Origin of the sequence: Cytobacillus oceanisediminis (genome assembly GCF_022811925.1) — a bacterium.
GTDB lineage: Bacteria > Bacillota > Bacilli > Bacillales > Cytobacillaceae > Cytobacillus > Cytobacillus oceanisediminis_D.
On record NZ_CP065511.1, the window covers coordinates 2755759 to 2812779 of the forward strand.

Here is a 57021-nt window from a genome sequence, read left to right on the forward strand (position 1 = left end):
CCAGAAATCAGGACAAGGAACGCTTCGTCAGCGTTACATCGCCCGACCAAAGCTTGCTTTGGGAGGTTTCCTGCGTGATTCGTCATATGCCTGTCGGACTTGCACAGGATGTGCTGGCTTCAACGTTCGCCACAGGACGTGGCGGTTTTTAGTTGAAGTTCAGCTGATCAAGGCGCTGCCGCTTTTGTTCATGGTCCTTCGTCAATAAGTTCATAGCCTGGAATCAGTTCTGACAGCGGCACTATTTCTGCTTTCTTTTTATAAACAGGTATATACTCTTTAAGCACATTAACCATCTTTGTTCCTGTGATGCCGACATGGCCTATTGCGATGATGCGTTCATTTTTCACCAGTTTTTCAGCGAGTCTGTCTGCCTGTTTTGTGATATGGGCAGTAGTATATATGTCATCAAAGAAAATATTGTTTTCAACATATGGTACACCCATTTCATTTGCCAGTTTACCGACGACACTTTTCCCGGTTGTTTTGCTGTCGAGATAAAATAATCCGTGTTTTTTGCATACTTCAAGGACAATTCTCATGACCCGTTCATTTTCAGTGGCTCTTGAACCCATATGGTGATTCATCCCGACAGCATGCGGCACCTCTTTAATGGCACTCTCCACCCTGCTGCGGATTTCTTCATCGGTTAAATCTGTTGTGATGGCCCCCGGCCCAAGCCAGCTCCTCTTTCCTCTTTTCGGCTCCATTGGCATATGAACGATCACTTCATGCCCATTTTTACTTGCCAGTTCTGCATCTTCTTTTGTCGTTGGCATGAAAGGCATGATGGCAACCGTTAAGGTCACCGGCAGCTCCATCATTTCTGCTGTTCCCTTCATGTTATTTCCAAGATCGTCAATGACAATGGCCAATTCAGGTTTTAGCGGGGCAGCACTTATGGGAGTTCCTATACTTGCGAATGAAAAAATCAATAAAAATATGCTGATGAATATTTTCATTTTCCATCCTCCTTTGAGCTAGCATTCCCTGAATCTTTAAAACAGTTCCAATGCAAAAACTGCCAGGAATTGATCCTGGCAGTACTTTATTTTTTATGCATTTTAAACTCCAGGAAAAGCTCGTTATAATAAGCAAGCATCCTTTTTCCGAGGTTCTCATAAACCTCCAGCCGGGCTGTCATTTCTTCATCCGGATAGAATCGTTCATCTGAGATTGTTTCTTCGTCCATATATTTCAGCGCTTCTTTATTCGGCGTTGAATATCCAACGTATTCTGTATTTTGTGCCGCATTTTCCGGGTCGAGGATGAAATTCATGAACTGGTGGGCAGCTTCCGGGTTTTTGGCGGTCTTAGGGATGACCATATTATCAAACCAAAGATTGGAGCCTTCTTCCGGAAGTACATATTCCAGATTATCCTTCTCCCACATAAGCTCCTGTGCAGTGCCGGACCAGACCACCCCAATGCCGGCTTCATCATTTTCCATCAGCATTCTGATTTCATCACCGACAATGGCTTTAATGTTAGGAGTAAGACTATCGAGCTTTTCTTTAGCTTCGATCAAATGGTCTCTATTTTTGTCATTCAGCGAATAATGGAGACTGTTGAGACCCATGCCCATAACTTCCCTTGCCCCATCTATCAGCAGGATCTGGTTCTTTAATTCAGGGTCCCATAAATCATTCCAGCTTGTGATTTTTTTATCACCTAAAATATCCGTGTTATAAAGAATTCCGACAGTGCCCCAGAAATAGGGAATTGAATATTCATTCCCGGGATCAAAAGGCAGGTCCATAAAACGCTGATCTATATATTTCAGATTCGGAATTTTCGAATGGTCGACCGGCAAAAGCAGGTCTTCCTCTTTCATTTTTTCAATCGCATATTCAGATGGAACAGCAATATCATAAGCTGTGCCGCCCTGTTCAATTTTGGTCATCATCGCTTCATTGGAATCGAATGTCTCATAGATGACTTTTATGCCTGTTTCCTGCTCGAACTTTTCCACCAAGTCTGCATCTATATAGTCGCCCCAGTTAAAAATGGTCAAAGTATTGCCGCTTGTATAGCCCTGGGAGGAATTCAGCCCTGAAACGATGTACAACAAGGCAAATGAAACAATTAATACGGCGGCGAGCGCCTGGACAAGCTTCTTCATTGCCTTACCCCCATTCCATTAGGCTTCTCATTTCGTTTCGTAATAAAGTAATAGCCTATAACCAGAATAATTGTAAATAGGAAAAGCAAAGCAGATAAAGCATTGATATTTAAAGAAACTCCCCTTCTTGCCAGTGAATAAATCTCAACAGACAAAGTGGTAAAGCCGTTGCCTGTAACAAAAAAAGTTACCGCAAAATCATCCAGGGAATACGTCAGGGCCATAAAAAAGCCAGCGAAAATTCCAGGAGTAATATAAGGGAGAATGACTTTAGTCAGCACATCAAACCTGCTTGCCCCAAGATCCATGGCTGCATAAATCATGGATGTGCTCATTTCTTCTATTTTAGGCAAAACCATCAGCACGACAATTGGAACACTAAAGGCTATGTGTGCAAGCAAAACAGATACAAATCCAAGCTTAAGCCCAATCATTGTAAATAGAATCAAAAACGAGGCGCCTATAATGACATCCGGACTGACAATCAGCACATTATTCAGAGATAGGAGCGTGTTTTTCACTCTTCGTTTTCTTGCATAGGAAATGGCAAGTGCTCCAGCTACTCCAATAATCGTCGAAATCGCTGCAGATAAAAGGGCAATAATAACGGTATTAAGGACAATGATGAGCAATCGGGTATCAGCAAACAGCTCCCGATACCAATCCAAGGTGAAACCTTCGAATTGATACATGGTCCCTCCGCTGTTGAATGAATAAAATATCAAGTAAAAAATCGGGGCGTACAGGATAATAAAGATAAGAGCCAAATAAAACGCCGGCCATTTCCTGTTCTTTTTCATTATAGAATCCCCCGCTTTCTTCGGCCTGTCAGCACCATAATGATTACCATTGCGATAATCAGGAATACAGCAATGGTCGAGCCCATTCCCCAGTCCTGTGTCACAAGGAAATGCTGTTCAATGGCTGTTCCAAGAGTGATGACACGGTTTCCTGCAATCAGCCTTGTCAGCATGAATAATGACAGTGCAGGGATAAAGACGATCTGGCATCCCGCTTTCACCCCATCAAGTGTCAAAGGAAAAATAACACGTTTAAATGTAACCCAGGAAGACCCGCCTAAATCATTGGAAGCATCAAGAAGGGTTGGATTCAGTTCATCCAAAGAATTATATATCGGCAAGATCATAAAAGGAAGAAAGATGTATACCGACACAAAGATAAAGCTGAAATCAGTGAATAGAATTTGCCTGCTCCCTATTCCCATTGCATCCAAAAAGCTATTCGCTGCACCATATGTTCCAAAGATGCCCAGAAAAGCATAGGCTTTCAAAAGCAAATTAATCCACGAAGGCAGAATAATTAATAAGAGCCACAGCTGCTTATGTTTCGTCTTAGTAAGCAAATAGGCTGTCGGATAAGCGATCAGCAATGAAAATAACGTAATTAAAAAGGCATACCAAAAGGAGCTTAGGGTCATTTTTAAATAAACGGGTGTAAAGAAATTTCTATAATTCTCAAAAGTGAAGTGCCCTTCAATATCAAAAAAAGAATAGTACAGAACAAGAAGCAATGGCGCTACAACAAAGAGGGCAATCCAAAGGACATAAGGAATTAAATAAAAGTTGCGGGAATTAGTTCTCATGGCTTCCCTCTTCATAAGCTTCAAGACGCTTATCAAATTCCTCTTCTGTTTCCCCATGCCTCATGACGTGTATTGCTTCGGGGTCGAAATGAAGGCCAATTTGATCCCCGACTGTCGCCTTTTTGGTTGAATGGACCAGCCACTCATTGCCATCACTGTCATAGCAGCTGATTTCATAATGGACTCCCCTAAAGAGCTGGGAGTCAACTTGCACCTTCAGTTTCCCATCTTCCGGTGCGGTAATAGCCAGGTCTTCAGGCCGGATGACGATCTCAACATCTTCATTTGGCTCAAAGCCCCCATCAACACACTCAAATAATTTTCCGGCAAACTTTACCTGATAATCCTGGATCATCGTTCCAGCAACAATATTTGATTCCCCAATAAAATCTGCTACAAAACGATTGATCGGCTCGTCATATATGTCAGTAGGAGTTCCGCTTTGCTCGATGCTCCCGCTGTTAAGCACGAATATTTCATCTGACATGGCTAATGCTTCTTCCTGGTCATGTGTGACGAAAATAAAAGTAATGCCCAGATTTCTCTGCAGTTCCCTCAGCTCATATTGCATTTCGGTCCGCAGCTTTAAATCAAGTGCGGATAAAGGTTCATCAAGGAGAATGACCTCTGGTTCATTGACAATGGCACGCGCGATGGCAACTCGCTGGCGCTGTCCCCCTGACATTTCTTTAATTTCACGATTTTCGTAGCCTTCAAGGTTCACAAATCTTAGCGCTTCCTTTACTTTCCTCTCAATATCCGCTTTCTTCATTTTTTTGATTTTTAAACCGAATGCAATATTTTCAAACACATTCAGATGCGGAAAAAGGGCGTAATCCTGAAAAACAGTGTTTACTTGCCTTTTGTTGGCTGGAACATTATTTATTATTCGCCCATTAAAATAAATGTCCCCTTCGGAAGGTTCAGTAAAGCCGGCAATCAATCGCAATATGGTCGTTTTCCCACAGCCCGATGGCCCTAAAAGGGTATAGAACTTCCCGCGTTCTATTTCAAAGCTGACATCCTTTAAAACTGGCGGATCATTATCATATCTTTTTGTTACGGAATTAAATCGAATAATGGTGTTATCTGTCATCTAACTCTCCCTATCTATAGAAATTTACAGTACTTATGTATTGTTAAGTTCAAACGTATAATATCATAAATTTATCGGAATCTGTCATATATTGCCGTATATCCTTAACAAAAATAAACCCCGCACCCTTTGATGCGGGATTATACAGATGTTACACTCCGCGCTTATTGCCCCATACATATGTATGCAGCTGCGGAAGTACTTTAACATCCTTCAAATCACTGTCATGTATCGTTTTTTCAATGAGCCAATCATATTTGTCAAGCAGTCTCTGCAACAAATTTCGATCATCAGCTGTAACGGTATCATCATTTCCCACCTGCAGATAAAACGGAACGCCGGGATAGCGCTTATGAACGTTTTTGGCATATTCATAATCCTTATCATCAAAAACAACAATCTTCAGTGAGAACTGCTGGTCAGCCATTCTTTTGGTCTGAAGATTATTCACAATATAATCGAGCACATCAAAGTCTGTATTCATGCCTGAGCTTGGCGGTTTTGGGGAAAGGGTCAGTTCATCAATTTCATAAAACCAATCCTGCCATCGGCTTCCCTGTGTTTCCAGGCAGACCTTAATTTTTTCCGCTTTCAGCAAAGAAATGAGTTCATTCAAATTTTTTAATAAAGCTGGGTTACCGCCCGAAATGGTCACAAATGAAAATCCATCCCCGCCCAGCTCTTTGAGCTCCTTCCAGATTTCATCCGGTTCCATTTGGCGGATGCTGTCTTTTGCACTTCCATCCCAGGTAAAGGAGGAATCACACCAGCTGCATGAATAATCACATCCTGCTGTACGGACGAACATCGTTTTCTGGCCGATCACCATTCCTTCACCCTGAATGGTCGGTCCAAAAATTTCAAGAACAGGGATTTTACTCAACCTCCATCCACTCCCTTCTTGCTTCTGCATAGCTTGTAGGGGTTTCAAAAAGGCGCACAAATTCGACTCTTGCACCGATATATTGCTCTTTTCTGTTTTGGAGGCTTTCTGCCATTTTTTCATAAATCCAGACAACCATATTCTCTGCCGTCGTATTCATTGGCGGCAGCGTTTCATTCAGATACTTGTGGTCGAGGAATATTTCAATTTCGTTTTTCCAGATTTCTTTAATGTCGCCGAAATCAATCATTAACCCTCTGTTATCCACAAATCCGCTTATGCCAAAAATCACCTTGTAGGTGTGCCCATGCAGGTTTTTGCATTTGCCTTCATAGCAATGCAGATGATGGGCTGAATCAAAAGTGAATTCCTTGCTGACCATTACACGCTTATGGTGGTATTTCAGCTGATCGGGTTTAATATCCTCATTAATCTTCTGAAGTTTATCAACAATCCTGAAACCGTACATGGCTTAAAGCTCCTCCTTTTCTTTGAGGTATACTTCAAGGCCATTTTTCCTTAAATGGCATGCAGGACACTCACCGCAGCCATCAGCCGGAATTCCGTTATAGCATGTCAGTGTTTTCTCACGCACATAGTCAAGGGCATCCAATTCATCCGCCAGCTTCCATGTCTCTGCTTTGTTGAGCCACATTAAAGGTGTATGGATCACAAACTGTTCATCCATTGATAGATTAAGTGTGACATTCAATGATTTTATAAACATATCTCTGCAATCAGGGTAGCCGCTGAAATCTGTTTCGCACACCCCGGTTATTATATGCTTTGCATTTATCTGACTGGCCAGTACACCAGCGAATGACAGGAATAAAAGGTTTCTCCCAGGCACAAATGTGGATGGAAGCTCGCCTTCCTCACCATCCTTTACTTCAATCTCATCTCGGGTCAGTGCATTTGGTGCCAGCTGATTCAATAGGGACATATCAAGAATATGGTGCCTGATCCCCAGCTCTTTTGCTATTTGCTGTGCACATTCTATCTCCAGCTTATGACGCTGATTATAATTAAAAGTGACTGCTTCCACTTCTGCAAAACGTTCTTTTGCCCAGAATAAGCAAGTTGTACTATCCTGACCGCCGCTGAACACAACGAGCGCTTTATCATTTTTCATATAAAAATTCTCCTTTAAATAGAAAAACAGGACCACTAAGAAAGCAGACCCGTTTTCCTTAGTTTTTTAAAGAGGGTAGCTAGAACCTCTACCGTATACACGGATTTTGCTATTGAACTATCAGTTTATATTATCATCTTTATTGGCTTTTTAGAAGGTTTTAATTTATACAGCAAAAAAGTTTTATTATTCAAAAGACTTCTGCAAAAAAGGTGCAACTGTTCATTGCACCTTTTTTGCACTTTAATTTTCTGAATCGGCTTCCAGGAGGTCCCAGGCTGTTATGATGCCTTTTGGTTTTTCAGTCGGCTTTCCATTCTCGGTTACAATGATCCCTTCAAGCTTTTCATTTTTATTTCGGCAGTCCTCAAACATATCCTCTAATTCAAAGATAGATGTATCTTTGCCGGCAAAAGAGATTTGATGCTTTGATTTCTTATTGAAAAGCTCTTTTATTTTCACCTTTTTCAACTGGATTGTTTCTTCTGTAAAGTGCTCTGCCATCCATTTCACGATATCTGCCGAAGTTAATAGCCATGAATATTCCTCTTTTCTCGAGTAAATTGGGAATTGAGAGTGTGAAAATTTGTTGATTATGGCCAGTACATCCGTTAGCTTGCCATCTTCATAAAAATAAAAAACCGGAGTTGCAGCTATGGAGAGTGCGGTTTTTGGCTTTTCAAAATGGCCGGCAATCCTTTCAATCTTCTCTACCGTCTCGAGATGAGGCTCAGCAATATAATAATCAAGGTCTATTTTTTCATGGACAATGGCATTGCGCAGCTTGGCAAACTGATGCAAATCATCTTCATATAATCGAATCAGGGAATGATTTTTCTGAATTTCTATAAGTTTATAAAATCTATCTGTTCTGGCGTTTTTAGCAGATTGTTTTAAGGCCTTGTGAATACGGTTAAAAGCAGCCTCAAACCTTTCTGATAAGTTTATTTCTATATCTGCTTCCAATATGATCTCTCCCTAAATAATAATGTATCTCCTCTATTCCCAAAATGATGGTCAAAATAAACTTTGAAGATATTGGTTCTCCTGCTAGAAGAATAATTTGCACAAATAGAATTTTCAGTCTATTATAGAATATTATATTCTTTAGCTGGGGACTTTGCATAAATATATAACTTTACTAATAAATTTTTTCGTTCTAGCGTTAAAAGACATGACTTTACCTTTTTTTAGGAAAGAATAATGAATGTATTTCTTTTGAACGAAAATGAATATTTATTATTACCGAATAATATTTTATTCCTCAGGTCAACAAATTTACTTTGAAAGCTGGTGAAATCATGAGATACACTTTACACCCATTGGGGGATGATGCTGTTCTTATTGAGCTTGGGAAAGAGATCAGCCAGGAAACACATCAGAAAGTTCAGTCGCTGACTGCCTTTCTCGAAAAACATCCGCCAGAATGGATGATTGAATACATACCTGCTTATACAACTGTAAGCATTTTTTATAATCCAATTGAGGCTTATCAGCTTTCAAATGGCCAGCTCCCGTTTGATTTCGTGTGTTCACTAATAAAACCGCTTATTGAAGAGCTAACTGAAAATGATGCATCGGAACCTCAAATCGTTGAAATCCCGGTATGCTATGGTGGAGAATTCGGGCCGGATCTTGATTTTGTTGCGGAGCATAATGGGATTACTCCTGAAGAAGTAATTGAAATTCACTCTTCAGGCAGTTACCTGGTCTATATGATTGGATTTGCCCCAGGATTCCCTTTTATTGGCGGAATGTCAGAACAAATTGCCGCACCAAGACGGGATACGCCGCGTTTAAAGATTCCCGAGCGTACGGTAGGGATTGCCGGAATGCAGACAGGGATTTACCCCATTGAGACGCCAGGCGGCTGGCAGCTGATTGGACGTACTCCTGTTAAATTGTTTCGGCCGATGGATGAATCCCCTACCCTCTTGAAAGCAGGCGACAAAATCAAATTCAAGTCAATCAGTCTGGAAGAATACTACCATTGGGAGGAGGCGGAACAATGATTAAAGTCGTAAAGCCTGGACTCCTTTCAAGCATTCAGGACCTGGGGAGAACCGGCTATCAAAAGTTTGGCGTGATTGCCAGCGGGGCCATGGACCCTTTTTCGCATCGGATGGCCAATCTTCTCGCGGGAAACGAAGAAAATGATCCTGTACTAGAAATAACGATGATGGGTCCAATACTAACATTTGAAGAAGATACATTAATTTCGATTTGCGGCGGGGACCTTTCCCCTTCCATCAATGGCCAGCCTGTTCGGACATGGAGATCTGTTTTTGTGAAAAAAGGCAGTGAACTTAAATTCGGCCGATGTCATAAAGGGTGCCGAGCCTATCTGGCTGCCGCGGGCGGATTTGCCGTACCTGAAGTAATGAACAGCAAATCTACATACCTGCGCGCTAGTCTTGGCGGTTATAAAGGCAGGGCATTAAAGCCAGGGGATCTGCTGGAAACCGGCAAACCTTCACTCCAGTCATTGAAAATGACGGAGTATTTGACAAAACAGAGCCTTGATAGGACTTTTGCTGAAAACGACTGGGGTATTGCATCAGATCTCATACCGGACACAGCGGCAAATCCTGAAATCAGAATAACCAGGGGCCGCCAATTTGATTTATTTTCTAATGAAAGCAAGGTTCAGCTTTTAAATCATGCCTTTGAAGTGACCGCACAATCGGACAGGATGGGGTACAGACTGAAAGGCCCTGCCCTTCTGCTATCAGAACATGCTGAACAAATATCTGAGGCCGTAAATTTTGGTTCCATTCAAGTTCCTCCGGATGGAAATCCGATTGTATTGCTGGCTGACAGGCAAACAACTGGGGGTTACCCAAAAATTGGACAGGTTGCTGCTGTCGATCTTCCACTTCTGGCGCAGGCCAAACCCGGAGACACCCTAAGTTTTGCAGAAATATCAAATGAACAGGCACAGCAGTTATTAATTAATAGAGAAATGAAATTAAAGGAATTAAAGCAAGGGATTTTTTTAAAAACCAGAGGAGGAAATTAAGATGCACATTGTAGACATTAATTGTGATATGGGAGAAAGCTTTGGCTCATACAAGATGGGGCGCGATGAGGAAATTCTGGAACATATTACTTCTGCCAATATTGCATGCGGCTTTCATGCCGGCGACCCTGCGACCATGCGAAAAACAGTTAAGATGGCACTTGAGAAGAATGTCGGCCTGGGTGTCCATCCGGGACTCCAGGATCTGCATGGATTCGGACGTAGGGATATTAACATAACCCCTCAGGAAGCTTATGACTTAGTGGTCTATCAAATTGGCGCTTTGTATGCTTTTGTTAAATCAGAAGGCGGAAAGCTTCAGCATGTAAAACCACACGGTGCATTATTCAACATGGCCTCAAAAAGCGCACCGTTATCAGAAGCAATCGCAGAAGCGGTTTATAAAGTGGATCCTGAACTGATTCTTTTCGGGCTCTCAGGCAGTGAATTAGTAAAAGCCGGCAGGAAAATTGGACTCCGCTCTGCAAATGAAGTGTTCTCAGACCGTACCTACCAGGAGGATGGATCACTTACTTCAAGAAGGGAAAGCAATGCCCTTATTACAGATCATAGTGCCGCTGTAAATCAGGTAATCCGCATGGTCAAGGAAGGAAAAGTTAATTCTGTCCAGGGCACTGACGTTTCCATTGAGGCCAATACAATATGCATCCATGGTGACGGGGAAAGCGCACTTGAATTTGCCCAATATATTCCGAAGGCATTGAATGAAGCGGGAATTCAGGTAGCAAAAATCAGCGAGTTTTTGAAATAAAATCGGTATTAATGGAGATAATGAAAAATTGGTGCTACTTCATGGGTGCTTCCGGGTATTTAATTAACACGGTTACATCAAAAAAGACAAACATTGGGGGAAATATATGAAAAAGCAATCAAATGCCAGTCTACTGCTTGGTGCCGCATTCCTTATGGCCACTTCTGCCATTGGACCAGGCTTCCTGACACAAACAACAGTATTTACAGAAAACCTGCTTGCGAGTTTTGGGTTTGTAATTTTAATTTCTATTATTATCGATATTGGTGCACAGATGAATATCTGGAGAATCATTGCCGTTTCTGAAAAACGCGCACAGGATATTGCCAATGATGTTCTTCCGGGTCTTGGTCATTTCCTTGCTGCCCTGATTGTCATGGGCGGTCTTGCTTTTAATATTGGGAATATTGCAGGTGCCGGATTAGGTACAAATGTTATTTTCGGCATATCCCCTGAAATGGGCGCCCTTTTAAGCGGAATTTTGGCAATCGGCATCTTTCTTGTAAAAGAAGCGGGCAGATTAATGGACCGTTTCACACAGATTTTAGGATTTGTCATGATTGGATTAACTCTTTATGTAATGTTTACTGCACAGCCACCTGTTGGTGAAGCTGTTGTCAAAACGTTTGTGCCAGATAAAATTGATATCCTGGCCATTATTACGCTTGTCGGCGGAACGGTTGGCGGTTATATTACCTTCGCTGGCGGGCATCGCTTAATTGATGCTGGAGTCAAAGGAAAAGAAGCTCTGCCGGAAGTCACAAAGAGCTCTGTCAGTGCAATCGGGATCGCATCCATTATGCGTATCTTCCTGTTTCTTGCGGCACTAGGTGTGGTTTCACAGGGCCTTGCACTCGATCCATCCAACCCTCCTGCTTCTGTCTTCCAGCTGGCAGCAGGCAATATTGGATATAAGATGTTTGGAGTAGTTATGTGGGCAGCTGCCATTACTTCTGTTGTCGGTGCAGCCTATACATCGGTCTCATTCATTCGGACATTGAGCCCAGCTGTCGAGAAACATCATAAATGGGTAATTGTCGGTTTTATCGCCATTTCTACATTTGTTTTTGTTTTGATCGGAAAACCGGTAAAAATATTGGTTTTAGTTGGTTCCTTAAACGGTCTTATTCTACCAATTGCATTAGGTGTAATGCTGATTGCTGCTTATAAAACCAAAATTGTCGGCGATTATAAACATCCACTTTGGATGACGATTTTTGGAATCATTATCGTGATTGCCATGTCTTACATGGGGGTTTATTCATTAATTAATGGTATCCCTGAGCTATTTAAATAAGCATGAAAGGAGATTTTCAAATGAACTCCCCTTCTCAATTGAATCCCGATGAGGCGCGCAAATTAATCCGTGTCCAGGATTGGAATAAACCAACTGCAGGAATGGCTAATGGCTTTATTCAAGCCAATCTGGCTATATTGCCAAAGGAGCTGGCCTTTGAATTTCTGCTCTTCTGCCAGCGTAATCCTAAATCCTGTCCAATCATTGATGTGACTGAACCAGGTTCACCGGTGCCGATGCTGTCAGCTCCAAATGCTGATATTAGAACCGACCTGCCAAAATACAGGGTATATAAAAACGGAGAGCTCGCTGAGGAGCTTTCAGACATAACCTCTTATTGGAATGATGATATGGTAGCATTTTTGATCGGTTGCAGTTTTACGTTCGAAGACGCCTTGCTCAAAAATAATATCCCTATCCGCCATATTGAGGAAAATCGAAATGTCCCGATGTATAAAACCAATATTGGGTGTGTGGGTGCAGGCCAATTTGAAGGCCCAATGGTAGTGAGTATGCGTCCGATGACAGAGAAGGAAGCCATTAGAGCTGTACAGGTGACAAGCCGCTTCCCATCTGTCCATGGGGCCCCTGTCCATATTGGAAATCCTGAAGCAATCGGCATTAACAATATTCAGCGCCCTGATTTTGGCGACCCTGTAACCATTAAGGATGGTGAAGTTCCAGTTTTCTGGGCTTGCGGGGTTACACCTCAGGCAGTTGCCATGCATGTGAAGCCTGAGATTATGATTACACATGCTCCGGGACATATGTTTATTACTGATTTGAAAAATGAGGAGTTTTCGGTTTTATAGGAAAAAGGCGTCCAATGGGCGCCTTTTACTTTTTATTTTTCAAATAATTCAGGGCATCATTATGATCCTTTTTCATAATCTGTTCAATTAATGGGTCTGCGGGGATGACTTCCCTGCTTTTTTTATTGATTGTCCGGTAAACAGGCCTGATAGACGAAAGACTGCTTTTAACTTTCCATTCGCTATCTTGAAAGACAATTTTCAAATCAATCAGACCAAGATGATTGCCCCAGTATCCAGCCTGGACAGCAGCTGTTCCGTTAATGGTTCCAGCCTTTAAGTCAATTCCAGGCAGCTTCTGCAGTTCATCTTTGACAGGAAAAACAGAATGACTGTGCCCGAATAGAATGGCATCTAATCCTTTAACCTTGCTGAGGGCATGGACTGAATTGCCCTTTTTTTCATCCAGCCCTTTATCGGATTGGAGACCGGTATGGGCAAGAGCCACAATGATATCTGCCCCTTTACTTTTCATAATAGGAATAAAATGCTCGGCGGTTTCCTTTATATTTTTCACTTTAAGGTTTCCGCGAAAATACTCTTTATTCCATTCCGCAACAATCGGTGTGATAAAGCCGATGACTCCAACTTTCAGCTTATGCTTCTCCCCGGCTGTATCTGTCACTTCTTTCTCTATGATGGTGTAGGGATTAAAATAATTCAGATCATCCTCATCGAGCTGATTGCTGTCTTCAACATATATATTGGCATTGACATAAGGAAAGTTAGCTCCCCTGAGGCTTTCTTCCATAAAATCAATTCCATAATTAAATTCATGATTTCCCACCGTCGCAGCATCATAAAGCAAAGTATTCATTGCTTTAAAAACAGGATGGACATTAGCCATGTCAAGCGGATGGCTTCTATAGGCATACTCGTCGAGTCCATTGCCTTCAAGTATGTCCCCATTATCAAATAGAAGGGAGTTAGGAGACTCATTTCTTGCCTGTTTAATCAAGCTGGCCGTTCTTGAAAGCCCAAACTCCACTGTTTTTTTGCGGTCTTCGTAATCATAACCAATCATGTTTCCATGCAAATCAGTGGTTTCCATCAGGCGCAGATGGATGGTTGGCGGTCCGGATACTTCAGCTTCCGTCTGGTTCCAGACAATCAGCAGGGCTATGAATAATAACAGCGTGATTAAGTATTTTTTCATTCCCTTTTTCATTCCATCTCCCCCAGATGATCAAAGATTAGTTTTCTTATTTTCTCTAGATGCGTGAAAATTAATCAGAGTTTGGGGACTTAAGAAAAAAGAATAAAAAAAGGAAAATTTTGAAATTTTTTATCCTTTTATTTATCGTCGGATTAATAATTACAGTGTATTTGTATATTAATTAATCTTTGTAGAGAGTTTTTAATATGATTTTCTCCCAGCTTTTCCAGTTCAGAAGATTTTTCGAGCGTATTCTTGTGCGTACACCCTTTCCTACTGGGTACCTGAGTGCAGGTTCTTTTTCCCTGAGAATGCTCACTGCTTTTTTCGCAACGATTAGTGGATCTTCATAATAGGGCTCGCCTTGTTCAAGGTAATTTTGAATTTTTGTCATATATGGATAATAAGGTGAGTCTTTTTTCAGTGATGGTTCCGCTATCTTCTTCCCTGTTGTCCAGATGCCAGTCCTGAAAGATCCTGGCTCAATCAGCACAACATTTACGCCAAACGGTTTCATTTCAAGTCTAAGTGATTCACTCCACCCTTCTACAGCAAATTTCGATGCGGCATATGGCGATATGCCTGGAAACCCGATTCTTCCGCTGATGGAACTCACATTTAAAATAGTTCCTGTTCTTTGTTTGCGCATAAATGGCAAAACCGCCTGTGTAACTGCAAACGTCCCAAAAACATTTGTCTCAAATTGATTTCTATACTCCTCCAGCGGTATTTCTTCCGCAAATCCTGCCCCTGCATAGCCGGCATTATTGATTAAAACATCAATCGAAGGCAATCGAAGGAGCAGGTTTTTAAAGCTTTCAATGGATGAGGATGAGGTGACATCCAATTCGTGAATGGATATCTGTTCATGAACTCCCTCTTGTCTAGCTTTCTCCATTAACATTTTGCTTTTAGCCGTGTTTCTCATTGTTGCAATAACTTGAAAATCATTCTTTGCCAGCTCAATGGCCATCAAGGTTCCAAATCCGCTGGAACAGCCGGTAATGGCAGCATATTTCCTATCCAACTATCATCATCCTTTCTACGTAATGAATTTTTCCATTTCGATTGTAAATAGATATATAATTAAATGAAAAAGTATTATAAAATAGTAAATATATTGATAATAAGAGGATGAACAAGGTGGCACACATATTTTTCAGCATTTTCCTGCTTGTATCCGGTTTGTCTTCATCTGTGCAGCAAAGCCAGGAGCCGATTGATTTCAATGTGCATCTGCAGGGTCATGCCATTGTTATTGATTCACCTGCCCTAAAAAGCCCTGCATTGAGCAGCACATTAGCAGCTGCAGTAAAATTAACGGCGAAGCTGACCTATTATAAAGTATACCGGACCCATTTTCAGGCGCTAAATTCCCGTGCAATTCACAGAAGTAATGAATACATGATTCCCTATATGTTCCAGAGTAATTATCTCCGCATTTCATGAAATTTTAAAGAAACTTAAAAAAGTGTGGGGGAATGAAATTGGAAACGATTAAATCAATTTTAAATAATAACGGCATAAAACGATTCATTATTTTTGGAATTATTGTCCTGGCTCTTTACCTGCTGAGGAGCATGATTAATTTAATTCTGATTACATTTATATTTTCATTTTTGATGGATAGGCTTGTGAAACTTGTCCTATCGAGATTTAAACTGAATAGGAAACTGACGGTCATAACCCTTTATATGGGAATTATCGGCCTGCTTTCTATAGGGATTATCAAGTATCTCCCTTTAATTGTATCTGAAATATCACAGCTGTTTAAACAGGTTGAAAGCTTTTACACCCAAAAACATGACAATATAGTAATTACATATATTGTTCAAATGCTCGAAACAAATGAAATTACTAAATATCTTGAACAGGGCTTTGCGTTCCTGCTTCAATATTTTTCCGATATTAGTCATATTGCCATCCAGGTATTGCTGTCTCTAATACTTAGTTTGTTTTTCCTGCTTGAGAAACCGAAACTTATCGAATTCACCTTGAAATTTAAACACAGCAAAATCGCTGACTTTTATAATGAAATCGAGTATTTCGGAAGTAAATTTGTGCAAACATTCGGAAAGGTAATCGAGGCGCAGTTTGTTATTGCCACAGTCAATTGCATCCTGACAACACTTGCACTATGGATCATGGACTTTCCTCAGCTAATGGGATTGTCAATTCTTATTTTCCTGCTGGGATTAATCCCAGTAGCAGGTGTCATTATTTCGCTTGTCCCGCTATGTACAATCGCCTATTCTCTCGGCGGATTCATCCAAGTATTTTATATAGTACTTGTCATTATGGTTATCCACGCCATTGAAGCGTATATTTTAAATCCGAAGCTTATGTCTTCCAAAACGGATTTGCCTGTCTTTTATACCTTTATTGTCCTGATTTTCTCTGAACATTTCTTCGGAGTATGGGGATTAATCGTCGGTATACCAGTGTTTGTATTTATGCTGGATGTTCTTGAAGTCAAGAGCAATCCGCCGAAAATACAGTAATTTAAAAACACACAGTCCCGCTGTGTGTTTTTTCATCTTTTCAGAAATCTCCTTTTATTATCGGGCTGCTTCAGCCAATGCCTGAGCCCTTTTCCTGCGTGTGGTTCATCATTATATCTGGGTATGACGTGCAGATGGCTGTGAAGAATGGATTGATTTGAAGCTTCCCCCACATTCCAGCCAAGAGTATATCCATCTGGTGCATACTTTTTATCTAAATAATCTTTAGCTTTTTGCAGAAGTTCATATGTATCTTTCCACTCTTCCGCCGTTAGGTGAAAGGCATCGGAATGATGCGCTTTTGGCACTATGACCCCGCAGCCCTCCAATACATCCTGTTCTTTATCGTGCTGAAGAAAATAACAAGTGCTGTTTTCAAAAATGATATTTTGGAGAAGGTCCTTGTGCGGACTGCAAAAAGGACAATGATCCTGATACGGCATTTAATTATTTCCTTTCTTTGCGGGGTGATTGATCAGCAAATTCTCCAAAGCGGCTTTATGTGAATGCTCATCATATGCAGAGTTATTGATTACAGCCTTTCGGATAGACAGCTCCTTCAAGATTTCCTCTTCAGCCTGTCTCCTTGCTTTAAGAACCTTTAAAGTGCCTTCTGCCCCGCTTAAATGATTTTTCTTTCCATATCCTTGATTGGTATAATAATTGATAAAACCTTCAGACCAGGATTGAGGCCGTTCTTTTAACGCTTTCTTGAACGAAAAGTCAAGGTTATCCTGACTGATATAAATTAAAATCGGATTCAGCTTTTTCACCGAATTTTCCAATGCTAATACATAATTCCGAACCTTTGTAGGTGGAGCTCCATATTTAATCATTCCAACTGTAACAGGATTCTGTATAAAACAGCATTCAAAAATATGTACTTTTTTGCCGCTGGCAGCTCGATTGGAAAATCGTTCCCAATTTTTGATTATAAGTTTCATATTTTGATCCAAAGGAAGCTCATAGATATCATTTTTAAATACTTTTTCATAAAATGTGTCTGGAATATCAGGTCCAAGCTTTTTATACGGCAATAAATAGCCATTATTTTCCAGATAGCTTTTTTCGATAATTTGGTCTCTAAATGAACTGTATTCTCCCAGCAAACGATGCCACTCGTCATTCTCAAAAAAGGAGACGCTCTCATAATCTGCCGGGTGATCCAGATCACCTTCGCAGAATAGCTCTGACTCGATACCCTTTTGCATCAAAACTTCATGAACCAATCTTGCAGTAGTGGATTTTCCTGAACCAGGAAGACCCTCGATTAAAATTAGTTTTGAATCCATTGAATCACCTTCACAATATTTAGAATTTCCATTCTATTGTAATGTATAAAAAGAAAAACAAACAGCATTATAACTGTTTGTAGTTCGGATGAGGTTTATTTTATTGCCGGAAAAGTATTAAACAGATTTTTCCAGACAGGCAATTATGCGCTTCTCTATATCTGTTGCCATTTCTTTTAGATTCTGGTTATCAATCATGCTTATTAACGCGCTTGGCCTTGGCAGCCCTATCTTCGTTTTGCCGCCTTCTTTATATACCACGATTTTACAGGGGAGAAAATATCCAACTATTTTATCTTCTTTCAATACTCGCTCCGCCTCCTGCGGATTACAGACTTCAAGCACCTTAAATTCCTCTTCCAGATGAAACCCCTTTTCTTCAAGTTTTTCTTTAATATCAAAAGTCCAAAGCACACCAAACTTTTCATCTTCTAAATGTGTTTCCAATGCGGTAATTGCTTCTTCAATGGATTTCTCCGTTTCAATAGTGTAAGCAAAATTCATGGCAGTCACCTCTTTTTATTTCCTTCTTAATATGAACAGACTGCTGCTTTTTTACTATGGAATATTTTTTTGGAGAACTGCCTTGAGATATTTATAGCGACCATTTTAAGGTGAGCCGCTGAGTTTTCGTCGCCATGATCATATAAAAGCCTGCACTCAAAATTAACTGCGGTGTTTGTTAATTTCCTTTATCAAAACAGTTAGTGCATCGCTCATTGGGGAGGCTTGCATGTTATTAATGATTTGCCCTCTTCTTTTTTCGAGTTTATCCAGGGATTCAAGCAGGCTGTCTTTTGTTAAGTTCTCTTCATCCAATGTAAGGGAGAATCCTTTTTTTAAGAAAGATTCAGCGTTTAGTATTTGGTCTCCCCTGCTTTGTTTTTTGGTTAGAGGGATGATGAGCATTGGGATTTTTAAAGCCAGGAATTCAAAAATGGCATTGGATCCTCCCCTGGTGACGACTGTATCTGTAGCAGCGAGGATATCAGCAAGCTCATTGCTAATGTATTCGAATTGTCTGTAGCCTTTACTATTTATTAAACTCTCATCCTTCTGCCCTTTGCCGCATAGATGAACAATTTGGTATCTAGAAGTCAGCTCCGGAAGGGCTTCCCTGATAGTTTCATTAATTTTCTTAGCCCCCAGACTGCCTCCCATTACAGTCATAATTGGTCTTTCATCCGTAAATCCAAGAAACTCCCTTCCTCTCTCCTTATCACCTGAGAAGATTTCCCTTCTGATCGGAGATCCTATGGCCGTCGTCTTTCGTGCAGGAAAATGTGCTGCAGCTTCATCGAATGAAGTAAAAATCCTGTCTGCAAACCGCTGAGAAATTTTGTTTGCAAGTCCTGGAGTCAGATCACTTTCATGGATATAAATTGGTATTTTTAATGAGCTTGCCGCAATAATAACAGGCACCGATACAAATCCGCCTTTTGAAAATACAAGCTTTGGCTTCAGCCTTTTGAGCAGCTTTCGAGCTTCTATAATCCCTCTTAACACACGAAATAGATCTTTTGCATTTTCTTTATCCATGTAGCGGCGGAGTTTTCCGCTGCTAATTCCGTAATAAGGTATGTTAATCTCAGAAATCAATTCTTTTTCGATTCCTTTTATCGAACCGATATAGCGAATATCCCATTCTTCTTGGGAAAGTTCATTTATTATGGCGATATTCGGAGTCACATGCCCGGCAGAGCCGCCCCCTGTAAAAACAATCGTATTTTTCTTCATGTCCTACCTGCCTATCCAATTTTTAATTCCATTATATATCTAAGATACAAGTTTAAGCCCGATTGCTGCACTTAATACCATTGAAATAAAAAATATCCGTTTGGCATCTTTGGGCTCTCCGTACAAAATCATGCCTAGAATGGCTCCTCCAGCTGCACCAATTCCGGTCCAGACCGCATAAGCTGTACCCATCGGCAGTTCTTTCATGGCTAGCGCAAGGAACAAGAAGCTGGCGCCAAAACCGCCAACCAGCAGGAATAATGATTGCCAATTCCGTTTTTTGTGCCAGCTGTTAATCATGGTGACACCTGTCATTTCAAAAAGTCCAGCAAGAATTAGAAACACCCAGCTCATGAACTTTCAGCTCCTTTATCTTCATTTGTCACTAGCTTTAAACCCAGAACACCTAATAACAAAATAAGAACAAGAATTATTTTGGATAATTTCAAAGGCTCTCCGAAAAATATAATTTCAGATAAAACTGTACCAGCAGTGCCTAAGCCCACAAAGACAGCATAAACAGTTCCCACAGGCAGGACTTTGCCAGCCATTATCATCAAATAAAAACTGACTGCTATGCATAGGATGGTCCCTGTCCATGATAATGGATCATCCGCATGCTTCAAACCAATCACCCAAAACACTTCAAAAAATGCGGCTATAAATACCTTCAGCCACTGCATGAAATCAGCCCCTTTTAAACGAATAGTATTCCCGGAAAAAAGAAAAAAGCCCGGAAGATATCTGATGAACAGTATCTCCCAGGCTTTTATCCTTCCGTGGCATAGCTTTAATAGCTATGAGTTTTCTCTCGGACCAGGCCAGCAGCTGCTGCGGAACCCTAGAAAACCTTTTTATTAGATTTACTGGCATTATAACAAAATAAAAATAGATTTTCCATAATAATTAATGGAAATATCAAGACACATGATTAGCAAGGACATATTCTTTTTCCCAATTCCGGCTGTCTGATATTTCAGCTGATAAAGAATGCAATGAGCACATGGATGCAATATGACTGATTGATGGCGGATAGGGGCTTCTCCTAATATGACCTATTATACAGCTCAAAGCCATCTCATAGTCGAATTCCCGGCAATATTCAAAATAATAATGAACGATATCGTTTTTGATCCGAAAATTGGGATATATTCTTTCAATAAGAACAAAAAGCTTCAGCATCTCTGTTTTGTTCATTTTACCAATCCTTTATTATTATGTTAATTCAATTATTGCCTGTTTTACTAAAACAAAACCCCTGCATCTCCACAGGGGTTTCGCTTTACATATTCAATTCAAGCGCTACCGGGCAATGATCGCTGCCCATAATGTCGCAGTGAATCTCTGAATCTAGTATTCTTTCTTTTAGCTTTTCGGACACGATGAAATAATCAATCCGCCAGCCGATATTCCGCTCTCTAACCTTGGCCATATACGACCACCAGGTATAAGCTCCCTCAGCTTCAGGATATTTATAGCGGAATGCATCAACAAACCCACAACTAAGCAATCTGGTCATTTTTGCCCGTTCTTCATCCGTAAAACCTGAGTTGCCTCTGTTGGATTTAGCATTTTTTAAATCTTTTTCGAAATGAGCCACGTTTAAGTCACCGCACATGATCACAGGTTTAATCTGATCCAGGCCGAGTAAATACTCCCGAATCCGCTCTTCCCACTCAAGACGGTAAGGAAGCCGGGCCAGGTCACGCTGTGAATTCGGAGTATAGACATTAACGAGATAAAAGCCATCATACTCAAGCGTGAGAATCCTGCCTTCAGGTTCTGTTTCGTCATCGCCCACTCCATAGCGAACAGAAAGCGGTTCTTTTTTTGTGAAAATAGCTGTACCGGAATACCCTTTTTTTATCGCATAATTCCAGTATTGGTGATAGCCTTCCAGTATGAGCTCGATCTGTCCTTCCTGCAGTTTGGATTCCTGAATGCAAAATATGTCTGCATCCACTTCTTTGAAGTAATCCATGAATCCTTTTTTCACACATGCCCTTATGCCATTCACATTCCATGAAACAAGTTTCATTGCTATTATATCTCCTTATGTTAAAAAATCTGCCTGTTTACAACATTATCATGGATATTCATTACTTGCACAGTTAAAGTACTGTAACGTGAACGGCAATCAACAAAATACGGGTAAATGTATCATACTTTGAAAAGAGTGACCTATTGCTTGAATATTATGGTTCCGGCATTCATCTGCACTAATTTGACCTTTTCACCCCGCTTAATACTTTCATATAATGTTGCCGTCAGCTCAAAGGATTTGCCATTATCCAGCCGAATCCAATATTCTTCATGCGTGCTAAAGTTGCTTAGGTAATTATCAACCGCAGTCTGCCGATATTTTTCATCTATCTCCCCTTCGTATTCAGTCATTTTAGTTTCTGCAGCTACAAATCCTGAAACGAAGCCATAATAGACGACCAGCAATACGGCGGCCATTTGAATATAGAGTCCTGATTCCATCCACTTTTTCAATTGTTTATCCCTCTGTTTCTATTGTTGTTAGTGAGCTACCCTCAATAGATTGGGATAAACCTGAGAATTTCAAACCTCCATACCATAATAAATGCTCAAATCAGCGGACATTTCACATTCGTCTATTTACTGCATCATATAACTGCGTGGCTGCTTTTTCAGGTGAATCCGCCTGGCTGATTGCAGAAATGACAGAAACACCGTCCGCTCCTGCCTTAATAATGGGAGGTGTATTTTCAGAAGTAATTCCGCCTATTCCTACAACAGGAATTTGGATATCAGCAGTTCTCAATTCTGTCAAAAAAGTAAGACCCTGAACGGCTTTTGCATCTTCCTTTGTGGATGTCGGATAAATAGGCCCTATGCCAAGGTAATCTGCGCCTTGACGGATCGCTGTTTCCGCTTCCTTCATGCTGTGCACTGAGACTCCCAGGATTTTGCTGCCAATTTTCCTGCGGACCACATCGGCTGCTTCATCGTCCTGGCCTATATGGACACCATCTGCATTTATTTTAAGTGCCAATTCAATATCATCATTTACAATAAAAGGGATATTGCTCTCTTTGCAGAATGCTTGAAGCTTTTTTGCGAGCGATTCCTTTTCTTTACCATGAAGGCATCCTGCTCCTTTTTCACGGAATTGAAATAACGTTATGCCTCCTTTGATGGCTGATTGAAGGACTTTTTCAGGATCATGATGGCAATTTGTGCTGCCCATTATGAAGTATACTTTTAATAAGTTTCTCATTGCCTGCGGATTAACAGCCATATACTTCAGTCTCCTTCTTTCTTCTATTGAACGCCCAGTGATTGGTAGGTCCATGACCGCTGCCAATTCCCAATTCATATTCAATTGCTGCCTGGATGAATTTTTTTGCCCGATCAACAGCTTCTGGCACGGTAAGACCGTCAGCGAGGCCAGCGGTGATTGCAGCCGAAAAAGTGCAGCCTGTTCCATGTGTGTTGGCTGTTTGTATTCTGTTGCTCTTAAATTCCGAAAAACTTTCTCCGTCAAATAGAAGGTCTGCTGCTATGTCTTTTGCTTCATCATGGCCGCCTTTTATGATGACATTTTTCGCTCCAAGGTAATGCAGTCTTTTTGCTGCTTCTCTTTTATCCTCCAGTGAACGAATACTTATGTCCGTTAATACCTCTGCCTCTGGAATATTCGGGGTAATCACCATAGAGAGCGGTATAAGATGCTTTTTCATCGCTAATATCGCTTCATTCTGAAGAAGACTTGCTCCTCCCTTTGCAATCATCACTGGATCAATGACGACATTTTTCCATCCGTATCTCACAATTTCATTGGAAACACTCCCGATTATATCTGCGCTAAAAAGCATTCCTGTCTTCACAGCGTCAGGTCTGAGGTCTTCTCCTATCGACTGAATTTGAGCAGAAACTGCCCCTGCTGTCATTGGATAGACTCCCTGAACGCCCTTGGTGTTTTGAGCGGTCACCGCAGTCAAAGCAGACATGCCGAAAACACCGAGTTCCTGAAATGTTTTTAAGTCTGCCTGAATGCCCGCGCCGCCGCCGCTATCCGAACCCGCTATGGTTAAAGCTTTGTTCACTTTCATTTATATTGCCTCCTATCCGATCGTTTTTTCAAAAGAGCCATATGATTCAACATCTGCAGCAGAAATGTTATATAAGCTATTCAAAAACTCGATTTGGAAAGTGCCTGGGCCTTTGCCATCCGATTTTTCTGCAGCGATTTCTGCAGCAGTGCCATAAACAACCAATGAAGTTACTGCCGCTTTTACAGGATCCTTTTCAACAGCAGCGAAAGCTCCTATTACAGAAGTAAGAAGACATCCGGCACCCGTTACTTTCGTTAGAAGAGGATGGCCATTGTTAATGGCAAAAGTGGATCTTCCATCTGAAACGATATCCTGTTTTCCTGTAATAACAGTGACTGCACCAAGTTCTTTTGCTGCCGACATAGCAAGCTCTGAAGTATTTCCTGCTGCTTCAACTGCATCTACGCCCTTTATACTCCATTTCTGTCCTGCAGCGTTGGCAATTTCTGCAGCATTGCCTCTTATGATGGTAATATTTAATTCTTCTACTATTCTTTGAGCTGTTTCTGTGCGATAGGCCGTGGCGCCGACACCAACCGGGTCAAAAATGACTGGCACCCCATGCTGATTTGCTGATTTGCCCGCTATGAGCATACTTTTTACTTCTTTTTCAGTCAGTGTTCCCATATTGAGAACCAATGCACCAGCTATTTTAGCCATGTCAGCTGCCTCTTCATGTGCATATGCCATCACAGGTGATGCCCCGATTGCCAGCAGGCCATTTGCCGTAAAGTTGGTTACCACCACATTGGTGATATTATGTACCAGAGGATTTGAATCTCTTAGTTTTTCCAATAGACTGCTAATCTCCTGAATGTTCATCTAAATTCCTCCTTTAATTCATAACCAGTCCGCCATCCACAACCAGATTTTGTCCTGTAACTGCCCTTGTCCATGGAGAAGCGAAGAAGACTATCGCATCAGCCACTTCTGCGGGATCTGTGACTTTTCTTAATGGAGTCGAGTTTTCGATAATTTCAAAGACTTCCTTAGATGTCGAAGCACTGGCGTCCGTCGTTTTTAACAAACCGCCCGATACCATATTTGCAGTAATTCCATATTGGCCCAGCTCATTCGCCATATTTCTGGTGAAGCCTAATAAAGCAGCTTTGCTGGTCGTATAGTCATGATAGGGTACAACTGGATGCTGGAATAGGTTGGTGCCGACCGAGATTATCCTGCCAAACTCCTGTTTTTTCATATCTTCAAGACCTGCCTGAACTGTGTTCAATGCTCCCAGGATTGCACCTTCCAGCTGGTTTTTGTAATCGTCCCATTTAATTGTTTCTGCATCTTTTTTTGAAATAGGGTCAAATTGAAAGTTCACGAGTGCATTATTGACTATGGTTGTAATGGGGGCTCCAAAGTGTTCCTTCGTCTTTTGAAACATGGATTTCACTTGAACCCTGTCCCGAATATCAGCACGAATGGCAATTGCTGTTTCGCCAATTTCCTTCTGCAGAGCATGGGCTTTTTCCTCGCTATGGAAATAGTTAATGACAACTCTCGCCCCTTCTCTCGCGAATGCTTTTGCTGTTTCTTTGCCCAGCCCTCTGCTGCTGCCTGTAATAATGACAATCTGCTCGTTAAGATTCATAGAAAATCCTCCTTATTGATAGCCAATTCATTTGTTTTTGAGAACAAAATAAAAACCAGATCCGCAATTGGACCTGGCTGAATAATCTAAGAGAAAGAACATCGTTCCCCGCAATTACTACTTTCCTACGCTGGTATGATCCAGATCAGGTCCGAAGGGTAAAAAACAGTCCGGTTTCTTTCTCAGCCCGCGCATCGGGCACCCCTAGCAGTAAAACTATTAAGTTGGCTGTTTTCATCTTAGCTTGAAACGTTAAATCTGTAAAGTCTTGCAATTCTGCCTGTTCCTCTTTAAGGTGTAATAGAAATACATAACTTGGAGGAATCAAAGAATGGCTGAACACCAATTCCATTTAAAAGCACATTGGCCAGGACTTCGGAATGATGTTGGAGAAATTGAAACAGGCGGGCTGAAAACAAAGGTTTCCATTCCGCCAGAAATGGAAGGACCCGGAATCGGAACAAATCCGGATGAAATGCTGCTGGGGGCGGCGGCAACTTGTTATATTATTACCCTGGCCGCCATGATGGAACGGAGCAAACTTGAGAAAGAAGACCTTTCGATGGAATCAATCGGTATTGTGGATGTAACCAAAGGAGTGATTACCTATAAGAAAATTATTCATCGCCCTGTTATCTTGTTAAAGGCTGACGCGACAGAAAAGGATCAATCACTTGCGCGAAAGCTGGCGCAAAAAGCTGAAGCATCCTGTATGATTTCCAGGGCGATTAAAGGAAATGTGGAAGTAGCACTGGAAGAAACCATTCTAAATAACAAAAAATCATCGGAATAAACCAAAAACCGGCATGATTGCCGGTTTTTATTCTTTAAAGAGCCCACTTTCGGATTGCCTTTGCAACACCAGCTTCATCATTCGTTCCCGTAACAGCATTGGCTGTTTCTTTCACAATATCCTGCGCATTTCCCATTGCTACTCCCCAGCCTGATTCCTCGATCATGGCAATATCATTCAAGCTGTCACCCATTGCCATTACATTATCCATCGAAATGCCAAGAAGCTCTGTAACCTTCTGGATACCTCTGGCTTTATTGATGCCCAGAGCATTTACCTCAATATTAGTTAAGCTGGAATTTGTAATTTCCAGACCCCCTTTTGTTTGAAGCTCTTTATGAATGAGTTCCCTGATTTCATCATCTGATATATCAAATCCAAATTTAAGCCATTCATGGTCATGAATATTTTCAGGCATTTCATTCGTCCAAACCCGTTCGCAGCTTGTTGCCCAGAAGTTGGTCTTATGTGACTGGGATAGGTTCCACATCCACTCCATTATTTTTGAATCAACTGGAGTCCTTGAGATAGATTCACCATCAGGGCCAAATATTTCACTGCCGTTGACTGTGATCAAGTAGGAGTTCAATTCCAAAGAATCGGCATGGTCTCCTGCAGTAAGCCTGGATCTTCCAGTACTCAAAATAACTTCAATCCCTTTTTCCTTTGCCTCTCGTATGGCCTTACGGTTTTCATCAGGAATTTCCCCCCTGGAATTCAACAAGGTTCCATCCATATCAAGAGCGATTAATTTGATCTGTGGAGCAATATTTGATTGTGACATAATAATCTCCCTTCTTTTTTGCACAATATAGCCATTATATAAATAAACAATCCTCCCATCAAAAACAAAGCACTTGGGCAGAATCATTTTTTCAATATAGGGATTATTATTCCCAATCTAAATGTATAGGCTAGAATTACTCAATATGAACAAGTGATGTGATGATGAATGCCTTCCATATTATTTTTGCTCCTTCTGTTCTTAACCTATGCATTGATGTGGATTTATTTAATCAGGATTAAAGTGAATAAATAATCATGAGCAGACTAAATGGTTTGCGCTTTTTTTGTATAATCTTAATAAATGCCAAAAAGTTGAAGCGATTTGCTTGCATCTGTCGTCTAACTGTCAGTCAAAACAAAAGGCAGCCGGAATCGGCAGCTGGCATTTAAGCAAGGAGGCAGTCATGTGAGCACTGATGAGTATGTAAAACGGTCGATTGCTGATCAAGTGGACCGAGCTCTCGTTCTTGAAATGATCATGGATGAGTATGGAACCGTTTTGAAGAGATTAATATACAGCTATGTGAAAGACTGGAATGCTGCCAGTGATCTAACACAGGATACCTTTATTACTGTGTATGAAAAGCTGGAAAGTTTCCAGCAAAGATCTTCCTTTAAAACGTGGATTTTTACAATTGCTATAAATAAAAGTAAAGACTATCTTAAAAGCTGGCATTACCGCAATATGGTCATGAATGAAAAGGTTTTTTTTCTGAAAAAGGCTAGAGAAAAAGATCCTGAAGCATCATTTCTTGAACGGGATGAAAATCAAGAATTGCTAAAAACGATAGAATCCCTCACAGTAAAATACCGGGAAGTCTTCCTTCTCCATTATTACCAGGATCTCAGTCTGGCTGAAATAAGTGAGACCCTTCATATCCCTATTTCTACTGTTAAAACAAGGCTGTACAGAGGACAGGAAAAAGTGAAGAAGATACTATCTGCTTCAGAAAGAGGTGAACAGCATGGCTGAACTGAATCAGGATGTGAAGAAAGTATTGAATGCTGCATGGACGAAAGATTCTGTTTTCACAGAAGAGGAAAAACAGAGAGTCAGAAACCGGATCGGCACTTCTGCTATTAAAGGCAGGAAAAAAGACTATGTACCAAAGCTTCTTTCTGCAGCTGCTGCTGTTGGGTTTATACTATTGATTGGCGGGATTGCCGGAATTCAGACAGATGTCTTTAACAAGCAAAATGGACAGGAGACCGCCATTTCAGATAAAGATTTTTATCCCGGCCTTGCAGATGGCGCTATGCTAAACAACTGGAAATTGAATAGTTTCGAGAAGGACTCATATGGGCACCTTTCTGCAGCTTTTACTGGGAAGGCAGAGGTCACAGGCACTCTGGATTTTCAGGAGGAAATTGTATACTTTCTCCCTGATCATGATTCCTTAAAATTACTGCCGCTCATGGATGGCAAGAACATAAAAATAACTTTTAATGAGACGGATCAGGAGATGCTGAAAAAGGTGTTTGGTATAACCGAACCAATTAAAAAAGAGAGTATTTCTTTAATTATAGGTGGATATCGCGCTGCGGAAGGCTCTGTACATCAGGCTGAAGTCTTAGAGGTGGCAACGCCAAAAGATCCTCCAGTGGAAGCTGTTCCATTTCAGCTGGCCCTGAATAATAATATGGAACTGGTCCTTCGGGAGCCTTTAAACCATGTGTATAAAGAATTTTCTTTAAGAGGGACGGATGAGATCTTAAGAGGTTTAAGCCCGGCAGAAGTATTCCAGCTGTACTTGTTTGCAGAGGAAATTGAGGATTATTATACTCAATATGCATTGTTTAACCATGATCCGGATATCGAAAAACCGTTTCCTACTCTGAATCATTACCTTAATGCTATAAGCGAGTCTCCATCTATCCCAGAAGAACAGACATTATTGCATCGAGTGAAGAACGCCCGTTTAGAAGAAGTCATTATCGATGACTCTTCAGCTTATATTTCCATATCTGAAGAGGATGGGTTTGGCTTCGGCCTAAGTAAAAACAGCGAAGGAATATGGAAAGTAAACTGGATGCCAACGCAATAAAATGGCTGGGCTTGTACCGCTTATGGTGCAGGCTCTTTACTTTTACCTAAATAGGCCCCCAAAGAACACGATGATCGCTAATAAGGATGAAAGAAACAGGGTGAGGATAATGGAAAATAATACATGAAAGCCCGCCTGCCAGTTTTGGACTTTCTTTAAGACAAAAACACTCACAAGGAAGACAAGGACTGTCAGGAGCAGGAGGAGCGAAAATGGACGATGGCCGATTTTATTCAGATAAATATCATACAGAGGCGAAAAACCCAGCAGCAAAAATAAACCGAGACATATAAACGATAATATGAAAACAAAATGGCTTAATTTTTCCGGCATGGTTAGTCCCCCTTCTATAAAATGATCTTCTCTTTAATAAATTGTATGAAAACATATGATTTTATAAAACTTTTAATTCATTCATTGTTTTTATATGGTATAAATATCTTTAGGTATACTAAATAAAAAGAAGGTTTTTTTGTGAATAAGAATTTATTGATCACCTTTTTTACTGCTGTATTAGGTGCAGTATTATTTTCTTTGCTGCATATTCCGGTCGCCTTTTTGCTTGGTGCATTGACTGCCGTTATGATTGGAAGCCGGCTCAGCAGGATTCCGTTTTATTGGCCTGCCGGATTTCGCGATGCCGGGATTATCATCGTCGGATACAGCATCGGCCTTTCTTTTACACAGGAAGCGGTTCTGCTTATCCTTCAGAAGCTCCCTTTTATTTTGCTCGTTACCGTTTGCATGGTTCTCTTTAGCGCCATATCTGCACTTCTCATTGCGAAATTAATGGGCATCGACTATCCGACAGTTTTGATCGGCAGTATTCCCGGAGGTCTGTCACAAATGATTCTTCTGGCAGAGGAAGTCAAAGGAATAGATATCACGGTTGTTACCTTTATGCAGGTCGCACGGCTGACCATGATTATCTTCATCGTTCCTATACTAGTATTCGGACCTTGGCTTAATGTCCCAAGTGGCCCTGGTTTTGAAGCGGCAGAACCTTTATGGGGTGATTTATTTCCTGAAATTTTACTCTTTGCCTTCGTTTCTTTTGCCGGCATTATCCTAAGCAAACGCCTGAGGCTCCCTACCCCGTACCTTCTCGGTCCGATTATGGGAACAGCGGCCCTTGTCATTTCCGGTGTAAAAGGACCCGAACTCCCGCCACCTGTTTTGGATTTATCACAGCTATTAATCGGGGCTCACATCGGCATGATGATGAAGCCTGAAAAGCTGGCCAATAAATTCAAAACCATTTCACTGGCTGCATTAAGCGGCCTGCTTCTCATTACGGGTTCGGTGCTGCTTAGTTTTATGATTATGCACTTTTTTCACCTTTCCCCTGCCACCAGCTTTTTGAGCCTTGCACCCGGAGGCATGGACCAAATGGCCATAATCGCCCATGAAACCGGCGCAGATTTAGCCATAGTAACAGGCTATCAGCTTTTTCGGCTGTTTTTTATCTTCTTTGTAGTACCTCCATTTTTAAAATGGATCTTTGTAAAGTTTAAGAAATTGGCATCCTCAAGCTAAAAAGAAGGGACTGCAAGCGGCAGCCCCCTTTTTTGCTATTATTCTAGTTAATGACAATGGCCTGTGAACCCATCAGCTCCCAGGCTTCTATAAACTGCTGTTTGGGCACCTTTTTATTTTTTGTGCCATACGGGTCGTTAATATAGATATATTCCTCGTCATATCCGGTAATTGCAACACTATGCATCTGGAATGTCACATCGACTGGCCCGCCCGGTGTACTCCAGGTTTCAAAGGATGCTGCGGGCGATAGGCTTGCAGTTGTAATAATCCAGACCGGCGATCCTTCTGCAATTTTTTCAAGCAGCACATCAAATGGCTTGCCAGTCAGATTCTCAGCACGTTCAGGAAAATACTTTTTCGCCAGTTCGAAAATCGGCCCCTGATAAACGCCTAACCCTGGTCCATCCTCCATGTTGCCGACAAAGCCTTCATTGGGATTCCCGTATTCACCTCCGCTATATCTAAGCGGCACCCGGTTAATTTCCTGTGCTAATTTATTTTTAGATACTTGAATGCCTTCATAACTTATAATCATTGCTAAACTAGCAATCTCACATCCATTATACAGGCGGGGATTATCCATTTGATTGTATAATGGCACATCCAGGAGAACGGATTTCTTCTGAATTTCCTGCTTCACAATCGGTACATGTTTTGCCTCCGCATGCGGAACTGCGCTATAGTGAATTTCATTTTGTTTTGACGGTTCATTGCTGCCCATCTTTATGCTTCCAAAAGTCAGCGACAAACCAACCCCGGCTGCAACAGACAAAGCAATAATTCTATTACCCAATTTACCCTGCTCCCTCTTAATATCGCTGTTTTTTATAACATTCCAGTTTCCTAAACTCAAATTCCATTGTGACATAGCCGCCCTGATATGACAAATAGCTTGCTGACTGGCAAATTCTTTATGTTTTTTGTCAAAATGGCTCCTTTTTGCTTTTTTCTGATGAATATCGTCTTCTTTTGATAGCTTTTGTCAAGCGGCAGGAAAAAACGGGATATCATGCTGAATAGTTAGGTAGAAGTTGTTTCGGAACTGGCATCCGAATGATTCAGAATCTATTTCTTTATGAAAGGGCTGAGTAAAATGGATACGCAATATATGAAAGCTTATACAATTAAAGAGGTTTCTAAAATGCTGAATGTGCCTCCTGGAACACTAAGGCAATGGGAAAAGGATTTAAATGGACTTTTGCTGATTCCCCGGTCAAAACAGGGAGCCCGTTTTTATACAGACCATGAAATTGCATTGCTTGAAAAGGTAAAGCAGATGCGCGATAAAAATTTAAGCAAGGATATGATCCGCGAATTAATGCAAAAACATATGGACTTTGCTTCTGAAACCGGTTCAGAAGCAAATGAAACATCCTTGGCGGCAATAAATCAGGAAACAGCATTACATACAGAGCATCAGGCTGTCATGGACGCCGAACAATTCATGGCATTGATGGATAGTTTCAGGGACAGTTTAATTGCAGATGTCAGAAATGAAATTCGCAGCGGCGTTCGAAAGGAAGTTTTAGACGAAGTGAAAAAAGAAATTAGCAAAGGATCATTGCATACTGTTAAAAGCCTGTCGGATTCGATTTATAAATCAGGAGAAAAAACGAAAGCAGAAATTGAATCACTTGGCGCAAGGATAGAGCAGTCTTCTGAGAATACTTCTGAAGCGTTCGGAACCCTTTCAAAAAGGGTGGCGAAAAGTACGAAACGTACTTCAGATCAAATTCATCATTTGACAAACAAGCTGGCAGAATCCTCGGAAGCGTCTTCTGAAGAGTTCAAAACCATGATTCATTACATTTCATCTTCTGCTGAGGTGACCAGCACCGAAATCAGCTCGCTGATTGAAACGTTAAACACAGACAGAGAAATTTATATCGATACCATTAATAAAGAACGGGAACAATACTGGCATGAGGTAAAGCAGCGGGAAGAAGTTTTTCAGGATATGATCGTCTCATTCCGAAGCGCGGCTGCTGCACAGGAATCCGGGAAAAAATGGTGGGAGTTCTGGAAATAGGTTATGTGATTATTTAAGGGTTGTGCCATTTAATTTATATAAATTCATTAAAAGAACCAGGAGAATATACTCTTCTCCTGGTTTTAATTTCCCCTCTATCTGGTACTATTTGGTTTGGGTTTTAATGGAGGCTCATTTACTGGGAGCCTTCAGGTTCACTCTGCTATAGAACCGGGATTAATATTTTTCCCGTAGAAAATTTCGTCCATCTCCGTTGTTAGCCGTTCAGTGATCTCTTCTGCTTCTTGAGGATCAAGCTTTTCCTTCGTGTATCCAAATAAATAATTATCTAAATCAAAATCCCTTATTTTACATTTGGTGTGAAAGGTGTGAGCCTGATAAATATTCACATCGATCATATCAAAATCTTCTTTTACTTCTTCAGGAATATAATTTTGGATTGAACTGATGTCATGGTCGATATAGAGTTTTTTTCCGTCCGTGTCCCGTGTAAATCCTCTTACTCTGTAGTCGATTGTCATGATGTCCGTATCAAATGAATGGATGAGGTAATTAAGGGCCTTTAGCGGGGAGATTTCTCCGCATGTAGATACATCAATATCGGCCCTGAATGTGCTGATTCCTTCGTCCGGATGATATTCAGGATAGGTATGGACGGTAATATGGCTTTTATCCAGCTGCATGACTACATTATCAGGCAGCGGGCCAGGAGATTCATCATAAGATTCATCCGGGACTTCTACTACCGGTCCTTCAGATACCAGGACGGTCACACTTGCACCTTGTGGCACATAATCCTGCTGTGCCACATTTAAGACATGGGCACCAATGATGTCGGAAACATTCTTTAAAATCTTTGTAAGCCGCTCCGCACTGTATTGCTCATCAATATAATCTATATAGGCTTCACGCTCTTCCCTCGTCTTTGTATAACAGACATCATACATATTAAAGCTGAGTGATTTCGTCAAATTATTAAAACCATGGAGTTCAATTCTTTGTTCCGGTGTTAATTTCAACATGCTTCCCCCTTTGCAGCAGCTATGCATCTGTTCATTTTTATAATTATGTTACCCAAACTATCCTTTTAAAAACGGAAAATATCTAATCGCGCAGCCAAAAGCGTTAGAGAATCTGCCAAACAGGGTAGAAAAATAAGGAAGGCATCAATGTTTTGCATTACCGCATTTTTAAAACTTATAATGAATGGGCATACCTTTGATATGGGTTGAAAGGTATATGGGAGGAGATTTATTGAGGAAGTTTTTATTTATTTTTATCCTGTTATTTATCGGTTTCGCCTTTTCACAGCCAGAAGGGAAATTGGCAGATGAATCTAATTCAGGAACTGTAATTGATAATATAAAATCTGAATTTCAGCTTTTTAAAGACAATGAGGAAGTTCTGGCTATTTTAAGTGGTGTGATGGAAGAGGCACAAAACTGGGCAGATGAATTCCTTCAGACAATCGGGCAATATACCGGTGACGAATATCAAACTACAGAGGATAAAGCCGAAAAGCCTGTTTTAGAAGCTCCTGAGGAGCAAACCTTTTCTATTCATAATATAGAAATAGGCGATGAGAAGTCGGAAATAGAGAGCAAGCTCGGCTCCTCGAAACGTTCCTCCGCAAATGAATTTGGAACAGACTGGCATGCTTATCATGATCAATATCAAAATTTTGTAATGGTCGCTTATGACAAGCAAGAGAAAGCTGCAGGCATCTATACAAATCAGGATTTGATTTCTTCATCAAAAGAGATTGCCTATGGAACGCCAAAGTCTTCAGTTTTGCAGCAGCTTGGAGATCCGCTGGACAAAATGAGAAAGGGCTTTGTAATCTATCAGCTCGAAGAGAATCGGGATTATGATTTATACGAATTGGATGGGAATTATGTAACCATATTCTATGATAAGCATCGTGACAATACGGTAACTTCAATACAAATAATCAGTAAATCACTTGAAGAGCAAAAAGATTCCTTTTATGCTAATGCCAGCAGCTCTCTAAAGGAAGGGTTTGAATATCAGCTTTTCGATATCACAAATGCCGAGAGAATAAATCACGGAGTTCCTGTTATGGAGTGGGATGATACGGTTAAGGAAACGGCGCGAAAGCACAGCAGCGACATGGCGGAAAACAATTATTTTGATCATACCAACCTCCAGGGCCTATCCCCTTTTGACAGAATGCAGGCGGATGAAGTTTCATTTATGGTCGCCGGGGAAAACCTTGCTTCCGGTCAATTCAGCAGTATCTTTGCTCATGAAGGATTAATGAACTCACTTGGCCACCGCAAAAATATTCTGCGTGCCGATTATGAATTTTTAGGTGTTGGTGTTGCTTTTAATTCAAAGTCACAGCCTTATTATACGGAAAACTTTTATGCCAAATAAAAGCTCCCGCTTCTGCAGGAGCTTTTTTTCGCGGCTGTTTATAAAAATCCCCTTTAAATTATACTGTTCATTCAGCCTAGCGGAAAAATCCCGTATTTAACATTTCCCCCTTTTGTGCATACCATATATCAGCCTATTTAAAATTAGGGAGATGAGGGTGAGACAGATGGCAGTTGTGAAGGCACGTGATCAAGATATAGATTTGCTTGCCCGCCTCCTTCGTGCAGAAGCAGAAGGAGAAGGACAGCAGGGCATGTTAATGGTAGGAAATGTGGGAATTAACAGAGTCAGGGGCAATTGTTCGGATTTCATCGGGATTCGTACCATTCCGGAAATGATTTATCAGCCGCATGCTTTTGAAGCAGTCCAGAAAGGCTATTTTTATCAGAGGCCAAGAGAAGTGGAAAGAAGACTCGCACGGAGGGCTGTAAGAGGGGAACGGATTTGGCCAGCCAAATTTGCTCTATGGTATTTCAGGCCCCCTGGGGATTGTCCAGCTACATGGTATAATCAGCCTTTAGTAGGAAGATTCAAGCTTCATTGCTTTTATGAGCCTACAGCGGAAGAATGCGAGAACATTTACAATACATTTTAAGAAAAGCGGAAGCGCCTTGCCCACTAAAGGATCGCAGACTAAGAACGCCACGTCCTCTCAAAAGCTGCCGCTTTCGGTCGTGCGATGTATCGCTGGCGTAGCTTTCCTTGTCCTGGGGGCCTCCTCGAGGGGGGAGGCTGCTTGCGCTAGACAGTTATCGACGTTCAAAATTTTATAATTATCTTTAAAAGAATCCCTGCCACTCGTTTTGGCGGGGATTTTTCCTGAAGATTATATTTCCAGATCGATCAGAATGCCTTTTTTTACGTAGTCAATTATTTTCCCAGCTTCATCAAACACTCTTTTTCTCCCATAAGGATTCTGCATCCATTGTTCCTTCCCGGTTGCACCGTCATCAGAACATACAAGAGAATAGTGAATCCACTTCGGCATATACGTCAATAATGTCAGGTGCAGCCTTCTCATGTGAAAAGGAGCCGTCACAATGATGATATTTGAGATGTTCTCCAGACCGCACATACGATCCATAACCAGCATAGAGGCAAGCACATTTTCTTTCGTATGAAGAGAGATATTCTCAATGAAAAGGTCTTTTGGAGGAATTCCGTACCCTATTGCTTTTTTCATTAACATTTCTGCTTCAGTCAATTCATAGCCAGGCCACTTTACACCGCCGGAGAAAAGTAATTTATTAGCCCTGCCTTCTTGATAAAGACTAATGGCTTGAGGAAGTCGATATTCTGCTGCCTTGCTGCTTCCTGGCACAAAAATTAAATCCCCTTTATCCAGATCATCTTCAATCCCAAAGTAAAGCAGCTTGGATACAGCATCCTCATTTAAATGACTGGGGCTGAATTCCGAGATTTTCACAAATCTCCCTCCTTTCGTTCCCAGCTTTTTAATTGCCTATATTATACTATTCATCAAGGACAAGAGCTCTACTTATATATGCCTAATTCATATGAAAAAGCAGCGGAAATCCGCTGCTTTAGATTAGAATGTTTTCGCTTTGTCTTTTGCACGTGCAATAGCATCTGCTTTGATTTCTTCAGCTTTATCAGGCATTGCATTGTGCCCTTCCACAAAAAGACCCTCGAATGAAGGAACACCGAAGAATTGCATTAATACTGTCAAATAGCGGTGACCCATTTCCATCTCTGCTGCAGGTCCTTCGGAATAGATGCCTCCGCGAGCCTGGATGTGAATCGCTTTTTTATCAGTCAATAATCCAATTGGACCTTCTGCCGTATACTTAAAAGTTTTGCCGGCTACTGCTACAGAATCAAGATACGCTTTCATTACTGGAGGGAACGAGAAGTTCCAAAGCGGTGTAACGAATACATATTTATCGGCTGCAACGAATTGTTCGCTTAATTCGGATAAGCGGCCTACTTTCGCCTTTTCATCTTCTGATAGTTCCTCAAAACCTTTTCCGGACTGAAGTTTACCCCATCCGCTGAATACATCCACATCAATTTGCGGGATATTTTCCTTGTATAAATCAATGTGAACTACTTCATCATTTGGATTAGCTTCTTTGTATGAATCAATAAAAGCCTTTCCTGCTGCCATGCTATATGACACCTTATCGTCATGAGGGTGTGCTGTAATATACAAAACTTGAGCCATAATTCAATCACCTTTCCATTTTGAGTTGACAGTTTAGTTTGAATCAGAAATAAAGTATGTATTCATCTGCAGTATGAACATTTTTATTCTTAATCCGAGATAATCATATTCAAAATAAAAGAGAAATTCAAGTCATCTGCTCATGCCTACTTTAATTACCCTTATTATTTGCAAATTAATCCACTGAAATTAAATAAAGACCCAATACGGGTCCTCAATTATTCTTGTTCTTCAGTTGAGTATGGATTGCTTCCGATATTTTTTCTCATTTCGTCCGTCAGTTCAAAAGGAATGCTTGAGTCTTTGTCATCTTTTTCATAGTTCATTTGCACGCTTCCGTCATAATGGAACGGTTTATTTTCCATGCGAAGGTCACCCCGAATACTTTATTTTTATTTTATTATACACTGAAAAGGACCTATTTTGTCAGAAAAATATAAAAATTATATATTTATTTCCCTGCTCCTATTGTCCCCGGGGAGCATCCATTTTTATTCTGATTTATTAAAAAATAAAAAAAGCATTATTTCCAATAGGAAATAATGCTCAAATTTCATCAAGGGGTCTTTTTCTTAATTTCTACCAGTTTAAGCCTGTTGTCTTCAATTGATTTTATTTCAAAATGCAGGTGATGATAATCCAATGTTTCCCCTTCTACAGGAAAATGGCCTAGTTCTTTCAATAAGAATCCGGCAAGAATATCCTCATCTTCAGGGATTTTTGTTTTAAAAGCTTCATTAATTCTGCGGATTGAAAGTTTTGCGTGTACAATAATATGGTTTTCAGTCAATTCATCAATAAGGATCTCGCTGCCTTCATCCGTTTCATCCTCAATTTCCTGACCGAGCATGGCTTCAAGAATATCTTCATGTGTGATGATCCCTTTTGTTCCGCCATATTCATCAAGAACAATTGCGAGGTGCTTCCTTTCTTTCATCATCATTTTGAATACCTTGTCAATGCTATGAAATTCATATACAAACAAAGGCTCCAGGTCAGTAAAATCTTTTAAGGTTTTTTCAGGCTGACTGGACCAGGCCAGCAATACTTTTGAATGAAAAACTCCGACAATATTGTCCATATTGTCTTTATATACCGGATACCTAGTAAAACGGTTATTCATTACAATTTCCTTTGCCTCTTCTATCGTCGCTTCATAAGGAATGCCTTCAATGTCCATTCGCGGGGTTTTCAGTGCGTCACTGACATCTAAATTATAAAAATCAATGATCCCTTTAATTCGTTGTGTTTCTTCTTCATGGAAGGTCCCTTCGCTTGTAGCGATATCAACCATGGTAATGAGCTCTTCTTTGGAAACAGATACAGAATCTGCTTCATTTTTAGAAAGGAATTTAATGATGACTCTCGTGAACTTGGATATTAAAAATGTCACAGGCTTCAAGATAATCATGAGAACTCGAATTACCGGAAACACAAGATAGGCAATTTTGTCGGCAAAGCTTGCCGCAACTGATTTTGGCAGAACTTCTGCAAATAAGATAAGTGCTACAGTTAGAATGCCTGTTGCCACACCCACGTTAAAGCCATAATCAAGCGCAATGATGGTAACCAGTGTCGGCAGCATGATATTTGCAATATTATTACCGATTAATATAGAAGTGATCATCTCATCAGGTTTCGAAACAACATCTAATATTCTTTGCGATTTTTTATCATTGTTATCAGCTCTGGATTTTAATTTCATTTTGTTAACAGCAGTCAAGGCCGTTTCACTTCCCGATAGGAAAAAGGACATAAACATAAAAAACAAAATAGCAATAAACAAAGTTGGTTTCCTCCATTTTTATATATACATTCATTCGTAATTGTTTTTACCCAATTTGCACACGCAAAAACTGTGCCGTGCAAATTTGAATAATTATCCATTCATTATAAAGTAAATGAAAGCTTATCGAAAATAATAAGCATTTTCGAATAGCAGAACCTTTACCAATAAAATAAATCTATTTGCCCATAATAAACTTGAGCAAATTATTTGAAGGAAGAAGGATATGATATGCGCAAGCTTTTTTTGCTTCTTTGGTGCTTCCTAATTATTATCCCGTCAGAGGCATGGGGAGATACGGGAGAAAATAATTTGCAGGCAGCTTTTATACGCAATGGCTATTTGTGGTTAAAAACAGGAAATGTCGAAGAACAGATTACAACTGAACCTGCTAAATTCAATACTACGCCAAAGTGGTCCTATGATGGCCAATGGCTTTTATATGAAAAGGAGGCGAAGGAACCACATTCGCCTAATATGGAACACAGCACAGAGATATGGATCTACAATGTAAAGACGAAGAAGCATAAAAAGATCTTTCAAGGTGGCGGGAATGCCAAATGGGCACCGTCCGATAATAAGATTGCTTTTACCAGCAACAGTGTTTTAAACATTTCAGATTTGAATGGATTCCATAATGTTGCTTTAGGAGTAGATGATTTTAATTGGTATCCTGATGGAAAAGGCTTTATTGTGTCTTCAAGCGCCGTTTTAAAGCCTGACGGCTGGACCAGTCCCATCCTATATAAGGTTCAGCTGCCAAATGATCTTGAAAAGCTAAATTTGACCGGGCATGTTGAACCTCTTTTCACTATTCCTAAGGAAATAAGCAACGGCAAAGCTTCCATTATGTCCATTAATGCAACGACATTTGAATTCTCACCTGATGGAAAATGGATCTCATTCATCGTTAATCCAACTGCATCATGGTCCATGGACAGTGATATGGTCTGCTTCATTTCTGCAGATGGAAAAAATTTTGAAGTTCTTGATGAGATGATCCTTCATTTGGACGTCCCTAAATGGGCGCCAGCCAGAAATTTATTGGGCTATATTGCTGGCGGGGGCAGGATTGTTATGGGCTTTAAAAACAAAAAATTGAAGGTGACTGAATTGCCTGCTTTTAAAACCATGAACCTTACACCTGCAAAGTTTGCAGAAATGGGCTTTACCTGGGTGGATGATGTGAGGCTGGCTGCATCTCGTGTGGATGAGAGTGAATGGTCAAATGATCCGCAGCGGCGGCCTGAACCGACACTATTCTTAATTCAGCTTAACAAAACTCAGCAAACCAGAATCACCCATCCTAATAAAGGAATTGGGGATTATAACCCTCTTTACATTAAAAGTATGGATACTTTAACATGGGTCAGAAAAAAGCTTGCCCAGCAAAAAGGGGATATATGGATTGCCGATCTCAATGGTAAAAATGCGAAGATGTGGGTAAAGGATGTTGAACAATATTCTTTTTATGTAAAATAAAAAGCTGACCCAAAAAGCGGTTCCTAATTGGAATCGCCTTTTGCCTTATCCCGATAGCTGTTCATTTTTGTGAATTGAAAGGAATACATCCTCCAATGAGGTGCATCTGTATTCCTTATACACCTGATTAAGTGTTCCATAAAATTTTAATTTCCCATTAAATAAAATAATTAGTTTGTCTGCGATCTCAATGGCGTCTCTCATAATATGACTGCTGACAATGATCGTTTTATTCTCCTCTTTCAGTTCCTTTATTATTTTCTTTAGCTGAATTACCCAATAGGGGTCCAATCCGTCAGTCGGTTCATCGAGGATATAGATGTCCGTGTCCGCAAGCAGACACTGAGCAAGATTAAGCCGCTGGGACATCCCTTTTGAGAATCCTCCAGCTTTTTGGTTCCGCTCGTTCCACAAGCCTGTTTTTTCTAATACCCATTTGATCGATTCCTTGTTTTTATTTAGAAATCGCCTGTAATAATCAAGGATTTCGTAAGGTGTAAGTTCTGATGGGAAAATCATTTGGTCAGGCATGTAAGCAAATGGCTTTTGCTGCTTAGAATGGAATACCACACTTCCTGTGGTGGAACTTTCAACGCCTGTAAGCATTTTAATCATCGTACTTTTACCAGCTCCGTTCCCTCCGCATAAGACAATACAATCCCCCTTATTAATGTGGAGATTCAACGGTGACAATGCTGTCTTTTTTTTATATGCTTTGGATAAATCCTTCAATTCCAAAATCATCTTACACACCTCTCTTCGTTAAAAGCCGGGCTGATGATATGATAGTTATAAGAATAATGAGGATAATGGATAATGTCAGGGCAAGTGTGAGAGATCCATTTGTTCCCCACTTCTCGATCATTAAGTATTCCGGACCAAACAAATATTCGGAATTCAGTTTTGATATCGACCAGACGCGAACGGATTCCACAGGATTTAGAAGGATTAAAGAGAATAGACTGATTTGCTTCAATGAATAAGGAATCCACCCGGTGACTGAAAAAATGATGAATTCATATACAAACACCATAATAATCCAAAAAATGATTGCTGCTGACAGTCCCTGCATCCTTGATTTGGAAATAGCTCCAATCAGTAAAGATGCTGCTGAGAATACAAGGATTAAAAGCATATTAACCAGTAGAAATACTTGATAAATATGTGCTGCAAAGGAACTGCCCGACAAAGAGAAAAAGAAGCCGAAGAGACCATATGATAGGCCAATTACAAAGAATAATGAGAGAACCAAAGACAGGAATTTGCTGATCAGGTAATATGCTGAAGAAGAATGATAGGTTCTGTATAAGGATAACCTTCCATTTTCTTTATCGGCAATAATGGAACTGCCGCCAAGGATCATACAAATGATCGGCAGCATCCATAGAGAAAGGTTCATCAGCATGGCAATCGAACGATTGTAGGCAGACTGGCTGAAACCAGCTGTATGCCTCTCTTCCGGCTTTATTTCTTTGAGGCCGTAATATTCCGGGTTAACACCCATGGTTTCGATATTGTCATTCACACCTTCCAGTCCGTAGGAAACTTCAGCGGGTTCTGATTTGACAGATTGAAGACCATACAAGTAAAGAAGTCCTGCCAGAAAGAAAAAAAGAATCATAAAATTTAAAAGCCACCTGCTTCTTAACAGCAGCCGAAGCTCATATTTAGTCATAGAATACAATAGTTCGGGATTCATATGGTTTCCTCCTCATACTGAAGGATATTTAAACTTTAATGGCTGTGTTTCATTCCATCTCTTTTAAAGCTTTTAATATCTGCTTTTAGAAGCTCTTCTTTCGAATACACTATACCTCCGTTTTTTTTCTGATATTCCTCGGCTTTTTCCAATGATTCAAATGCTGCAATTCCATAGCTCATGGGACTTTCTATATTGCCGTTCTGTATAAAAGAGCTTGCTTCAAATGATATCCATTCCCTGCTGAGGTAATCATGTACAAAGGCAGCATCATATTCAGGATTCTCAGTCTGTATATATTGTGTCAAGCAGCCAATGTCATCGAACAAAACAGGCTCCCCGCTTTCCAAAATGAGCTGTGCTGCTGATTCCAGCTCTGCAATACCCATATTGCAGTTATCGCAGCTATCCTGATTCTGTTTAATTTCTGCCGGTTCCGACGCTGATGACGAGCAGGCACTTAACAATATCACCAGAACAGTCATTAGGAGAATCGTTCTATATTTCATTGTGCTTCCTCCCAAAATTCAATATAAGCAAACTTGCCAAAGTGATTAGGAAAAAGAATAGGATTAAAGGAAATTCGCGGATCCGATTGATATGAATTTTTTCTGAAATGAATTTTTTCTGTTTCACAGGTGCAGGTTCAGCAAGGGGTGATTCATCTATGATAAATGCGTCTGATGGAATCGGAGTGTATTGTTCAATCATATTCCATAGCTCTACGGCTGGACTTTGATAAAAGACCTGCAATAAAGGCTCTTCATCTGCCATCTGATAAAAAACATCCCCGCTTTTATAGGCAAAGTCCACTTTATGGTCATTATCCAAATTTAATAAATGATGATCATCAAAATAGTTTCCAAAATTATCTTTACTGAATAGATTCCTGTTTTCTTTTTCGGAGATGACTTGTCTTGTATTCCCTGAAAAGTTATTTAAATTAATGGTGTTATCATTTGAATTCTTCCCAATTTCCAGGCCGGTATCATTTTGCAGAACATTGTTAAATTCAAGTCTGTTCCTTTGTGCATTTTCAAGAATAATCCCCCTGAAATTGCCTTTTACAATGTTGGAAGATATTTTGGAATCGAATGTGTCATAAATAAAAATACCTGCTCCGTCAATCTCTGTATTACTAAAGAAGTAGTTTTCAAGTATAAAAACTTCATAGCTTTGCATGATCATAAGGCCGTTAATGCTTTCGGTTACCTGATTGTCTGCTATTAATACATTGCGCGAATCCATCGTATGCACGCCATACCGTGCTTTAAACATGAAGTTCCCTGTGACTTCGCAAAAATCTGAATAGGACACATAAACTCCATCCTGTGTGTGATAGAAGTAATTATCCTTTACTGCAGTATTGGGCGCTTCAACTAAATAAATGCCAAAGCCTTTGTGCCGATTCATGCCATGGAAACTGGTAATGAGGTTATTTTCAAACCTGTGCCCATAGGAATTCCTTGCATAGATGCCGTGAAATACATTTCTTAGGGCTATATGATGAAGATAGGCGCGGTCTCCTTTCACATATATTCCAGCATTCTGTGATCCGCTTCCCTCCACTTCCAGATTTTCCACAATAACATCATCTGCTGCAATCGACAGTACATGGCCTTTTTCTGTTCCCATTATTCTTGTTCCTTTATCTCCAATAATGTGAACCTTTCTCTCTATAAGGAAGTTCCCTTCATATATTCCGGATTGTAATTTTATGATTGATACCTTGGGGTCTGACAAGGCCTCTCTCAGCTCTTTTGATGAGGCTGCGGTCAGTTCCTGAGCAGAAGCTTTTCCGGCCAGGATCAAACTGAAAAATAATAGGAACCATCCGATTTTTTTATACACTCAGCACTCACCTGCCCGGAAATTTGCATTCTGGCAGCCTGTCAATTCTAAATAGACCGCCAGAAAAAGGATTCCATTTTGAATTTGTATCTTGTATAATTTATTGTAAGTTGAGTTTTTATTTATTTTTAATGGCTCATTGTAGCCTTACCGTCGTCTTCTCCGGTTTCAGTTACCTTCAGGATGGCGACGGCTCCTTTTTGTGCATGATTAAACTGATGAGTAACTATTGGATAGCTGCCTGCCTTGGTAACTGTAAATTCCACTACTGCACCGCCGCTTGCAGGGAGCATGACCGTTTGGAGACCTTTATAGCGGTTATAAGGGTTGCCATCAATGTATACGTCATCAAACACAGTACCAACCACATGGAAAGAGCTTACTTCATTTGGTCCTACATTATTTACATAAATCCTCACTTTATCCCCTACTTTAGCCAGAAGCGGATTATCCTTAAGTGTGAACGTATCCCCATTAGTATTAGGGTCTCCTTCTTTTAAAGCTTTTGTGGAGAAAACCACATGACTGGGAACTCCGTTTGTAAAATCCTCCAGATCGTTGTACTTATACCATTCGTTTTGAATAATTGTATATTCTCTATCAATCTCTTTATCAGTCGGATAGCCGTCTTTAGGCTTTACAATTATAGTTCCGTGCATTCCATTCGCTATATGTGATAATACCGGTGAAGTTCCGCAATGATACATAAACACGCCTGGTTTATTTGCAGGATAACTGAATGTTCCCGTTTCATCTGGCTGAACGTTGGAGAAGTCTTTTGAAGGAGCTGCGTGTACAGCGTGAAAGTCCATGCTGTGCGGTATTGCCGGATCCATGTTTTTTAAGGTGAAATTGATTGTATCCCCTTCATTGACAACAACTACAGGGCCTGGCGCTTCACCATTAAACGTCCATGCTTTATAGAATTTTCCTTTGTCGATTTCAATATCCGTGATTTGGGATGTCATTTCCACATTTACTTCATTCGGCCCGACTCTATCAATTTTCAATGGAATGGGTTCCTGATTTAAATCTTTATGCGGAGCGATAGCCTCGGGCTGAGCTGTTTCTGCCGCCAGAACCTTTTCCTCAGGCTGAAGGGAACTTTCCGGTGCTGCCCCCTGGCTGCATCCCGTTATTAACCCTATGCCTATAGCCGAAGTAAGCAGATATTTTACTCCTTTTTTCATCTTGATTTCCTCCCTATAATCGATTGGTTTATCTGCTTTTATCATATGGTAAATATGGACTGAATTTGGTGATTTTTCTCACAAGACTTTGAAATTCTGTGAAAAGTTTGTGAATTAGTGATCAACTTTTTACTGTTAAAAAGGATAGAAGAGGTATTACTTTGAACGGCGATTATTATGCTATAATCGCCTGGTATTTCAATCATGCAGGCGCCATAAGCACGTTTCAGCTAATTAATAGACACTTTACATCTATATTACTTTGTAAAAAATTGTTCCTATCTATCTTAAATGGTTTATAATCATTAAATGGAGTTTAGTTGCATCAGATGGAATAAAAGGAGAATTAATTAGAAGATGGATTTTATTATGATTCTAAAAGCAATTATCTTGGGATTTGTTGAAGGAATGACGGAGTTTGCTCCTGTGTCCTCTACAGGACATATGATTATTGTGGATGATATGTGGCTCAATACAAAAGAGTTTTTATCAAAATATGAGGCTAATACTTTTAAAGTCGTCATTCAGCTCGGTTCCATTTTAGCGGTTGTGATTATTTTTAAAGAACGGTTCATTGAAATGCTCGGTCTTGGGGGAAGGAGCAAAAACACTGAAGAAAAACAAAGCCGTCTGAAATTGTCTCAAGTGATTGTCGGGTTAATTCCTGCCGGGATTCTTGGTGTTTTGTTTGAGGATTATATTGATGAACACCTGTTTTCAACTGAGACGGTATTGATTGGTTTGGTAATTGGTGCATTTTTGATGATTTTTGCTGATATTTTTGGAGGCAAAAGCCCGAAAACAGTTTCAGTTGATCAAATCACTTACAAACAGGCTTTATCTATTGGATTGATTCAGTGCTTCTCACTTTGGCCCGGGTTCTCACGTTCAGGTTCAACCATTTCAGGCGGCGTGCTGCTTGGCCTGTCACACCGTGCTGCAGCTGATTTTACTTTTATCATGGCTGTGCCCATCATGGCTGGCGCGAGTTTTCTATCATTAATAAAAAATCTCGAGTACTTTTCAGTCGATGCGCTTCCTTTCTTTATTGCAGGCTTCATTAGTGCATTTGTTTTTGCCTTGATTTCAATCCGCTTCTTTTTGAAGATGATCAATAAAGTTAAACTTATTCCTTTTGCCATTTACAGAATTGTACTTGCAGGGGTTATATATTTCATATTCCTATAAAAAATGAACCCGGGCCTTTACAGCCCGGGTTTTGTTTTGGTTTATAGTCCGAAGACGACAGTGGTTCGGACTCTGGCACGGGGATTTTCCCTTTTTCTGTCCGAAGTCGTGGCAGGTTCGGACTCTGGCACGGGAGTTTCTCCTTTATCTGTCTGAAGTTGTGGCAGGTTCGGACTCTGGCACAGGGATTTTCCCTTTTTTTGTCCGAAGACGAAACTGGTTCGGATTCTATGAGCGTCATGTCATTTTCTCCTGTCGAACCAATTGCTTATTATTAAAACAAATTTTTAAAGAAGGTGAAAATTATCCTCGGAATCCACAGAATGATTCGAATAAGAAATGAGATCACAATGGAATCCAGGATTTCGTACATGATTTCACGCAGCAGCCCTGGTTTTCGTTTTTCTTTTTTTTTGATGGAGTTTCCCTCCTTCCTATTTTTGATCCGCTTCATTTTTTACATCGTCGACAATGCGTTCAGCTGCTTTTCGGTATAAGTTGCTCATGTGAACCAGTGAAGTTGCCAGCAGTACTTTTTCAAGCTCAGCTGACTGATCTTCATTTAGCTCTTTTGCTTCCTCTGCTGTCCTGGCTGCCTGATTTTCCAGATCATTCACAAATGCATCGGCATTAAGTTTAGTTAAATCGAGGTAAAGCTGATAAAAATGGTCCAGGTCCATCTTTCCTTCTGCTGTTCGAGTGTTGACGCCATTTAATAGGCTTTTAATATCGTTTATGGATAGAGCCCCTTTAAGCTGATAAATGAAAGCAATTAAAATAAGGTGCTCCTTTGAATATTTTTTATTTTTGACAGGAAAAAACAATTTACCTTTTGCATAGTTATTTATCATTGTCTTAGTAAGCACTTTTTCCTCTTCGTTTCTCGTCGTACTGCCAAAAGTATTTTCAAATAGCTGGATCACTTGATCCATATATAAATCTATCTGCGGAATATCTTCCAATTGAATCTGATTATCCGCAATGAGTTTTTCCATTTCCATATTTATCCCTCAAATCCTCACCTGTTATTATATAAATTCTACTTAAAAAAGCGTAAGTTGTAAATATTGACTAGATATCGTTTTATATATATTATATTAAGTAGTTATTAAAACTACATAAGAGAACATTAGGAGGAGATATTATGAATTCATACATCCGGGAGCCCATAAATGGACTGACCCATTTGGCAGGAGCAATTTTATCCTTTGCCGGATTGCTTGCCATGGTTATCAAAGCCTCACTGACAACATCGTCACCGCTTGCCATTACTGCTGTTGCCATTTTTGGAATCAGTTTGATGCTGCTCTATTCAGCATCAGCAACCTACCATATGGTGATAGCCAAAGATAAAGTCATTGCCTTTTTAAGAAAGCTTGATCATTCGATGATTTATGTATTGATTGCAGGTTCCTATACACCTTTTTGCCTTATTACCTTAAATGGTGTGACCGGCTGGGTTCTGTTTTCCATTGTTTCTGCTGTTGCTTTATCAGGGATTCTGTTTAAAATAATCTGGTTCAGCTGTCCCCGCTGGCTGTCAACAGCCTTATACATTGCAATGGGATGGATTATTGTTTTTGCTTTTTCGCCTCTTTCTGAGTCTTTAAGTAATACTGGTGTAATGCTTCTATTGCTTGGAGGCATCCTATACACGATCGGCGGAGTGATTTATGCGATTAAACCAAAATTCCTGGAGTTCAAACATTTGGGTTTTCATGAGATTTTTCATATTTTCATTATGATGGGAAGCATGGCACACTTTCTTTGTGTGTTCATGTATGTACTTTAGTCACATATTTATTCATTAAGCATGTAATTGGCACCCTGCTCAATCTATAGAGTGCCTTTGTTTTAATATAGTTTATTTTCTTAAATTTTTTCTCCATTATTAGGCGAGATTCTCACTCAAAATCAACCCGTGTTCCGTATGCTAATTTTGAGTAATTATTTAAAGGGAGTGAGAATCGATGTTTAAGTATAGTCATCTGGACGATAAAGATGAAAGCAGCTGCTGCCATGACGATGATAAACATAGGGACTGGAAGCACGAAGAAAGCAGTGACGACTGCCATGATAAGGAGAAGAAAGAGAAGGATAAGGGTAAAAAAGATGATAAGGATAAAAAAGATCATCACAAACACCCTACACATCATAAAGTATGCGTAAAAGAAGTCTTAGCAGCTATTCTTAACGCTCAGAAAAAAGCGAAGCGTGATGATGAATGTAAAACATCTTGCAATGAATCTATAAAAGAGCTTTTGGGAGAATCTAAAAAGCCAAAGAAAAATACCATTCCTTTCATTCTTTATAATGAAGAAGCTGAACCTTTTAAAGCTAGTGGTGTAACCATCTTTAGCCATTCTAAGCAAAAGAAATTTGCATGTATTGAATCGTTTATTTTCAAAATTAAAGATCTCGATGGTAAATGTGCCGTACTTGAGCTATTAACCTTCAAATCCGGAAAATGTTCAAAAGATCTCTTCAAAAAGAGTATCTGTTCTCCATGCAGCCAAATTGACTGTGAGGATGTCTCTGATCTAATAGGGACTGGTATATGTATTAATGTAGATCTTTCCTGTTTCTGTGCTGTTACGTGCTTGCCTGCTGTGCGTTTATAAGCATGAACAAAGCAGCATGTTGGGAAAGAGTAAAAAAGGTGTACCTTCCATAATGGTGCACCTTTTTACATAGCTTATAATGATTAGCCGCCAAATGCCTCTAATACATCTTCTACCTCATTCAAATCAAGGTTGGATGTTTCGTTTAATTGTGCTGGTCCCTTTCCAATTTGACCATTGCCTCTTGGGAGATAACCCATTTGCATCATTCTTTTAATTTCTCTTATCTCTTCGAGGAGTAAACTGTTGCCGTTATTTATACTCTTTGGCTGCAAATAGCTATTCAGAGCTGTTAAAACCAAATGGATAAGAGTACTATTGTTTGAATGATATTCTATTTGTTCCAGAACCTTAGGTAATACCTCAATGGATTCGCCGGTTCTCACATCAATGAATTTGTCAGGAAGAGTAAGAGCAGTCTTATTAACATAGTCAGTATATGTCCTGAACATTTCCATCATCCCTAACCTTTAGTGGAAATTACGTGATTTCCTTGTACTTTCTTTAACTGATTCATTTTAGCCAAGATCATTAATCCTTGAACATTTAACTTTTCCATGTCTTCCGGGAACATAAGTTCAATTGGGCGGCCCCTTTCACTCCATCTGACAGCTGCTTCCTGGATTTGTTTTCTGGCCAATTTCGCTGCTCCCCCTACTGCAATATACCGAACAGCTCCTTTAATCTCGGTTGAACTGCTTCTCACACGATCAAAATGCTCAAGGTATTTAATCGCCATGGACTTTAACTGAGGGATAATATATTTGCTAATATCTTTTCTTACCCCGGCAAATGGCTCGACATACCATTCTGACTGTCCGGCAGCCAATTTTTCCTCCAGCTCGGCCCGGGAATCAAACCTGAACAATTCCTTTTTACTGACTCTTTGAATAATATTATCAAGAAATTGATTGATACCAAATGGTTCTCCCTCGACTGAAGCAACAGGCCTATTATTTTTAATTCCTACAAAGTCTACTGAATCTCCCCCAAGATCCCCAATAATTATTCCTTTTTGCGATTCTTTGACAAGCTCTTCATTTTTAATTTCCAGGGTTTCCTGGTCCCTTGTCAAACCCAGATATGCACAAGCACCTTCAGCCCCTACAATGATTTCTTTAATTTCTAATTTAACTGTTAATTCTTTTGGTTCGGGCACTCCGGGCACTTTATGGAAAATGACTGTATGTGTACCTGCCAGCTTATCCCTTAAGCGTGATTTTCTTTCTTTATACTGAGTTGTTGGAAGTGAAACAGCTAATTGATCAATAGAATAATTTATATCTGTTTCTTCCGGAAATTGAAGCGATGCGTGGTAGGCCGCCAGACCAAATAACAGCAAATAAGTCCTATCCTCATCCACCTTTTGGTTGTTGAACCCAGTTAAACTAACATCTCTTTGTCTGGCTGCACCTTTACCGATATAAAAAATTTCCCTTTTATCAATCACAGCCGGGCTTTTAACTTCGACAATGAGGTTTTCTTCCAGGATTATATCCTCATCATCATATGGCTTTTCATAAAATTCTCCATCGAACAGGGCGATAGCATTTGGCAGCTGATATTCTGAAAAAATTCCATTATCAGATGCTAACGCTTTATACCAGCTGTTTCCAATATCTACAGCAAGAAAATTTTGTTTTTCCATAGATTTCTCACTCCTCCTTCTGAATCCTATGCGTGATAGGAGTCCAAATGTGCCCGTACTTTTTTAATTTTTTTTAGACGAATATAGAAAAATTGGCCAAATTTCCACGTTTGTACTACTGCAAATAACCATAGAACCGCATAGGATAACATGAACCTAAAATCAAGGGAGGAAAAATTTAATGAATAACAAAGATAAAAAATGTGTTGATGTAGATGTATCTGCTCATATGGGCGAATGCGAAAATGTACCGGTACCTGTAGCCCCAACAACACCTGTAGGCACTAGAGTTTTGAGAGTCCCTGTAACACTTGCTGAAATAGCTGTAAGAACTAATATGGTGGCAAATATTAAATTTCCGGATCCTGTACTAGAAATTAAGGATATCAAAAAGAGAGTTAAAATTATTCAATGCCGTTTACTGCTTCCTGGGATAGCTGCTGGTTCTAACCCATTTCAAGCTACGACCCTCAGATTATTTATAAAAGGTTTCGTTCGAAAAAACATTCAATATGCAACTCCGTGTCCTAATTCATCAGGTCATTGTGTTTCTTCTGAAATGCGTTCCTTAACAGTAGATGTGCCTTTTGAGTGTGTGACTACTATCCCGAGTAACAGGTTTTTAACACCGCCACAGCTCCCATTTGTAAACACCCGACAAGAATTTGACTTTTTCAGGGAGCAAGAATTGGGTCATGGGTTTCCTGAAAAAGATCACCTTCTGTCCAGTGATCTTTCCCAATTCCACCAAGTGAGTACACAATTTTACAACCAGATTCCTTTTTGCGAATTAATTTCAAGTAATATCATTGAATGGGATGAAGCTATTGATAGGGAAAAATTGCCAGGTCATGCTCCATTTGAAGAAGGAGCTTTCCATGAAGTTGTAGAGAAAATGTTCTTGGAGTTCACTGTGAAAATCCTTCAAAATCAGCAAGTGCCTGTAACTGCAGTCGCTCCTCCTCCTACTCCACCGCTCTAGGCAGGCCAATCTGAATCCATCTAACTTTGGCGAGTGGCGATAGGATTCCTTAGGCAGTATCATGTATTCCTTCTGGAATCATGGTACTGCCTTTTTAAATACATTGCCCTGCAAAATATTATATTCCCAATATAAAAAAATGACATAGATAAACATACATAGTCTTCTAAAAGTTTAAAAATTAATACTTATAGGAAAAAAAACGATTCCGCAAATGCCCATGGGTAAACGCCCAAACATGGACGTTTATCATGCATAGGATGCAATATCTTGATTTTAGGAGGATCCCAAATGTCAGATAAACATAAAGATCATAAAAAACATGAATGCCAAGTAAAAACTACTCATTGTGAATGTGAAAGTCATGAACACCACCATCCGCAGGTATCTATTGGAAAAATAGTTGCAAAGGTTCCAGTTGTCCTGGCTGAACTTACACTTCAAATAAATGTGGATGCGGTTATAACCTTTCCAGAACCAGTGCTGGAAATTAAAGATATCAAAAAACATGTAAAATTAACTCAATGCAGATTGCTGCTCCCTACAAACAAGTTATTTATAAAAGGTTTTGTGAGGAAAAATATTCAATATGCAAGTCCGAGTCCGGAGATTGAACCCAGTACTTCCAAATCTGTTGCTTCCGACATTCATTCTTTCACGACAGATATTCCATTTCAGTGCACAACAGAGATTAAGAAGTTTATAACCTGTCCTGTTATGCCTAAGACGAATAAACGCAATGAATTTGATTTCCTGGTTTCACAGCCTCTCCCTTCAGGATTCCCTGAAAAAGATGAATTGCAGTCAAATGATCTTTCCCAATTCCATCAGGAAAGCAAGCAATTTTACAATGAATTGCCTTTCTGTGAGTTAATTTCGAGTAAGATTATTGAATGGGATGAAGCAATTGATCGGGAGCCGCTGCCAACCTCATCTCCCCTAGGAGAGGGATATTTTACAAAAGTAGAAGAGAAAATGGTTCTTGATATTGACCTTAAAGTACTCCAAAAACAACAGATACGTGTAGCTTCGACGACCAATGATGATTGCTGCGATTGCTGTGATTAAGATTCTTACAGGAATCTCAAAGTAAGGAGGGGATTGGAGAGAATGGTTTATATACCAATATCTTCCATTTAATATGAATAATATGAATGATGCTTATAACCGTATTTACGGCTTCCATGAAAGAATTCCTTCATTAGAAGAACGGGGCAATAAGCCTGATCCTCTCTTTTTTTCGCAGAAGGATCAGGGAAATAACTGGGATAATAGAAATAATCTCAAGATTAATGGTCCACAGAAAAACCAGGAGATGAAAAACAGGGAGCGGACATCTGCTCCTCGGAATTCATCAAGCAAAAGTGGATCTAAACCTTTAATATTGACTCCTCCAAAGATAGAAGCACAGCAGTTAATTCGCAGACCGAGAGATTCAATAGAAACCAACAAAAATAAAGTTTCAAAGAATAAAGAAATTATTGAGGAAAAGAAGAACCAAAAAAATGGAGTGAACAAGAACTCATCAGACAAATCGAGGATAGATAAAAAGGGCAGAGCCTCGTACATGCTGAATCCATTCTCTCCAATGCTTTCCTGGTCTCCAACACTCCCTCAACAAAGTTCATCCGGAAGAACTCAGTTCTATTTAAAGGATATATCTGCTTCTGAAGGAGCTGAGGAAGTTTTTTCAAATTTAGAGCTGAATGAACATCAGTTTTTTCATGATGAAAATCCAAAAGAGAATTCTCCCTCCATTGAGGAATCACATTCTTATTCATTCGAATATATGGCTGATAAAAGTAATGGAAACAGTAAAGAACTTAACAATAGTTCCTTATTGGAGCAAGAATTTCTTTTGATGCTGCAAGGAAAAGAAGCAGGAAGATCGGAGAGTTCAGATACTGCCGTTGAAAGATTATCTTTTTTTGAAAATAAACTAACCAGCGAAGTGGGTTCAGAGTCGCAGGATTACTTAGCTGCTCCTACAGAGGAGGAACTTCCCCTTGTGGAAAAATTTTACTCAATGCTCTATGAATCCTCCTCTGAGGAAGTACTTCGATCTCTATATAATCATCCCCCTTCGCAGCAGGATGAAGTTTTTTCAATAATGTCAGATTTGAATTCAGAACAAGAAGAATCCTTTGCAGAGATAAATGACTCTCTTGACACTTATCTAAAGGATGATGAGGAATCATCTGCTGCAAAAGAAATAAATCATGTAAACACCCTTGATGCTAATGAAGAAACATCCTCATTTGACGGCCTTCAGCCAGCTGAAAAAGACCTGTACTTATCGCAGGATGAAGTGTTTCTTGAGACAGATGAATCGGGAGTGTCAGAAGATAATGACTTGGCTCCATATAAAGGCGAATTCTCATCCCTATTGGAAAAAGCCTATTCAATATTAGAGAATTTACATCCAGAGAATAATAATTTTCAAGGTTTTCAGGGGTATGACGATATAGAACAATCTTTAAAAGTGCATGAAACATTTTCGAGTCTTTTCCAAAAAGCCCATGAGTCAAAAAAGAAGAACGAAAATAAGATTGCTGAATCTGATGAAAATCTCAAAAAGGTATCAGACTTGCTTGAAAGTTTTTCTCGCATCCTTAACTCTGAAAATGATGAATTATCTTCAGAGATTGAAGATCTCGGTCTTGCAGATAGTGAGCTGCCTTCATGCGAGCTGGAGTCCGATTGTCAGGATAGTTCATGTTATTCAGCTTTAGAGGAACCAAAAAATGCAGAATTTCTGGGTATAAATGAGGAAGAGTCATCTTCACGCGAAAAATTCTTTTTGGATCTTGAAGAATCTTCCTCTCATCCAGAACCCTATTATGGGGATTATGTAGAATCATCATCAGAAGTTACAGAAAGTACCGGCGAATCCACTGCTCTTGAGGATGTTTTTGATCGGAAACTCTGTCCTGACGAGACGAGCGAAGAAGATCCATGCCATGCAGCTCACATTAAGAAATGCTTGCCACAAGTCTTTATGCCGACTGTGAAAGTACCCGTTCTTGTGGAAAAGCTGAACATTGAATTAGATATTTTTGATGCCTTCCCTATCCATTTGCCAATTAAGAACATCACCAAATTGGAATGGTCCATTCAAACACTGGAAACGAATGTTATTCTCCCTTCGAGTGTTATATTTTTAAAAGGAACACTTATAGCGGATCTTGAATATGTAGATAATGCTGCTGGTGGTTCTCTTCATACTATTAAAATACCTGTAAAATGGGATAAAACGGCAGATGCGGATTGGCTCTACCCTCCACAAATGCCAATAGCGAGCTTCCAAAAGGAATATATCTTTAAGACAGATGACGATCATGGGATAACTTCACATTATGAAGCCGCTCAGTATTTTTCTGAAAAAATAGAAGCCCAATTACAAAGTATTCATTTTGTATGGCACAATGACATAATAGAAAATGAAAAACCAGAAATCGAAATTCAGGGAAGAGCAATACTGGAAATTGATTTACTGCAGAAGCAATACGTGGATCTTAATTTAGCAAATAAATAATTCATTATTATAAGGGTGCCTAAAAATAAGGCACCCTTTTCCGCATTTATCTGCGGCGAGTAAGTCTTCTAAATTTATCGTTAATAGTCTCTGCGCTGGAGCCATTTGGAGATGGTTCTGCAACTTGCTGTTTTTGTGACAATTTAAGGAAAAGCACAACATTCATTTTTTCAGTAATTTTATTAAAACGTCCCCAGTTATCAAAATCGCTCAGAATATCCCACTGATCTACTTGCGAGGCAAGCAATTTGCATTTAATCGGCTCATTATTGATTTCAAAAGTGATGGAGCCGAAATTACAGCGATCTGCACTCATTCCATCCTTTGAAATCTCCCTGATTTCTAAATTGCCGCTGTCTTTGCTGCTGAATGGATCCTCAAAAGGAAAGGCTACAGGGTTAATAAGATTAACAAAGTCAAAACATCTAAAAGGTACATTTACACTAAAATCCCTTACACAGCTTCCACCGTCAACAAATTGAATATTTTTGTGCACATACCCTTCTACAAATAGTTTGACTCTAAAAGGATCAGCAAAATCCGGTGTAGCTTTACATTGTGTTAAATGGACATTTTTTCTGATATTTTTAATATCAGTTGCAAATGTAGGCAAATGAATATCTGCTTCTACTAATGTTTCTACTGTCACATCTGCCAAAACAACAGTTTCTTCTGTTCCGCCAATTAGAAACGTGTCAATATCACAGCCTGTGCTCTTTGACTTTACTTCGTGGCTTGCCGGCATTGGGGGGCACGATTTATGATCATTGCAGCCACAGCCATGGCCAGTATTGTTTTTCATATATTCCACTCCTTGTAAGTTTTTGTCAACTATAACTTTAAGTGCAATACCGAAAATAGTATTGGACTTAAATTTTTGACTTACTTATATATATGTCTAAACCTATAAAAGGAATGGACTAGTGCCGATAGGTATCTGTCTATTTTTCATTTTTTGTAGAATTAATGCCTTACACCCTACTATATAATTTTAATTTCCTGCAGGATTTTCTGCTTACTGCTTCAATCATTGGCAGTCATTGACACTGATTGCATCTATTCTCACAATGATTGCTTTTCGACATATATTAAAAGCAGAATTAAAGTTCCATAACTAAAAACGATGCCGATAAAGCGGGAGGGCACTTCATTTTATTTTAATTCTGAAAGAAAATGCATTTTTTCATTTCAATTAGATTTGGGTGATTATATATGAGAATCCTTTTTATAACTTCAGGATATAAAGGAATTTATGATTGGTTTGAATCATGGATTCAAGATGAATTAATAAAAGAGCATAAAGTGTTTTTTTATTATTTTAGTCAGGGTGTAAAAGAACTGGAATCGATTTTACAGACATTTAAGCCTGAGCTGGCCTTAACATTAGTTGGGTACAAAATACCAAAAATAATGCTGGAAATCCTCAAACAATATGAAATTAAAACTTCGATATGGCTTACAGAAGATCCCTATAATATGGATCGTTCCATCGGGCTCATGAAAGATTTTGATTATTTATTTACAATTGACACCTCAGCTCTTGAATATTACAAAAAGATAGGACATAAGAAGGCTTTCCATTTGCCGCTTGCTGCAAATCCCGATGTTTTTCAACCCAAGAAGGTTGCCGAAGAATTCAAAAGTGATATTTGCTTCGTTGGCTATCCATATCCTGACCGTATACAGCTTCTCGAATTCATCTTGCAAAGAACAACTTACAAGGTAAGTGTTATAGGGTTTTGGAGCCGCTATTTACGCAGTTATTGGAAAAATAATAACTTAATAATCAATGAAGGATGGGCAGAACCTCCAACAGTCGCAAACTATTATAATGGAGCAAAAATCGTGCTTAATTCTCATCGCCCGTTAAATTTGCGTCAAAACAAGAATAAGTTGGGAATCGCAGCGAAAAGCATTAATAATCGTACATTTGATGTGGCAGCTTGCGGAGCATTTCAGCTTATAGAGTTCAGAGAGGATTTAACCAAACACTTTATTGAAAATGAAGAAATGGTAGCATTTAGGAATATTGATGATCTAATCCAGAAGATTCATTATTATATAAAAGCAGATACAGAACGAAAGGCTATTGCAAATAAAGCCAGAAACCGTGTACTAAAAGATCATACCTTTCAGCACCGTATAGAGCAAATGCTCTCTATAATTAGAAAATCTTAACGTGAACAAACAAAAATAAATTCTT

Annotated in this window: 63 protein-coding genes and 3 riboswitches; of the genes, 22 read left to right on the forward strand and 41 right to left on the reverse strand. The window is 39.9% G+C overall.

All coding sequences use genetic code 11. The features are described from left to right. Positions 1-188 precede the first annotated feature (188 nt). From IRB79_RS13950 to IRB79_RS13990, 9 genes are all read right to left on the reverse strand, one after another. The gene (locus IRB79_RS13950; protein ID WP_243503073.1) at positions 189-962 is read right to left on the reverse strand and encodes a divergent polysaccharide deacetylase family protein; all 774 of its coding nucleotides are present in this window, start codon (positions 960-962) and stop codon (positions 189-191) included. An 86-nt stretch (positions 963-1048) separates the two neighbouring features. Then, a complete protein-coding gene (locus IRB79_RS13955) occupies positions 1049-2122 on the reverse strand; it encodes an ABC transporter substrate-binding protein (protein ID WP_243503074.1) in 1074 nt (357 codons plus the stop codon). Further along, complete coding sequence (locus tag IRB79_RS13960) at positions 2119-2922, reverse strand: ABC transporter permease (protein WP_243503075.1); 804 nt, start codon at positions 2920-2922, stop codon at positions 2119-2121. The genes IRB79_RS13955 and IRB79_RS13960 overlap by 4 nt, the downstream gene beginning before the upstream one ends. Further along, on the reverse strand, positions 2922-3725 hold the full coding sequence (locus IRB79_RS13965) for an ABC transporter permease (RefSeq protein WP_243503076.1): 804 nt from the start codon (positions 3723-3725) through the stop codon (positions 2922-2924). Before IRB79_RS13965 ends, IRB79_RS13960 begins: the two co-directional genes overlap by 1 nt. Beyond that, positions 3715-4821, reverse strand: a complete 1107-nt coding sequence (locus IRB79_RS13970) for an ABC transporter ATP-binding protein (protein ID WP_243503077.1) — start codon at positions 4819-4821, stop codon at positions 3715-3717. The genes IRB79_RS13965 and IRB79_RS13970 overlap by 11 nt, the downstream gene beginning before the upstream one ends. A gap of 151 nt (positions 4822-4972) precedes the next feature. Further along, positions 4973-5704 (reverse strand): 7-carboxy-7-deazaguanine synthase QueE, encoded by a 732-nt coding sequence (gene queE / locus IRB79_RS13975; protein WP_243503078.1) that lies wholly within the window; start codon positions 5702-5704, stop codon positions 4973-4975. Beyond that, positions 5697-6173 (reverse strand): 6-carboxytetrahydropterin synthase QueD, encoded by a 477-nt coding sequence (gene queD / locus IRB79_RS13980; RefSeq protein ID WP_243503079.1) that lies wholly within the window; start codon positions 6171-6173, stop codon positions 5697-5699. Before queD ends, queE begins: the two co-directional genes overlap by 8 nt. Before the next feature lie 3 nt (positions 6174-6176). Continuing rightward, the gene (gene queC, locus IRB79_RS13985) at positions 6177-6836 is read right to left on the reverse strand and encodes a 7-cyano-7-deazaguanine synthase QueC (RefSeq protein ID WP_243503080.1); all 660 of its coding nucleotides are present in this window, start codon (positions 6834-6836) and stop codon (positions 6177-6179) included. A 52-nt stretch (positions 6837-6888) separates the two neighbouring features. Continuing rightward, positions 6889-6931: riboswitch (PreQ1 riboswitch) on the reverse strand. A gap of 148 nt (positions 6932-7079) precedes the next feature. Then, positions 7080-7802 carry a CBS domain-containing protein gene (locus IRB79_RS13990; RefSeq protein ID WP_243503081.1) on the reverse strand — a complete coding sequence of 241 codons (723 nt, stop codon included), beginning with the start codon at positions 7800-7802 and terminating at the stop codon, positions 7080-7082. Between the two features lie 335 nt (positions 7803-8137). Here IRB79_RS13990 and pxpB point away from each other — a divergent pair, with 335 nt between their 5' ends. The 5 genes from pxpB to IRB79_RS14015 all read left to right on the forward strand — a co-directional run bounded on the left by pxpB (position 8138) and on the right by IRB79_RS14015 (position 12736). Further along, positions 8138-8848 (forward strand): 5-oxoprolinase subunit PxpB, encoded by a 711-nt coding sequence (gene pxpB / locus IRB79_RS13995; RefSeq protein WP_243503082.1) that lies wholly within the window; start codon positions 8138-8140, stop codon positions 8846-8848. Further along, complete coding sequence (locus tag IRB79_RS14000) at positions 8845-9855, forward strand: 5-oxoprolinase subunit C family protein (RefSeq protein WP_279401020.1); 1011 nt, start codon at positions 8845-8847, stop codon at positions 9853-9855. The genes pxpB and IRB79_RS14000 overlap by 4 nt, the downstream gene beginning before the upstream one ends. 1 nt (position 9856) lies before the next feature. After that, positions 9857-10627 carry a LamB/YcsF family protein gene (locus tag IRB79_RS14005; RefSeq protein ID WP_243503083.1) on the forward strand — a complete coding sequence of 257 codons (771 nt, stop codon included), beginning with the start codon at positions 9857-9859 and terminating at the stop codon, positions 10625-10627. 106 nt (positions 10628-10733) lie between these two features. After that, entirely contained in the window at positions 10734-11924 is a 1191-nt protein-coding gene (locus tag IRB79_RS14010) for an NRAMP family divalent metal transporter (RefSeq protein ID WP_243503084.1), read from the forward strand. Positions 11925-11944: 20 nt separating this feature from the next. Next, entirely contained in the window at positions 11945-12736 is a 792-nt protein-coding gene (locus IRB79_RS14015; RefSeq protein WP_243503085.1) for a putative hydro-lyase, read from the forward strand. 25 nt (positions 12737-12761) lie between these two features. Here IRB79_RS14015 and IRB79_RS14020 read toward each other — a convergent pair whose 3' ends face one another. Together IRB79_RS14020 and IRB79_RS14025 are read right to left on the reverse strand one after the other, a co-directional pair. Further along, positions 12762-13904, reverse strand: a complete 1143-nt coding sequence (locus tag IRB79_RS14020) for a metallophosphoesterase (protein ID WP_243503086.1) — start codon at positions 13902-13904, stop codon at positions 12762-12764. 169 nt (positions 13905-14073) lie between these two features. Then, on the reverse strand, positions 14074-14919 hold the full coding sequence (locus IRB79_RS14025) for an SDR family oxidoreductase (protein ID WP_243503087.1): 846 nt from the start codon (positions 14917-14919) through the stop codon (positions 14074-14076). A 107-nt stretch (positions 14920-15026) separates the two neighbouring features. On the opposite strand from IRB79_RS14025, the gene IRB79_RS14030 reads away from it, so the two are divergent. Together IRB79_RS14030 and IRB79_RS14035 are read left to right on the forward strand one after the other, a co-directional pair. Further along, entirely contained in the window at positions 15027-15341 is a 315-nt protein-coding gene (locus IRB79_RS14030; protein ID WP_243503088.1) for a hypothetical protein, read from the forward strand. Between the two features lie 38 nt (positions 15342-15379). Further along, on the forward strand, positions 15380-16393 hold the full coding sequence (locus tag IRB79_RS14035; RefSeq protein ID WP_431833388.1) for an AI-2E family transporter: 1014 nt from the start codon (positions 15380-15382) through the stop codon (positions 16391-16393). A 32-nt stretch (positions 16394-16425) separates the two neighbouring features. Here the strand turns inward: IRB79_RS14035 and IRB79_RS14040 are convergent, their stop codons facing one another. The 13 genes from IRB79_RS14040 to IRB79_RS14100 all read right to left on the reverse strand — a co-directional run bounded on the left by IRB79_RS14040 (position 16426) and on the right by IRB79_RS14100 (position 25101). Then, entirely contained in the window at positions 16426-16836 is a 411-nt protein-coding gene (locus IRB79_RS14040) for an HIT family protein (RefSeq protein WP_243503090.1), read from the reverse strand. Next, positions 16837-17685 (reverse strand): P-loop NTPase family protein, encoded by an 849-nt coding sequence (locus IRB79_RS14045; RefSeq protein WP_243503091.1) that lies wholly within the window; start codon positions 17683-17685, stop codon positions 16837-16839. 117 nt (positions 17686-17802) lie between these two features. Next, positions 17803-18189: a DUF302 domain-containing protein gene (locus tag IRB79_RS14050; protein WP_243503092.1), complete on the reverse strand. Its 387-nt coding sequence runs from the start codon at positions 18187-18189 to the stop codon at positions 17803-17805. A gap of 162 nt (positions 18190-18351) precedes the next feature. After that, the gene (locus IRB79_RS14055) at positions 18352-19422 is read right to left on the reverse strand and encodes an undecaprenyldiphospho-muramoylpentapeptide beta-N-acetylglucosaminyltransferase (RefSeq protein WP_243503093.1); all 1071 of its coding nucleotides are present in this window, start codon (positions 19420-19422) and stop codon (positions 18352-18354) included. 39 nt (positions 19423-19461) lie between these two features. After that, positions 19462-19776, reverse strand: a complete 315-nt coding sequence (locus IRB79_RS14060) for a DMT family transporter (protein ID WP_243503094.1) — start codon at positions 19774-19776, stop codon at positions 19462-19464. Further along, the gene (locus IRB79_RS14065) at positions 19773-20105 is read right to left on the reverse strand and encodes a DMT family transporter (RefSeq protein ID WP_243503095.1); all 333 of its coding nucleotides are present in this window, start codon (positions 20103-20105) and stop codon (positions 19773-19775) included. The genes IRB79_RS14060 and IRB79_RS14065 overlap by 4 nt, the downstream gene beginning before the upstream one ends. Positions 20106-20178: 73 nt before the next feature. Next, positions 20179-20278, reverse strand: a riboswitch (guanidine-I (ykkC/yxkD leader). 62 nt (positions 20279-20340) lie between these two features. Continuing rightward, positions 20341-20619, reverse strand: coding sequence for a replicative helicase loader/inhibitor (locus IRB79_RS14070; protein ID WP_243503096.1), 279 nt, complete (start codon positions 20617-20619; stop codon positions 20341-20343). Positions 20620-20704: 85 nt separating this feature from the next. After that, a complete protein-coding gene (xth, locus tag IRB79_RS14075; RefSeq protein WP_243503097.1) occupies positions 20705-21460 on the reverse strand; it encodes an exodeoxyribonuclease III in 756 nt (251 codons plus the stop codon). Between the two features lie 143 nt (positions 21461-21603). Continuing rightward, a complete protein-coding gene (locus tag IRB79_RS14080; RefSeq protein ID WP_243503098.1) occupies positions 21604-21918 on the reverse strand; it encodes a hypothetical protein in 315 nt (104 codons plus the stop codon). 112 nt (positions 21919-22030) lie between these two features. Continuing rightward, positions 22031-22687, reverse strand: a complete 657-nt coding sequence (thiE, locus tag IRB79_RS14085; protein ID WP_243503099.1) for a thiamine phosphate synthase — start codon at positions 22685-22687, stop codon at positions 22031-22033. After that, entirely contained in the window at positions 22677-23501 is an 825-nt protein-coding gene (gene thiD, locus IRB79_RS14090; RefSeq protein ID WP_243503100.1) for a bifunctional hydroxymethylpyrimidine kinase/phosphomethylpyrimidine kinase, read from the reverse strand. Before thiD ends, thiE begins: the two co-directional genes overlap by 11 nt. A 12-nt stretch (positions 23502-23513) precedes the next feature. Beyond that, on the reverse strand, positions 23514-24326 hold the full coding sequence (thiM, locus tag IRB79_RS14095) for a hydroxyethylthiazole kinase (RefSeq protein WP_243503101.1): 813 nt from the start codon (positions 24324-24326) through the stop codon (positions 23514-23516). A gap of 13 nt (positions 24327-24339) precedes the next feature. After that, on the reverse strand, positions 24340-25101 hold the full coding sequence (locus IRB79_RS14100) for a 3-oxoacyl-ACP reductase (RefSeq protein ID WP_243503102.1): 762 nt from the start codon (positions 25099-25101) through the stop codon (positions 24340-24342). Between the two features lie 105 nt (positions 25102-25206). Continuing rightward, a riboswitch (TPP riboswitch) is annotated at positions 25207-25317 on the reverse strand. 115 nt (positions 25318-25432) lie between these two features. On the opposite strand from IRB79_RS14100, the gene IRB79_RS14105 reads away from it, so the two are divergent. Continuing rightward, on the forward strand, positions 25433-25894 hold the full coding sequence (locus IRB79_RS14105; RefSeq protein WP_243503103.1) for an OsmC family protein: 462 nt from the start codon (positions 25433-25435) through the stop codon (positions 25892-25894). A gap of 34 nt (positions 25895-25928) precedes the next feature. Here IRB79_RS14105 and IRB79_RS14110 read toward each other — a convergent pair whose 3' ends face one another. Next, positions 25929-26678 (reverse strand): Cof-type HAD-IIB family hydrolase, encoded by a 750-nt coding sequence (locus IRB79_RS14110; protein WP_243503104.1) that lies wholly within the window; start codon positions 26676-26678, stop codon positions 25929-25931. 408 nt (positions 26679-27086) lie between these two features. On the opposite strand from IRB79_RS14110, the gene IRB79_RS14115 reads away from it, so the two are divergent. Further along, the gene (locus IRB79_RS14115; RefSeq protein WP_243503105.1) at positions 27087-27653 is read left to right on the forward strand and encodes a sigma-70 family RNA polymerase sigma factor; all 567 of its coding nucleotides are present in this window, start codon (positions 27087-27089) and stop codon (positions 27651-27653) included. Further along, positions 27646-28725 (forward strand): hypothetical protein, encoded by a 1080-nt coding sequence (locus tag IRB79_RS14120; RefSeq protein WP_243503106.1) that lies wholly within the window; start codon positions 27646-27648, stop codon positions 28723-28725. The genes IRB79_RS14115 and IRB79_RS14120 overlap by 8 nt, the downstream gene beginning before the upstream one ends. A 42-nt stretch (positions 28726-28767) precedes the next feature. Here IRB79_RS14120 and IRB79_RS14125 read toward each other — a convergent pair whose 3' ends face one another. Beyond that, entirely contained in the window at positions 28768-29058 is a 291-nt protein-coding gene (locus tag IRB79_RS14125; RefSeq protein WP_243503107.1) for a hypothetical protein, read from the reverse strand. Between the two features lie 141 nt (positions 29059-29199). Between IRB79_RS14125 and IRB79_RS14130 the strand changes: the two genes are divergently transcribed. Continuing rightward, entirely contained in the window at positions 29200-30261 is a 1062-nt protein-coding gene (locus IRB79_RS14130) for an AbrB family transcriptional regulator (RefSeq protein WP_243503108.1), read from the forward strand. A gap of 43 nt (positions 30262-30304) precedes the next feature. On the opposite strand, the gene IRB79_RS14135 is transcribed toward IRB79_RS14130, so the two are convergent. Next, the gene (locus tag IRB79_RS14135) at positions 30305-31057 is read right to left on the reverse strand and encodes a C39 family peptidase (protein WP_243503109.1); all 753 of its coding nucleotides are present in this window, start codon (positions 31055-31057) and stop codon (positions 30305-30307) included. A gap of 300 nt (positions 31058-31357) precedes the next feature. On the opposite strand from IRB79_RS14135, the gene IRB79_RS14140 reads away from it, so the two are divergent. After that, entirely contained in the window at positions 31358-32293 is a 936-nt protein-coding gene (locus tag IRB79_RS14140) for a MerR family transcriptional regulator (RefSeq protein ID WP_243503110.1), read from the forward strand. 155 nt (positions 32294-32448) lie between these two features. Here IRB79_RS14140 and speD read toward each other — a convergent pair whose 3' ends face one another. After that, positions 32449-33273 (reverse strand): adenosylmethionine decarboxylase, encoded by an 825-nt coding sequence (gene speD, locus IRB79_RS14145; RefSeq protein ID WP_243509416.1) that lies wholly within the window; start codon positions 33271-33273, stop codon positions 32449-32451. Between the two features lie 235 nt (positions 33274-33508). Here speD and IRB79_RS14150 point away from each other — a divergent pair, with 235 nt between their 5' ends. Next, positions 33509-34651, forward strand: coding sequence for a CAP domain-containing protein (locus IRB79_RS14150; RefSeq protein WP_279401021.1), 1143 nt, complete (start codon positions 33509-33511; stop codon positions 34649-34651). Positions 34652-34817: 166 nt separating this feature from the next. Then, on the forward strand, positions 34818-35246 hold the full coding sequence (locus IRB79_RS14155; RefSeq protein WP_243503112.1) for a cell wall hydrolase: 429 nt from the start codon (positions 34818-34820) through the stop codon (positions 35244-35246). Positions 35247-35477: 231 nt separating this feature from the next. On the opposite strand, the gene IRB79_RS14160 is transcribed toward IRB79_RS14155, so the two are convergent. The 4 genes from IRB79_RS14160 to IRB79_RS14175 form a co-directional block, all read right to left on the reverse strand. Next, positions 35478-36077 carry a YdcF family protein gene (locus IRB79_RS14160; RefSeq protein WP_243503113.1) on the reverse strand — a complete coding sequence of 200 codons (600 nt, stop codon included), beginning with the start codon at positions 36075-36077 and terminating at the stop codon, positions 35478-35480. A 123-nt stretch (positions 36078-36200) separates the two neighbouring features. Then, on the reverse strand, positions 36201-36836 hold the full coding sequence (locus IRB79_RS14165; RefSeq protein ID WP_243503114.1) for an FMN-dependent NADH-azoreductase: 636 nt from the start codon (positions 36834-36836) through the stop codon (positions 36201-36203). A gap of 218 nt (positions 36837-37054) precedes the next feature. Continuing rightward, positions 37055-37201, reverse strand: coding sequence for a hypothetical protein (locus IRB79_RS14170; protein ID WP_243503115.1), 147 nt, complete (start codon positions 37199-37201; stop codon positions 37055-37057). A gap of 191 nt (positions 37202-37392) precedes the next feature. Next, on the reverse strand, positions 37393-38622 hold the full coding sequence (locus IRB79_RS14175) for a CNNM domain-containing protein (RefSeq protein ID WP_243503116.1): 1230 nt from the start codon (positions 38620-38622) through the stop codon (positions 37393-37395). A 231-nt stretch (positions 38623-38853) separates the two neighbouring features. Between IRB79_RS14175 and IRB79_RS14180 the strand changes: the two genes are divergently transcribed. Beyond that, a complete protein-coding gene (locus IRB79_RS14180; RefSeq protein WP_243503117.1) occupies positions 38854-40104 on the forward strand; it encodes a TolB family protein in 1251 nt (416 codons plus the stop codon). Between the two features lie 45 nt (positions 40105-40149). Here the strand turns inward: IRB79_RS14180 and IRB79_RS14185 are convergent, their stop codons facing one another. The 5 genes from IRB79_RS14185 to IRB79_RS14205 form a co-directional block, all read right to left on the reverse strand. Continuing rightward, on the reverse strand, positions 40150-40848 hold the full coding sequence (locus tag IRB79_RS14185) for an ABC transporter ATP-binding protein (RefSeq protein WP_243503118.1): 699 nt from the start codon (positions 40846-40848) through the stop codon (positions 40150-40152). A 1-nt stretch (position 40849) separates the two neighbouring features. After that, complete coding sequence (locus IRB79_RS14190) at positions 40850-41803, reverse strand: ABC transporter permease (RefSeq protein WP_243503119.1); 954 nt, start codon at positions 41801-41803, stop codon at positions 40850-40852. 35 nt (positions 41804-41838) lie between these two features. Continuing rightward, positions 41839-42312 carry a nitrous oxide reductase accessory protein NosL gene (locus IRB79_RS14195; protein ID WP_243503120.1) on the reverse strand — a complete coding sequence of 158 codons (474 nt, stop codon included), beginning with the start codon at positions 42310-42312 and terminating at the stop codon, positions 41839-41841. Further along, positions 42302-43654 (reverse strand): right-handed parallel beta-helix repeat-containing protein, encoded by a 1353-nt coding sequence (locus IRB79_RS14200; protein WP_243503121.1) that lies wholly within the window; start codon positions 43652-43654, stop codon positions 42302-42304. Before IRB79_RS14200 ends, IRB79_RS14195 begins: the two co-directional genes overlap by 11 nt. A 128-nt stretch (positions 43655-43782) precedes the next feature. Further along, positions 43783-44844 carry a multicopper oxidase domain-containing protein gene (locus IRB79_RS14205; RefSeq protein ID WP_243503122.1) on the reverse strand — a complete coding sequence of 354 codons (1062 nt, stop codon included), beginning with the start codon at positions 44842-44844 and terminating at the stop codon, positions 43783-43785. Between the two features lie 357 nt (positions 44845-45201). Between IRB79_RS14205 and IRB79_RS14210 the strand changes: the two genes are divergently transcribed. Next, the gene (locus tag IRB79_RS14210) at positions 45202-46032 is read left to right on the forward strand and encodes an undecaprenyl-diphosphate phosphatase (protein WP_243503123.1); all 831 of its coding nucleotides are present in this window, start codon (positions 45202-45204) and stop codon (positions 46030-46032) included. Between the two features lie 434 nt (positions 46033-46466). Here the strand turns inward: IRB79_RS14210 and IRB79_RS14215 are convergent, their stop codons facing one another. Further along, positions 46467-47033: a DUF1836 domain-containing protein gene (locus tag IRB79_RS14215; RefSeq protein ID WP_243503124.1), complete on the reverse strand. Its 567-nt coding sequence runs from the start codon at positions 47031-47033 to the stop codon at positions 46467-46469. Between the two features lie 143 nt (positions 47034-47176). On the opposite strand from IRB79_RS14215, the gene trhA reads away from it, so the two are divergent. Further along, on the forward strand, positions 47177-47824 hold the full coding sequence (gene trhA, locus IRB79_RS14220; protein WP_243503125.1) for a PAQR family membrane homeostasis protein TrhA: 648 nt from the start codon (positions 47177-47179) through the stop codon (positions 47822-47824). Positions 47825-48002: 178 nt separating this feature from the next. Further along, positions 48003-48653 carry a CotY/CotZ family spore coat protein gene (locus tag IRB79_RS14225; RefSeq protein ID WP_243503126.1) on the forward strand — a complete coding sequence of 217 codons (651 nt, stop codon included), beginning with the start codon at positions 48003-48005 and terminating at the stop codon, positions 48651-48653. An 83-nt stretch (positions 48654-48736) separates the two neighbouring features. Here the strand turns inward: IRB79_RS14225 and IRB79_RS14230 are convergent, their stop codons facing one another. Continuing rightward, complete coding sequence (locus IRB79_RS14230; RefSeq protein WP_243503127.1) at positions 48737-49105, reverse strand: hypothetical protein; 369 nt, start codon at positions 49103-49105, stop codon at positions 48737-48739. An 11-nt stretch (positions 49106-49116) separates the two neighbouring features. Then, positions 49117-50301, reverse strand: coding sequence for a ParM/StbA family protein (locus IRB79_RS14235; RefSeq protein WP_243503128.1), 1185 nt, complete (start codon positions 50299-50301; stop codon positions 49117-49119). Between the two features lie 181 nt (positions 50302-50482). On the opposite strand from IRB79_RS14235, the gene IRB79_RS14240 reads away from it, so the two are divergent. From IRB79_RS14240 to IRB79_RS14250, 3 genes are all read left to right on the forward strand, one after another. Further along, a complete protein-coding gene (locus IRB79_RS14240) occupies positions 50483-51283 on the forward strand; it encodes a CsxC family protein (RefSeq protein ID WP_243503129.1) in 801 nt (266 codons plus the stop codon). A gap of 291 nt (positions 51284-51574) precedes the next feature. Then, positions 51575-52351: a CsxC family protein gene (locus tag IRB79_RS14245; RefSeq protein ID WP_243503130.1), complete on the forward strand. Its 777-nt coding sequence runs from the start codon at positions 51575-51577 to the stop codon at positions 52349-52351. An 82-nt stretch (positions 52352-52433) separates the two neighbouring features. Beyond that, positions 52434-54818 (forward strand): hypothetical protein, encoded by a 2385-nt coding sequence (locus IRB79_RS14250; RefSeq protein ID WP_243503131.1) that lies wholly within the window; start codon positions 52434-52436, stop codon positions 54816-54818. Between the two features lie 46 nt (positions 54819-54864). On the opposite strand, the gene IRB79_RS14255 is transcribed toward IRB79_RS14250, so the two are convergent. Beyond that, positions 54865-55620, reverse strand: a complete 756-nt coding sequence (locus IRB79_RS14255) for a CsxC family protein (protein ID WP_243503132.1) — start codon at positions 55618-55620, stop codon at positions 54865-54867. Between the two features lie 410 nt (positions 55621-56030). Between IRB79_RS14255 and IRB79_RS14260 the strand changes: the two genes are divergently transcribed. Continuing rightward, positions 56031-56996 (forward strand): CgeB family protein, encoded by a 966-nt coding sequence (locus IRB79_RS14260; RefSeq protein WP_243503133.1) that lies wholly within the window; start codon positions 56031-56033, stop codon positions 56994-56996. Positions 56997-57021: the final 25 nt, after the last annotated feature.

Excerpts from the sequence above, each read along its gene's own strand:
- IRB79_RS13950 (WP_243503073.1), bottom strand. The coding sequence starts at position 962 with ATGAAAATATTCATCAGCATATTTTTATTGATTTTTTCATTCGCAAGT.
- IRB79_RS13955 (WP_243503074.1), bottom strand. The coding sequence starts at position 2,122 with ATGAAGAAGCTTGTCCAGGCGCTCGCCGCCGTATTAATTGTTTCATTT.
- IRB79_RS13960 (WP_243503075.1), bottom strand. The coding sequence starts at position 2,922 with ATGAAAAAGAACAGGAAATGGCCGGCGTTTTATTTGGCTCTTATCTTT.
- IRB79_RS13965 (WP_243503076.1), bottom strand. The coding sequence starts at position 3,725 with ATGAGAACTAATTCCCGCAACTTTTATTTAATTCCTTATGTCCTTTGG.
- IRB79_RS13970 (WP_243503077.1), bottom strand. The coding sequence starts at position 4,821 with ATGACAGATAACACCATTATTCGATTTAATTCCGTAACAAAAAGATAT.
- queD (WP_243503079.1), bottom strand. The coding sequence starts at position 6,173 with ATGTACGGTTTCAGGATTGTTGATAAACTTCAGAAGATTAATGAGGAT.
- queC (WP_243503080.1), bottom strand. The coding sequence starts at position 6,836 with ATGAAAAATGATAAAGCGCTCGTTGTGTTCAGCGGCGGTCAGGATAGT.
- pxpB (WP_243503082.1), top strand. The coding sequence starts at position 8,138 with ATGAGATACACTTTACACCCATTGGGGGATGATGCTGTTCTTATTGAG.
- IRB79_RS14000 (WP_279401020.1), top strand. The coding sequence starts at position 8,845 with ATGATTAAAGTCGTAAAGCCTGGACTCCTTTCAAGCATTCAGGACCTG.
- IRB79_RS14005 (WP_243503083.1), top strand. The coding sequence starts at position 9,857 with ATGCACATTGTAGACATTAATTGTGATATGGGAGAAAGCTTTGGCTCA.
- IRB79_RS14010 (WP_243503084.1), top strand. The coding sequence starts at position 10,734 with ATGAAAAAGCAATCAAATGCCAGTCTACTGCTTGGTGCCGCATTCCTT.
- IRB79_RS14015 (WP_243503085.1), top strand. The coding sequence starts at position 11,945 with ATGAACTCCCCTTCTCAATTGAATCCCGATGAGGCGCGCAAATTAATC.
- IRB79_RS14020 (WP_243503086.1), bottom strand. The coding sequence starts at position 13,904 with ATGAAAAAGGGAATGAAAAAATACTTAATCACGCTGTTATTATTCATA.
- IRB79_RS14030 (WP_243503088.1), top strand. The coding sequence starts at position 15,027 with ATGAACAAGGTGGCACACATATTTTTCAGCATTTTCCTGCTTGTATCC.
- IRB79_RS14040 (WP_243503090.1), bottom strand. The coding sequence starts at position 16,836 with ATGCCGTATCAGGATCATTGTCCTTTTTGCAGTCCGCACAAGGACCTT.
- IRB79_RS14045 (WP_243503091.1), bottom strand. The coding sequence starts at position 17,685 with ATGGATTCAAAACTAATTTTAATCGAGGGTCTTCCTGGTTCAGGAAAA.
- IRB79_RS14050 (WP_243503092.1), bottom strand. The coding sequence starts at position 18,189 with ATGAATTTTGCTTACACTATTGAAACGGAGAAATCCATTGAAGAAGCA.
- IRB79_RS14055 (WP_243503093.1), bottom strand. The coding sequence starts at position 19,422 with ATGAAGAAAAATACGATTGTTTTTACAGGGGGCGGCTCTGCCGGGCAT.
- IRB79_RS14060 (WP_243503094.1), bottom strand. The coding sequence starts at position 19,776 with ATGAGCTGGGTGTTTCTAATTCTTGCTGGACTTTTTGAAATGACAGGT.
- IRB79_RS14065 (WP_243503095.1), bottom strand. The coding sequence starts at position 20,105 with ATGCAGTGGCTGAAGGTATTTATAGCCGCATTTTTTGAAGTGTTTTGG.
- IRB79_RS14070 (WP_243503096.1), bottom strand. The coding sequence starts at position 20,619 with ATGAACAAAACAGAGATGCTGAAGCTTTTTGTTCTTATTGAAAGAATA.
- xth (WP_243503097.1), bottom strand. The coding sequence starts at position 21,460 with ATGAAACTTGTTTCATGGAATGTGAATGGCATAAGGGCATGTGTGAAA.
- thiE (WP_243503099.1), bottom strand. The coding sequence starts at position 22,687 with ATGGCTGTTAATCCGCAGGCAATGAGAAACTTATTAAAAGTATACTTC.
- thiD (WP_243503100.1), bottom strand. The coding sequence starts at position 23,501 with ATGAAAGTGAACAAAGCTTTAACCATAGCGGGTTCGGATAGCGGCGGC.
- thiM (WP_243503101.1), bottom strand. The coding sequence starts at position 24,326 with ATGAACATTCAGGAGATTAGCAGTCTATTGGAAAAACTAAGAGATTCA.
- IRB79_RS14100 (WP_243503102.1), bottom strand. The coding sequence starts at position 25,101 with ATGAATCTTAACGAGCAGATTGTCATTATTACAGGCAGCAGCAGAGGG.
- IRB79_RS14105 (WP_243503103.1), top strand. The coding sequence starts at position 25,433 with ATGGCTGAACACCAATTCCATTTAAAAGCACATTGGCCAGGACTTCGG.
- IRB79_RS14110 (WP_243503104.1), bottom strand. The coding sequence starts at position 26,678 with ATGTCACAATCAAATATTGCTCCACAGATCAAATTAATCGCTCTTGAT.
- IRB79_RS14120 (WP_243503106.1), top strand. The coding sequence starts at position 27,646 with ATGGCTGAACTGAATCAGGATGTGAAGAAAGTATTGAATGCTGCATGG.
- IRB79_RS14125 (WP_243503107.1), bottom strand. The coding sequence starts at position 29,058 with ATGCCGGAAAAATTAAGCCATTTTGTTTTCATATTATCGTTTATATGT.
- IRB79_RS14140 (WP_243503110.1), top strand. The coding sequence starts at position 31,358 with ATGGATACGCAATATATGAAAGCTTATACAATTAAAGAGGTTTCTAAA.
- IRB79_RS14155 (WP_243503112.1), top strand. The coding sequence starts at position 34,818 with ATGGCAGTTGTGAAGGCACGTGATCAAGATATAGATTTGCTTGCCCGC.
- IRB79_RS14165 (WP_243503114.1), bottom strand. The coding sequence starts at position 36,836 with ATGGCTCAAGTTTTGTATATTACAGCACACCCTCATGACGATAAGGTG.
- IRB79_RS14170 (WP_243503115.1), bottom strand. The coding sequence starts at position 37,201 with ATGGAAAATAAACCGTTCCATTATGACGGAAGCGTGCAAATGAACTAT.
- IRB79_RS14180 (WP_243503117.1), top strand. The coding sequence starts at position 38,854 with ATGCGCAAGCTTTTTTTGCTTCTTTGGTGCTTCCTAATTATTATCCCG.
- IRB79_RS14185 (WP_243503118.1), bottom strand. The coding sequence starts at position 40,848 with ATGATTTTGGAATTGAAGGATTTATCCAAAGCATATAAAAAAAAGACA.
- IRB79_RS14190 (WP_243503119.1), bottom strand. The coding sequence starts at position 41,803 with ATGAATCCCGAACTATTGTATTCTATGACTAAATATGAGCTTCGGCTG.
- IRB79_RS14195 (WP_243503120.1), bottom strand. The coding sequence starts at position 42,312 with ATGAAATATAGAACGATTCTCCTAATGACTGTTCTGGTGATATTGTTA.
- IRB79_RS14205 (WP_243503122.1), bottom strand. The coding sequence starts at position 44,844 with ATGAAAAAAGGAGTAAAATATCTGCTTACTTCGGCTATAGGCATAGGG.
- IRB79_RS14210 (WP_243503123.1), top strand. The coding sequence starts at position 45,202 with ATGGATTTTATTATGATTCTAAAAGCAATTATCTTGGGATTTGTTGAA.
- IRB79_RS14215 (WP_243503124.1), bottom strand. The coding sequence starts at position 47,033 with ATGGAAATGGAAAAACTCATTGCGGATAATCAGATTCAATTGGAAGAT.
- trhA (WP_243503125.1), top strand. The coding sequence starts at position 47,177 with ATGAATTCATACATCCGGGAGCCCATAAATGGACTGACCCATTTGGCA.
- IRB79_RS14225 (WP_243503126.1), top strand. The coding sequence starts at position 48,003 with ATGTTTAAGTATAGTCATCTGGACGATAAAGATGAAAGCAGCTGCTGC.
- IRB79_RS14230 (WP_243503127.1), bottom strand. The coding sequence starts at position 49,105 with ATGTTCAGGACATATACTGACTATGTTAATAAGACTGCTCTTACTCTT.
- IRB79_RS14235 (WP_243503128.1), bottom strand. The coding sequence starts at position 50,301 with ATGGAAAAACAAAATTTTCTTGCTGTAGATATTGGAAACAGCTGGTAT.
- IRB79_RS14240 (WP_243503129.1), top strand. The coding sequence starts at position 50,483 with ATGAATAACAAAGATAAAAAATGTGTTGATGTAGATGTATCTGCTCAT.
- IRB79_RS14245 (WP_243503130.1), top strand. The coding sequence starts at position 51,575 with ATGTCAGATAAACATAAAGATCATAAAAAACATGAATGCCAAGTAAAA.
- IRB79_RS14250 (WP_243503131.1), top strand. The coding sequence starts at position 52,434 with ATGAATGATGCTTATAACCGTATTTACGGCTTCCATGAAAGAATTCCT.
- IRB79_RS14255 (WP_243503132.1), bottom strand. The coding sequence starts at position 55,620 with ATGAAAAACAATACTGGCCATGGCTGTGGCTGCAATGATCATAAATCG.
- IRB79_RS14260 (WP_243503133.1), top strand. The coding sequence starts at position 56,031 with ATGAGAATCCTTTTTATAACTTCAGGATATAAAGGAATTTATGATTGG.